Genomic DNA, 55,428 nt, shown 5'->3' on the forward strand with positions numbered 1-55,428 from the left:
CCTTGCCGATTCAGCTCTACTGGCATTGCTGGAACCTGGAGTCCGAAGTGCTGGACGCGCTGACAGCGGCGCTCAAGCGATCGGCGGAGCAGTCGTTGGTGCTCAGCGCTTGAGGGCCTCCATGACGACATAAAGCGAAACCTCATCGCCTATCAGCGGCACATATTTGCCCAGGGCGAAGTCGCTGCGCCTGATCGTTCCGGTGGCGTTGAGGCCGCAGGCGGGTTTATGCAGCACCGGGTGCATCATGCATTTGAAGTGGCTCACCTTCAGGGTCAGGGGTTTGGTGATGCCCTTGATGGTCAGCTCGCCCTCGACGGACGTGACATTGTCCAGCCGGTCAAAGCTCAGGCGCTCGGACACGAAGCTGATGAGGGGGAACTGTTTGGCGTCAAAAAAACCTTCGCTTTGCAGCATCTGGTTGAAGAAGAAGGAGCCGGTGCTGATTGAGTTGACGTCAATGCTGACCTCCACCCGACCGACCCGCTGCGCCATGTCCAGCTTGACGGTGGCGTTGACCTTGTCGAAGCGGTCGCGCTGAAAGCTGTAGCCGATGTGGTTGAACTCGAAAAAGGCAAAGGTGTGATCCGGGTCTGACTCATAGACATCGGCGGCCAGCGCCCTGACCAGCGGCAGCAGGGCCAGGCAGCACATGAGCAGGACGAGGCGCAGTGTTTTCATGGCCTGTATTCGGATTGCTTCGGCTCAAGGCCCCAGCAGCAGATGAAACTGCACCGTGACTTCGTTGGCCACCACGCCAACATCTCCCCACAGGCCTTCACCCACCTTGAAATCCAGGCGCTTGAGCACGAAACTGCCTTCCATCACGGCCTGCTTGCCACTGGCTTTGAGCTGGGTGTTGAAGCTGATGGGCTGGCTGCTGCCCTTGAGACTCATCAGCCCATTGACCTGAAAACGATCGGCACCCAGGGGCTGAATCTGGCGCAACTCGAAGCTGGCTTCGGGCTGGCGTTTGACGTCGAACCACTGCGGGCCAAGGACTTCCTCGTTCGCCTCCCGGTTGCCGGTATCTATGCTGGCCAGGTCTATGCGCAACTGGCCTTTGGCCTGGGCCGGCACGGCCGGATCGAAGGCCAGGCTGGCGTTGAATTTGCGGAACAGGCCGTCTACCGGCACGCCCATTTGCCGCGAGGTGAAATGGAGATAGCTGCCGGCCAGATCCAGCTGGCGGTAGTCGGCCGCTTGTGCGCTAGTGCCCAGGCACAGCCACAGCAGTGAGAGGGCATAGGGTTTCATGCGCGGCCTTTCTTGAAACGGAACATTCGGCCCAGCAGGCCGTCGTGATCCACCAGCTGGTGCTTGAGCGCGGCCGCCACATGCAGGCACACCAGCGTCAGCAGGGTGTAGTTGAGAAGCTGGTGCAGCGTCTGCAGCAAGTGTCCCAGTGCCTCGTTTTTAGCCAGCAAGTCTGGCAGTGACCACAGGCCCAGGTAGACCGTGGTGACGCCTTTGGCCGAACTCATCAGCCAGCCCGATAGCGGCACGGCGGCCATCAGCAGATACAGCAACAGATGGCTGGCGCGTGCTGCGGTTTGCTCCCAGGCCGGCATGCCGCTGGGCAAGGACGGCGGCGTATGCCGGCGGCGCCAGGCGATGCGGGGCAGCAGCAACGCAAAGACCGTGACCCCTATCCATTTGTGATACGCGTAAAGGCGCAGCTTGAGCGGGCTGAGGTGCAGGCCGACCATGTAAAGCCCGACGGAAAAGCCGGCCACCATGAGCAGAGCCATAAGGCCATGCAAAATCATGGCAGTGCGGGTGTAGGCGGACGATTGCACGCTGCTCTCCGGATCCTTGTGAGGGTTCCTTCTACCCATTTTGGACGCCTATTTGTAGCCAAGCAAGCCCATTTACAATGAACGCCCGTCTTCGCGCACTGTCGGGTCGATGTGTGCATAGTCCATGCATCGCGAAAAAGTCTCAAGGTATTTGAATGTTGAGTTGCTTGGGGCTTCGTTCCCGTTTGGTTTTACTGGTGCTGCTGGCCTTGCTGCCGGTCTTTGGTTTGCTGGCTTATTCCGCGGCGCAAAGCCGCCAAGCCGCCTTGCAGATGGCGCAGTCCAGTCTCCAATCTCAGGTCTTGCTGGTGGCGGCGCATCAGCAGCGGCTGGTGGAAAAAACCTATGAACTCCTGAACGGCATCGCCAGCGCGCCCCATATCAAGCGCTTGGCGCCGGCGCTGTGCACGCAGCACCTGAAAAATCTGCATGCGGAGCACCCGGAGTTCACCAATTTGGGCGTGGCCAGGCTGGATGGCCGGCTGGTTTGCGATGCGCGCGAGATGCCCAAAAACACCCAGATCAGGGACCGGGCTTATTTCCAACAAGTGGTGGACGGCCAGCCTTTTGCGGTCGGCCTGTATGCGATTGGGCGTCACAGTGGGCAGCCGGGACTTGGCTTCGCCGTGCCGGTACACAACGCTGCCGGGCAATTGGTCGGCGTGGCATTTGGCACGCTGGGGCTGCCGGGGGTAACCGCTCCCTTGTTGGCAAGCTTGCCCACCTTGCCGGGCGCAGATCTGGCGCTATTGGACGCCAGGGGCACGGTGCTGGCCACCTTCCCCGAGCAGTCCGACTGGCCGGGCAAGCCGCACCCGGACACCGCGGTGCAGCAGGCCGTGCAAGTGCAGCAGCCGGGCCTGCGCCATGCGCAGGACGCAGCGGCGGATCAGCGTATTTTTGCCTTTGCACCGATCCCGGTCGGTGCTCGCAAGGGGTTGTTTGTGGCCCTCAGCGTGCCGCATGAGGTGCTCGCCGCGCACAGCCGCGAGGTCTTGGCCGTGGAGTTGCTGGCCTTGCTGGGGGTGATGTTGTTCGGCGTGGCCTGCACCTGGTGGATGGGTAACCGCATGATCGTCGGTCCCGCCCGGGCGATCCTGAAAGAAGCCCACCAGGTGGCGCAGGGCGATCTGGGCGCGCGCGTTAAGTCTGCTTACCTGCGCCAGGGGGAGCTTGGCGCGATTGGACGCTCATTTAACCGCATGGCCGAGTCGCTGCAGGCGCGGCGGGATGAGTTGGATGCGGCCTTGCAGCACGCGGACAAGGAGCGCATTTTGCTGGACCTGATGCTCAACAGCATGAGTGAGGGCGTGATTGCCACCGATACCGAAGGGCGTTTTCTGCTGTTCAACGCCGCTGCCCGCAAGCTCTTGTCCACGCCCGACCCTGGCGCCTCGCTGGAGGAATGGCAGGGCTGTCACCAGTTGCTGCAACTGGACGCTGAAACCCTCTACTCTTGCTCGGAACGCCCCCTGAGACAGGCCATAAGCGGCGTCAGCGTGGACAACCTGGAGCTGCTGTTTCGTCGCCCCGGCATCGAGGACCGGGTGTTGAGGGTCAGCGCCCGGCCCCTGTCTGACGCGACCGGGCGGCTGTTAGGGGGTTTGCTGGTGTTCAATGACATTACCGAACACAAGGTGGCCGAGGGTATCGCCCAGGCGCAAGAGCAGGTGCTGACCCTGATCGCGGGCGGTGCAGCGCTGCCGCAGTCTCTCGAGGCGATTGTGCGCTTGATAGAAAAGAGCTCGCCCGACAGCCTGTGTTCCATCTTGCTGGTGGATGGGCAGCAGTTGCGCCATGGCGCAGCGCCCAGTTTGCCGGAGCGCTTCACCCAGGCCATTGACGGCCTGCCTATCGTTGACGGCGCCGGGGCTTGTGGCACCGCGGCATTTCGCAAAGAGTCCGTGCTGGTGGAAGACTGCGGGCACGACCCGCTGATGCGGGATTATCGGGACCTGTTGCTGGCGCACGGCTTGCGTGCCTGCTGGTCCAGCCCGGTGCTGTCCATCGATGGCGAGGTGCTGGCCACCTTTGCGACTTACCGCCCAAGGCCTGGCGCGCCCCAGGCCGGGGACCTGGCCCTGCTGGCCACCGCGACCCGCCTGGCCGGCATTGCGCTGGAGCGTGCGCGTGCCGAGACGGCAGTGGTCAGCAGCGAGGCGCGCTTTCGTGAACTGGCGGACAACATCAAGGACGTGTTTTACAACGTCGATGCCCGCAGCGGCCGCGTGCTTTACATCAGTCCGGGCTATGAGAAGGTATGGGGGCGCAGTTGCGAGAGCCTTTATGCCAATCCCGGCTCGCACGTCAAGGCCGTTCTGACCGAGGACAGGCCGCTGCTGAAACAGGCCGCTGAACGTAAATTCGCTGGAGAGATGGCCAATGCGGAGTACCGAATCCTTGCCTCCGACGGCCAGCTGCGCTGGATACGCGACCACTCCTATCCGGTGTTCAATAGTGTCGGCGAACTCGAGCGGGTGGTCGGCACGGCGCGCGACATCACCGACAGCAAGCTGGCCGAGCTGGCCCTGGTCAGCACCCACCGGGCCTTGCAGATGCTCAGCCGCTCCAGCCTGGTGATCAACCGCATGGATGAGGAGGCCGAGCTGCTGGCCGAGATCTGCCGAGTGGCAGTGGACGTGGGCGACTACCGCATGGCCTGGGTTGGCTACGCGCAGGATGACGAGGCGAAAAGCATATTGCCCATGGCACATGTCGGCGACTCAGGTGGCTATTTGGCCACCATCAGTCTGAACTGGCGTTACGACCATGCGGCAGGCCAGGGGCCGGCCGGCCTGGCCATACGCAGCGGTGCCCCCGCGCAATGCGCCGATATTGGTCTGGCGGGCAATATTTACTGGCATCAAGAGGCCTTGCAGCGTGGCTTTCGCAGCGTCATCTGTTTGCCCTTGCGGAATGGCCAGCGCAATTTTGGCGTGTTGTGCATGTATGCCGGCGAGGTGCAGCCATTTGCCGCCGACGAAACCAAGCTCTTGCAGGAGCTTGCCGACAACCTGGCCTTTGGGATTGTCAGCCTGCGCACCCGACGCGAGCGCCTGCGCAGTCAGGAGGCGGCGCGCCAGGCCGCCGTGCAGCTGCGCGAACAGGCCTCGCTGCTGGACCGGACCCAGGACGCCATCATGGTGCGCAACCTGGACGGCAGCCTGCGTTACTGGAACCAGGGGGCCGAGCGCCTGTACGGCTGGCGTGCCGACGAGGTCTTGGGCAAAACCATGGCGGCGCTGATGTACCGCGACCCGGATGCGCTTGGCGGTCTCATGCAGCAGGCGCTGGCCCAGGGCGGCGACTGGAGCTGTGAGCTGGAGCAGCTGGCCCGCGATGGCTCGGCGGTGGAGGTGGAAATGCGCTGCACCGTGCTGCGCGACCCGCTCGGCCAGCTCGACGGTGTGCTCTGCATCAATACCGACATTGGCGAGCGCAAGCGGGCGCGCGAAGAAATCCTCAGGCTCAATGCCAGCCTGGAAGAGCGGGTGCATAAGCGCACGGCACAGCTGGAATTTGCCAACAAGCAGCTGGAGGCTTTTTCCTATTCGGTGTCCCATGATCTGCGCAGTCCGCTCAGCGCCATAGACGGTTTCAGCGGTTTGCTGGAGCAGACCCTGTCCAAGATGGACGGCGGGCCGCTGATCGGACGCGGCCAGCATTATCTGGAGCGCATTCGTGCCGGGGTGGTGCAGATGGACGGGCTGATCGAGGCCATGCTCTCGCTGGCGCAGGTCTCGCGTTCCAAACTACGCTGGGAGCCGGTCGATCTCAGCGCCCTGGCCCAGGCCTTGCTGAGCCGCTACCAGGAGCGTGAACCCGGCCGGCTCACCCGTTTGCAGGTGCAGGCGGGGGTGCTGGCGCAAGGGGACTCCCGCCTGCTCAATCAGGTGCTGGACAACTTGCTGAGCAATGCCTGGAAATTCAGCGCCTATCAGGCCTGTACCGAGATCAGCTGGGGCTGCGAAACCGGCAGCGCCGGCGAGGCGGTGTACTTTGTGCGCGACAAGGGCGCGGGCTTTGACATGGCCCATGCCGAAAAACTGTTCGGGGTATTTCAGCGCCTGCATGCCGGCGCTGAATTTTCCGGTACCGGCATCGGCCTGGCCACGGTGCAGCGCATCATTGAGCGCCACGGTGGCCGGATCTGGGGCGAGTCCGTGCTGGGCCAGGGAGCCACGTTTTACTTCACGCTGGGCACGCGCCGGCTGTAGGCATTGGTGGCCTGGGCGCGCCGGGCCTCAAAAGACGTGCGCCTGCAAGGTCTCGCGCAGCGTCTGGGCCTTGGCGGGGTCAAACTCCCCCTGGACGCGGGCCAGCACCTCGCCCTGGCGATTGACCACCACGGCATAGACCTGGTCCGTGCCATTGAGCCCGGCGGCCCGGACAAAGCGGGCACTATCGGTGAATACCGGCATCAGTTTGGCGCGCTCGGCATCGGCTGGGTGGTGCTGCAGCATGCGGTTTTCGAAGGCGTCGCGAGCGGTCGGCGTGCCGGGATCATTGCGCACCGACATGCGCACCCAGGCAATGGACGGATCGTTTTGTAAATTGAGGCCCTGAATCCAGCTCTCCACCTGGGCGCCCTGGCCACGCTGGAAGGTGATCAGGGCCAGGGTACGGTCTGCGGGCAGGCCCTCGGGAACGGCCATGGTCTGGCGCGCCAGGGTTTGCGACATGAAGCTGGGCAGTCGGCCCATCACGCTGGCGTCGTTGGGCGCAGCCAAGGCCAGGGCCAGCGCCAAAGCGACTGCGGCAAGCCAGGCACCAAGATAAGACACATTGCTTTTCATGACGCTCTCCCAGTCAACCGTCCACTGCCCCATCACCCGTGGGCAGTTGACTATAGGACTACGGCTTCTGGCAATAGGTTCAAAAAACCCGCAATCCTGCACCGCAAGCGGGCTAGCAGCGCCTTGTCAGCGCACCAGCAGCACCGGGACGCTGCAGTGCGCCAGTACTTGCGTCGTGACCGAGCCCATCACCAGATTGCCCAGGGCGCCGTGGCCGTGTGAGCCCATGACAATCAGGTCAAATTTGCCGGCCTCGGCAAACTGGCTGATCGTCTCGCCGATCGCGCCGACCTTCCAGTCGTTTTTGGCATTGACGTCATGCTGCAGCAAAAACTTGCAGACCGGGTCCAGCACCTTTTCCACCTCTTCGGTGTAGTAGCTGGTGACGGTTTCACTGCCAACGGCCGAGCGCACACGGGGTGGCAAGGGCGCGTGCGCGGTAAACACGGTGTACTCGTTGGCTTTGCTGAGAAAAATGTCGTGTGTGCTGAGGTAGGCCAGCATTTTCTTGGTGTAGTCGCTGCCGTCGACGGCTAGAAGGATTTTCATGGTGAGTCTCCTGTGAAAAATTCAGTCTAACCATGAATGGTCTATGGCGGCTTGATGCAGGTCAAATCGGTCGCTAGCAATAATTTGCTATCTATTTAATAGCTATATGTGCCTTGTCTATAAAGGCTAGGGGCTGATTTCTATCAAAAAATCGGGTTTGTAGCCGTCCTGTTCGCCATTGCGCGCATAGCCCAGCGGATTGGCCACCACCCGGCAGCCGTGTTTCACGTAATCAATCGGGCAGTGCAGATGGCCGTGCAGCCACAGGCGGGCCTGGGGCAGCAACTCGTCCAGCGCATTGCAAAAACCGGCGGTGCCCGGGCTCAGGCCATATCGCGGGTCGGCGCTCAACAGGCTGGGCGCGAAATGCGTCACCACCACGGTAGGCCCATCAAAGGGCTGCGCCAGTGCCTGGCGCAGCCAGGCCTGGGACTGCAGGCCCAGCTCGCGCAGCGCCTCGGCCAGCATGGCTTGGCCCTGGTGCAAGGCGTGGTTTTTCTTCAGATAAAAGTTGGCGGCGCGAAAGGCTTTTTCGCGCGCCTTCAACTGCTGGCCCAGGGTGATGTCGCCATGGCGCGCCTGTTCGGTGCTCAAGGCATCGAAGTCGGTCCACAAGGTAGAGCCGACAAAGCGCACGCCGGCCAGCACCAGGCTTTCACGCTCCAGCCAGATCAGCCCCAAGCGTTCGCAGGTCTCGCGCAGCCGGGCATGGGTGGCGTCAAAGTCCAGCCCGTCGTACTCGTGGTTGCCGGGCAGAAACAACACCGGCGTTGGCCAGCCGGCGCCGCCGCGCTCCGGTGGCAGTGGCGAAAAGCGCGTCAGGCCGAAGTCGGCTATGCCCAGCTCGCTTAGCAAGGAGCCGTGCTGGTAGGAGCCGATGTCACCGGCCAGGACCAGCAGGTCGGCGCCGGCCAGGGGCTGGGGCTTGAAATGGGGATTTGACTCGAGGTGCAGGTCGGAAAGGAGCTGGATGTTCACCCGTTGATTGTGCAAGACGCGCCGCTGGCCTGGCAAAAAGTCGTGGCCATGTTGGCCGGAAATCTAAACTATGCAGGGTTTGCATGGGTTTCAGGTGAATCTGGGTTTGCAACCCTAGGGAAAACCCTTATTCTTCCTTCATCGCCATTTTTCGCCGCAATTGTTGCGGTTTTGATATGTACACCCTGATGTCCTTAGTCGCTCGTTTTTGGTCTTTGAGCCAGCGCGTTGCCCCCGCTGATGGCGTGGCCGGTCAGCTGATGGAGCGCGCCCAGGCCGGTGCCGGCCGTAACCCGCAGCAGGCGCAGGAACTGCGCCGCGCCGCCTGCGCTTACCTCAGCGTCGTGCGCTGAAAAATTACTATAAAAATAGTAGCTGCTTGCGCCCGTCAGATATGGGCTAGAGCCGTATTTCGTTGAATTTTTAAAGGCTTTTCGGCTCAGCTCGAAAAGGCCTTGTCGGCGGCCCGTGTCACGGCCTGGCGCAGCCACAGGTGGGCACTGCTTTGCTGTGAGCGGCGGTGCCAGACCGCATCCACATGCACAGGCGCCACATCAAAGGGCAGGGGGCGCAATGCCAACTGGTCGGCAATACCGGTGACGCGGACGAAATGGCGCGGCAGCACGGTCAGCAAGTTGGAGCTGAGCACCACCCGGCCGGCGGTGAAAAACTGGTTGACGGTCAGCACCACGCGCCTCTCGCGTCCTAGCGCGGCCAGCGATTCGTCAATAAACCCATAAGCCCGGCCCGAAAAACTCACCAGCAGGTGGCGCGCGGCGCAATAGCGGTTGAGGGTGAAGGGACCGCTGGCGAGCGGGTGATCCTTGCGCATCACGCAGACATATTCGCCGTCATAAAGCCGCTGAAAATTGAAGGGCAGGGGCGCGCCGCTCTGGGCGCTGGCCGTCAGGACCGGCACGACCGAGGGGAAGTAGCCCACCGCCAGGTCACAGGTTTCCTCATCCAGCAAAGACCTGGGGTCGCGGGTGGTGAGCGGCAGCACCCGTAGCGCCACGCCTGGCGCTTCATGCTCCAGCGTGTCGGTCAGGCCGGGTATCAGCGCGGCCGCGGTGGCATCGGCCATGGCCAGCACAAAGGTGGAGTTGGCCGTGGCCGGGACAAACTCATTGGGCACCAGCGACTGCTGCAGCTGCTGCAAGGCTTCGCGCACGGTCGGCCAGATAGCCAGGGCGCGCGGTGTCGGCACCATGCCCTGGCCGCTGCGCTGCACCAGCTCGTCGCCCAGGGTTTCGCGCAGCCGGCGCAGTGCGTTGCTGACGGCCGGCTGCGTCAGCGACAGGTTACGGGCGGCTCGCGTCAGGCTGCGTTCGGCCATGATCTCGTCAAAGACGCGAAGCAGGTTCAGATCCAGCGTGCGAAAGTTAAGTGGGTTCAAGCGGGCTTTTGATGCGGTGGGGGTTTAAGAACTAAATCATCACTCTTGTGAATGACAAGCATCATCAATATAAAGTTGAATAACATTAGTGATAACCCTAAGATACGGCTATCCGCCACAGATGTTGTGAGCGACGACAGACCGCTAAAGAAGAGGAGTTCATCATGAGCAGTTTCAACTATTCCACCGAGCACGCAGGCTTGAACCGCATGACCTCGGGCATGGGCGTCATCGGCCAGTTTTACCGCAGCATTTCGGGCGCGCGCGCGCTGTCCACGCTGATGTTGTCGGCCCTGGCAGCCGCCATTCTGGTGGTGGCTTACGAGGTCATGGACAGTGTTGCCGAAGGCCATTTGCTGGTCTTGTGGGTGGCCATGTGGGCGGTGGCCTTTGTGATACTGGCGCTGTTCGCCGGCAGCGCACGCCAAATGGCGCAGCGCTTGAAGAAAGGCTTGAATGACTGGTCACTGAGCCTGGCCGAAGCCCGTTCCGACCAGCGCCTGTGGGCCATTGCCAAGCGCGACGAGCGTGTCATGGCTGACCTGCAGATGGCCATGTCGCGTGAAGAGGCCCGGCTTGAAGAGGCTCAGGCTGCAGCAACGGCGCCAGCACAGCGTGCGGTGAAGCTGGGCAGCTCGATGTTGCGTGCCTACCAGCGCAACTACATCTAAGCCGTAGTCAGCGCCATTCTGTCCGTCCAGGTGACGGGCACAAAAAAGCCACCGCAATGCGGTGGCTTTTTTGCGTCTGCAGCATGGCGGGCGCCATGCTAGTGGCGGAGTCAGGCCGCCAGACGGCGCTCGATCGCGGCCTTGGTCTCAATCAGCGCCTTGGGCAGGCGATGCTCAAGCTGCTTGAACAGTTCTGCGTGCAGCTCCAGCTCCTTGAGCCAGTCGGCCTTGTCGATGCTGGTGACGCTGGCGAACTGCTCGGCGCTGAAATTCAGGCCGGTCCAGTTCAGGTCTGCATAGCTGGGGCTGATGCCGGTCAGGTTTTCCTGACCCTGGCCCTTGCCTTCGATGCGGTCAATCATCCAGGCCAGCACGCGCATGTTTTCGCCGTAGCCGGGCCAGGTGAACTTGCCGTCTTCACCTTTGCGGAACCAGTTGGTGGTGTAAATCTTGGGCAGGGTGGCGCCGGCAGCCGCCAGCTTTTCGCCCAGGTTCAGCCAGTGCTGGAAGTAGTCGCTCATGTTGTAGCCCATGAAGGGCAGCATGGCGAAGGGGTCGCGGCGCACGATGCCGGCCTGGCCGGTGGCAGCGGCGGTGGTTTCGCTGCCCATGGTCGCGGCCATGTAGACACCTTCCACCCAGTCTCTAGCTTCGGTCACCAGCGGCACGGTGGTGGAGCGGCGGCCGCCGAAGATGAAGGCGTCGATCTTCACGCCAGCCGGGTCGTTCCAGGCGTCGTCCAGCGCCGGGTTGTTGACGGCGGAGACGGTAAAGCGTGCATTCGGATGGGCTGCCTTGGCGCCGGTTTCCTTGGCGATCTGCGGCGTCCAGTCCTTGCCCTGCCAGTCGATCAGGTGGGATGGCACCGGGCCGTCCTTCTCCATGCCTTCCCACCAGATGTCGCCGTCATCGGTCAGGCCGACGTTCGTGAAAATCACGTTCTTGTCGAGGCTGGCCATGCAGTTCGGATTGGTATGGAAGTTGGTGCCCGGAGCCACGCCGAAATAGCCGGCCTCGGGGTTGATGGCGCGCAGCGAACCGTCTGCTTGCGGTTTGATCCAGGCGATGTCGTCGCCAATGGTGGTGACCTTCCAGCCCTCAAAACCGGCGGGCGGCACCAGCATGGAGAAATTGGTCTTGCCGCAGGCCGACGGGAAGGCCGCCGCCACGTGGTACTTCTTACCCTCGGGATTGGTCACGCCAAGGATCAGCATGTGCTCGGCCAGCCAGCCCTGGTCGCGGCCCATGGTCGAGGCGATGCGCAGCGCAAAGCATTTCTTGCCCAGCAGCGCGTTGCCGCCGTAGCCTGAGCCGTAAGACCAGATCTCGCGCGTCTCGGGGTAGTGCACGATGTACTTGGTCTTGTTGCAAGGCCACTTCACATCGGCCTGGCCTGCGGCCAGCGGCGCGCCCACGGTGTGCACGCAGGGCACGAAGTCGCCATCCACGCCCAGCACGTCGAACACCGCTTTGCCCATGCGCGTCATGGTTTTCATGTTGACGGCCACATAGGGGCTATCTGAGAGTTCGATGCCAATGTGGGCAATCGGCGAGCCCAGCGGGCCCATGCTGAAAGGCACCACATACATGGTGCGGCCGCGCATAGCACCGTCAAACAGCGGCTGCAGGGTGGTACGCATTTCTGCGGGCGCCATCCAGTTGTTGGTCGGGCCGGCGTCTTCCTTCTTGGCCGAGCAGATGTAGGTGCGGTCTTCCACGCGCGCCACGTCGCTGGGGTCGCTTTGCGCCAGAAAGCTGTTGGGGCGCTTGGCCTCGTTGAGTTTGGTGAAGGTGCCGGCGTCGACCAGCTGCTGGCACAGGCGCTGGTATTCGGCTTCGCTGCCGTCGCACCAGTAGACATGGGCTGGTTTGCACAAGGCCACCATGTCGGCGACCCAGGCGATCAGTTTTGCGTTCTTGACATAGGCTGGTGTATTCAGCGTCAGCCCTTGCATCACAGGTTGGTTCATCGAAAAAACTCCAAAGTTAAAAAGCGTGATTTCGATAAACGTCGGGTGGCGACAGTGCTCAATGCAACTATGGCCAGGGGCGTTTGTCGAAATCAGGCTTGAGGCTGTTTGGGCGGTGGCCGGCAATCAGGCAGCAAGTACCATCGGACAAGTTTTGGTCGGCGAGCGTGGCCGCAATCTCAAGGGTTGCGGCGCAAAGCTGGGAAAAGCGGGGCGTTACCTGATTTTTCGAGCTCCGCGGGTCGGCCAGAAGAATCATTTTAAGAACATCGCCAGCGGTTACCTTACGGTTACGGGTAAAAGATATGCAAAACTAGCATAGGTTTATGCCTTGTTTTTGCCTGATCCACCCTCAAGAGCGCCGTGTCGTGGCGATGTTCAATCTGGATTTTTATATGCTGCAAGTTCTGAAAAACCGGCCCGAATCGCCTGGCGGCGGTGTGCCGCGCCGCTGGCTGGCGGGCGCCCTGCTGCCCTGCGCGTTGATGCTGGCTCTGGCCGGCCCGGCCCGGGCGCAAAGCGCCGCACCTGCACCCGCCATCGTGGCGGCAGCGGCCAATCTGCAGCCGGTGCTGGCCGAACTGGTGCCGCTTTTCGAGCGTAGCCAGACCGGCAAGCTGACGCTTAATCTGGGTTCCTCGGCCAACCTGGTGCGGCAGATTCAGCAGGGGCTGCCGGCCCAGCTGTTTCTGTCGGCCGATGAAGACTTTGCGCTGCGCCTGGTGGATGCCGGCCTGACGGCGGATCGCGGCGTGGTCTACGCCACCGGGCGCATCGTGCTGGTGGTGCCTGCCGCTTCGCCGCTGACGCTGGATGCGCAATTCAAGGGGCTTCAAGCCGGCTTGCCGAAGTTGCACAAATTCGCCATCGCCAACCCCGAGCTGGCGCCCTATGGCAAGGCGGCGGTGCAGGCCTTGCAAAAGCTGGCGCTGTGGCCGGCGCTGCAGGGAAAAATCGTGCTCGGCGACAGCATCGCCCAGACCACGCAATACGTCAGCACCGGCGCGGCCGACGCCGGCATCACGGCCTTGTCGCTGGTGCTGGCGCCCGCGGCGGCGGCCCGCCTGCGCTATGTGCTGATTCCCGCCGAGCTGCATGCACCGCTGCGCCAGCGCATGGTCTTGCTGAAAAATGCCGGCCCCACGGCCCGAGCCTTCTATGCCTTCCTGCAGTCGCCGGCAGCCAAGGCGGTGCTTGGCCGCTATGGCTACGAATGAGGCGATGGTGCTTTAAAGACACGCGCTTTTTGCCCGTTTGGGATCGACAATAGCCGGCTATGGATTGGCAAGCCGCGCGCGTCTCACTGTTACTGGCCGTCGGCACGGCGGCCTTGCTGTTGCCGCTGGGCGTCTGGCTGGCGCGCTGGCTCGCCGTCACGTCCTGGCGCGGCCGGCCGCTGGTCGAGGCGCTGCTGACCCTGCCGCTGCTGCTGCCGCCCACGGTGATCGGTTTTTACCTGCTGGTCAGCCTGGGTCAGGGCTCGGCGCTGGGGGCCTGGCTGGCCGCCAGTCTCAACCTGCGCCTGGTCTTTAGTTTCGAGGGCCTGCTGCTGGCCAGCGTGCTGATGAATCTGCCCTTTATGGTGCAGCCGCTGCAGCGCGCCTTTGCCGCCATTCCCGGCAGCCTGCGCGAAGCCGCCTGGGTCTGCGGCCTGAGCCCCTGGCGCGCCTTCTGGAAAATCGAGTTGCCGCTGGCCTGGCCCGGCTTGCTGGCCGGCGTGGCGCTGACCATGGCGCACACCCTGGGTGAATTTGGTGTGGTGCTGATGGTGGGCGGCAGCATTGCCGGTGAAACCAAAACCCTGTCGATTGCCATTTACGACCGGGTTCAGGCCTTTGACATGGCCGCGGCGCACATCATGGCGCTGGCCCTGGTGGCCTGCTCGCTGCTGGCGCTGGCCTTTGTGTTTGCCGCCGACCGCACCCGTCCGCTACAGGAAAGATAGCGGCTTACGCCCGTCGGTATTCAAGATGCTGCATGTTTTGCTTAAAAATGAGGGCCAGATCAGGCTTGACGCCGAGTTCAACTGCGCCCGCGGCGAACTGCTGGCGCTGGTCGGCCCCTCGGGCAGCGGCAAGACCAGCGTGCTGCGCGCCATTGCCGGCCTGCTGAAAAGCCCGCAGCTGCAGGGCCGCATCACGGTGGGCCATGGCGACGAGGGGATCTGGTTCGACAGCGCCCACGGCATACGGCGGGCGCCACAGCAGCGCCGCGTCGGCCTTGTGTTTCAGCACTATGCCTTGTTTCCGCACCTGACTGCTCTTGAAAACGTAGCGCTTGCCGCCCATCCGGTAAAGGCTGCAGCCTATTTTGATGCCTTGTTTGAGCGCATGGGCCTGGCCGGTCTGCAAGGCCGCCGGCCCTCGCAGCTGTCTGGCGGCCAGCAGCAGCGCGTGGCGCTGGCCCGGGCGCTGGCGCGCGAGCCCCAGGTCTTGCTGCTGGATGAGCCTTTTTCGGCCGTCGACGCCCCGACGCGCCAGACCCTGTATCACGAGCTGGCCGCGCTGCGCCAGCAGGTGGCGATTCCCATGGTGTTGGTGACGCACGATTTGAACGAGGCGCGCCGCCTGGCCGACCGGGTGGTGATTCTGGACGCCGGCGAGTCGCTGCAAGTCGGCGCGCCGGCGCGGGTCTTTGCCAGCCCGCGCAACGCCCGCGTGGCCGAGCTGGTCGGCATACAAAACCATTTTCAGGGGCAATTCTTTCAGGGCGCTGGGGTGGACGCCGCCGCATTTGGCCGCCTGGTCTGGCAGGGCGGCGCCGACGCTCAGGCGTCCATCAGCTTGCAGGTGATCGATAAAAAACGCCTCAAGGACGGCGCCCAGGTGTCCTGGGTGGTGGCCGGCGAGCTGCTGGACGTGGCGGCACTGGCCGCTGCGCCGGGCGGGAACACCTTGGCCTGCACCCTGGGCGAAGTCTTGCCGCTGGGTGAGATCAGCCTGTGCACGCTGCTGCCGATACAACTGCCGTCGCAGCGCCTGACCCTCAACCTGTCCAGTGCCTTGCTGCGGCAACTCGGTGCGCAGCCCGGAACGCTGCTGTATCTGCAGATCCCGCCTGAGGCTGTGCACATCATGCCGGTGCGCCAGTTTTAGGCATTAAACAGGCCTGTAGCCCAATGGGGATGGGCGCTGCCAGCTATTAAATAAGTAGTATTGGCAAAGCTTGGCAGGCTTTAAGCGCCCAACTCAATCACGCTGGCCAGCGCCAGCTCTGCGGGCGCTTCGTAATCGGCCACGATACAGGCGCGGTCGGGCTGCTGCGCGGCTTGCGCCATCAGCTCCAGCAGGTAATTGATGGACGGTCTGTCCAGGGCCATAAAGGGCTGGTCCAGCAGGGTCAGCGTGGCCTGGCTGGCCAGCACGGCGGCCAGCAAGACCTTGCGCCGGCTGCCGGTGGAGAGCATCAGCAGCGTCTTGTCCAGATGCGGCGTCAGGCTCAGGCCTTCGATGTGAGCCTGCAGTGCCAGCGGGTCGAAGCCGGGGTATTGCGCGGGCCGGGCGGCAAAAATTTCCCTGGCCGTGTGGCCGTCCAGCGCCGGGTCGCGCGGGTCCAGCCAGGCGATGTGGCGGCGATAGGCCTCGGGTTGGTCCGCCAGGCTGAGGTCTTTAAGACGGATGTCGCCGCTGGCGCTCAACTGGCCCGCCAGCAGCTGGAGCAAAGTGGTTTTGCCACTGCCCTCGGCGCCGCACAGCAGCGTCACGCCCGCCGGCACCCGCAGCGACAGCTGCTCAAACAGCACGCCGCCGGGCGCTGCCGGATAGGCAAAGCACAATCCGTCGGCCTGCAAAATGGGAGCGTTGGTGGCCATGCTTGGGGCGCCCTGGTGAATTCAGATTGGCTTGCCGCCATGAAAAAAGTCCGCAGCTGCGGACTTTTGCGGCGAGCCGGGCGGACTCAGGCCATGAACACGGCGATGAAGGCCAGCAGGAACATCAGTACGCCACCGACTATGGGCAAAATGATGGGCATCATAGGCACGATGGCGTCCACTGGATCCTGCTCTTCGGCGGGCGCGGAACTGCTGTGTGCGGCATGGGAGGTGTGATTGGACATGATGGTTCCTGAGATGCTTGAAATTTTGCCGCGATTTTACCCGCTTGAGGGGCGCGGCGCCAATCGGTGGCCCGCGCCAGACTTGGCCCTGCTTTTTTAAGGAAATGATTTGATGAATTCTTCAGCGCAAGGTCTGGCACGCTGCGCCGCTACGGCGGCCCTGGTCTTGTTGTCGGCCTGTGCCGCCAGCGGACCCGACAGCGCCTCGGCCAGGCCGGTGCTCTACCCGAATGCAACGCTCAACCGGGTCGGCGAGGCGCAGGGCCGGCTAGAGGTCAACGCCTGCCTGTCGCGCGCCACGGCGGCTGGCCTCACGTCCATGCAGGGCACGAATCAGGTCGGGCGGCGTGCCGGCGAAGGCGCTGCCACCGCCGGCGTGGCCTCGGCCGTCGGCGCGCTGATCACCGGCCGCGGCGGCGAGGGCATGTTGCGCGCCGGTGCCGCGGGGGCGGCGATTGGCGGCTCGGCTGGCGCGGTGTCGGGCGCTTTTCACAATGACAGGCCCAACAGCACTTATCGCAGCTTTGTGCAGCGCTGCCTGAGTGAAAAAGGGTTTGAGGTGATTGGCTGGAACTGATGAGGCCCCAGGCGCTTCACTTCGTGTAACACGCTGCCCTTGCGCTGCTTGCCCTGAGGGTGTTCAGTGCTGCTCTGCGGCTTCAAAGCCGGCGGCGGTCAGTGTGGCCAGCACCTGCTCTATGTGCTCGCGTCCACGCGTTTGCAGCACCAGCTCGATTTCCACGTTTTGCGCCGACAGCATGGTGAAGGCGCGCTGGTGGTGCACCTCCTCGATGTTGGCGCCGGCCTCTGCCACGGTGGCGGTGATTTTGGCCAGCGAGCCGGGCACGTCGCGCGCGCTGACCTTGATGCGGGCCAGCCGTCCGGCGCGCACCATGCCGCGCTCAATGATGGCGGCCAGCAGCAGCGGGTCGATGTTGCCGCCGCACAGCACCAGGCCGACTTTCTTGCCGGCAAAGCGTGCCGGATATTTCAGCAGCGCCGCCAGGCCCGCCGCGCCCGCGCCCTCGACCAGGGTTTTTTCGATTTCCAGCAGCATCACCATGGCTTGCTCGATATCGCCCTCGTCGACCAGCACTAGGTCGTCCACCAGCTTGGCAATGATGGCTTGCGGAATCAGTCCGGGCGTGCCGACGGCGATGCCCTCGGCAATCGTGCTCGTGCCCTGCGGGTAGTGGGTGCCTTTGACGGCGTTGACCATGGCGGGAAAGCGCGAGGTCTGCACGCCGACGATTTCAATGCCGGGCTTGAGCGCCTTGGCCGCCGTGGCCATGCCGGCAATCAGTCCGCCGCCGCCCACCGCGATCACCAGCGTGTCCAGGCTGGGCACGGCGCGCAGCATCTCCAACCCCACCGTGCCCTGGCCGGCGACGATGGCCTCGTCGTCATAAGGGTGGACAAACACCAGTCCGCCCTGCTCGGCCAGCAGCAGGGCATGGGCGCGTGATTCATCCAGCGTGTCGCCGTGCAGCACCACCTCGGCGCCAAAGCCGCGGGTGCGCTCGATTTTCACGCCCGGCGTGAAGCGCGGCATCACGATGACGGCGCGAATACCCAGGCGCTGGGCGTGATAGGCCACGCCCTGGGCGTGGTTGCCGGCGCTCATGGCGATGACGCCGCGCCGCCGTTCGTCGGCTGACAATTGTGCGAGTTTGTTACAGGCGCCGCGTTCCTTGAACGAAGCCGTGTACTGTAGATTCTCGAACTTCAGGTAAATCTGCGCCCCGGTCAGCTGCGACAGGGTCTTGGATTCCACGCAGGGTGTGTCCAGCAGATGGCCCTGCAGGCGCTGGGCGGCATCTTCAATATCGTTCAGGCTGAGCATCACATTCCTTGGTGGCGTGGGGGTTCGGTAAGCATTCATTTTCTGCGTTTTTTGGCGTCTGCAGCGGCTACTCCCTTCAGGGCATGAGCATCAAGTAGTGTCTTCCATGATGGCTTGGCTTGCGTTATGGTGCAGTTGCGTCGTATCAAAAAATCCAGGTGGAAAAGCAGCGTGTTGAACTGGAGGTTTGTCTATGAGCAAGCGTTCCGTTAATGAGCAGCATGGTCTGCTGTCCCCCGGGCTGAAAGAGGCGCCGGTGCTGGATTTGATGTGCTCGCACTTTGTGCTGACGCTGGCCGCGCGCCAGGGCGCCAAGTTCAATGTGCGGCGTGACCTCAACAGCCTGCTGGCGCTGTCGGGCCGCCATCTGGTCTGGCCGCTGGCGGCGCTGCAGCGTCTGCGCGAATTCCTGGGCCGGCGCTGCAAGGACAACGAACTCTGGCGCGGTCATGAGAGCCTCACCGATGCCGAGTTCCTGGCCCGCCACGGCGTCTGGCGCGGCCCCTACGAAGAGGGCACGCTGTTCTTCTACCTCGACGAGCATGCCAAGGACCAGCCCAAGGACTTGCTCTCGGTCCTTAGCGCCACCGGCGACTGGCTGGCCCATGCGCTGAAAAAGCAGTCCACCCTGGTGGAGAAAAACATAGACGCGCTGGCCAGCCTGCTGCAGCTGAATCGGGCCGAGCGCGCGCTGCTGCTCTACGGCACGCTGGCCCGCTATCAGCGCGACCTGCGCTCGCTGCTGGTCGAGTTCAAGGTCAACAACGCGCCCGAGGCCTATGCCGCGATTGCCGACGTGGCCGGCGTCAAGGCGCCCGAAGTCGCGGACGCGCTGCGCGTCGGCTCGCGGCTGGAGCGCATAGGCATGGTGGAGAACCTGATCTCCGAGCACAACATCACCGACCTGGCGGATCTGATGAAGGTCAGCGAAAAACTGCCGCCGGTGCTGATGCGCGAATACCGTGACCAGAACGAGCTGATGGCCGTCTTCACCCGGCCGGCCGCCGCCAGCAGCCTGGGGCTGGCCGATTTTGCCTTTGTCGGGGATGACGCCCAGGTGCTGGTGTCCTTGCTGCGCAATGCGGTGGCGGCGGGCGAGCAGGGCGTCAATGTGCTGCTTTACGGCCCGCCCGGTACCGGCAAGACCGAGCTGGCCAAGGTGGTGACGCAGGCGGCCGGGCTGGATTTGTTTGAAGTGGAATACGCCGATAGAGACGGCAATTCGCTCAGTGGCCGCGACCGCTACCGTTCGCTGCAGATCGCCCAGGTCTTCCTCAAGAGCAGCGCCCATTCCGCGCTGCTGTTTGATGAGGTGGAGGACGTGTTCCCGCCGATTTCTAGCGAAGCCGCGCAGCTGATGGCGCGCTCCGAGCAGCTGACCCTGCCCGCCAACGGCTCGGTCAACGGCAAGGCCTGGGTCAATCAGATCCTGGAGTCCAACGCCGTGCCAACGCTGTGGGTGACCAACCGTATAGAGCAAATAGACCCGGCCTTCAGACGCCGCTTTGCCTACCACCTGGAGCTGCGCTCGCCGCCGCCGGGGGCGCGCGAAGGCATGGTGCGCAAGACGCTGGAGGGGGTGGCGGTGCGCGATGAATTTATCGCCAGGCTGACCGCCCGCCAGGGCCTGACGCCGGCGCAAATCCGCACGGCGGTGCGCTTTGCCCGTCTGGCCAGCGCGCCGCCGCAGGCGATAGACGCGCAGGTCGACGGCGCCGCCATGCAGGCAGCGCTGGCGGGTGGCCGGCCGGCCTTGATGGAGACCCTGATAGAGCGCCAGCTTAAAAACGCCGATGTCGCCCTGGGCAACCATTCGGGGGCCGCAGGCCGCGGTAGTGTGACGACTTACGACCTCTCCATGCTCAACGTCGAATCGCGCTTTGAGGTGCAGCGCATCGTGGCGGCGCTCAAGGCCAGGAGTTTTGGCAGCTTGTGCTTTTACGGCGCGCCCGGCACCGGCAAGACCGCGCTGGCCGAGCACATCGCCCAGGCCCTGAATCAGCCCCTGATCATCAAGCAGGCCAGCGACCTGATGAGCAAATACCTGGGCGAGACCGAACAGAACATGGCGGCCATGTTCCGCGAAGCCGAGGCGGAAAAGGCGGTGCTGCTGCTCGACGAGGCCGACAGTTTTTTGCAGGACAGGCGCGGCGCCCAGCGCACTTATGAGGTCACCGAGGTCAATGAAATGCTGCAGGGCATGGAGCGCTACAAAGGCATCTTCATCTGCACCACCAATTTGCTGGAGAGCCTGGACCAAGCGGCGTTGCGGCGCTTTACCTTCAAGATCAAGTTCCTGCCGCTGAACCACGAGCAGCGCGAAAAGATGTTCGTCACCGAAGCGCTGGCCGGTGACGCCGCCCAGCTCAGCGGCGCTCAGTGCATACGGCTGGACCGGCTGACGCAGCTATGCCCGGGCGATTTTGCGGCGGTCAAACGCCAGGGCGTGATCCTGGATGCCCAGCTGTCGGCGGAAGAGTTTTTGGCCCAGCTGGAGGCCGAGCACCGCATCAAGCCCGAGGTGCGGGAAGGGCGGTCCATGGGGTTTCTGGTCTAGTAATTTATAGGAAAAGTGGCTATGGCCCTATGAAATAGGCTTCCAGTAGCTATACAATTCATAGCAAATTTATTTTTAAAACGGCGTCAGGGCGCTCCTTTTGCTATCACGCCTTCGCAAAACGATCGCGCAGATAGGCCTTGATTTTTTCCGAATCGTAAAGCCAGCGACTGCTGCAGCAACTCGGCCCGGTCGCGGCCTTCGGCCTGCGTGTCAATGCGGGGGATGTTCAGGGACAAGCGGCGCACTTCCTGTCTGACCTTGATGCAGAAGGGACAGGTTTTGTACTGGTAGAGCTCCAGATCCTGGCAGGCCAAGTCAACGCTCTCCGTGAGCAGCATCACTGGTCCGAGGACTATGCGCAGAGTTTTGAAGAAGAGTCGGATAAAGATTTTAATGCGCAATTTTAAAGGCCACGCGCGCTGGCGCCGGGCTGCCCCTAGCGCAAGATGATCGAACCGGCCGCCTCGCCCGCCGGCTGGAATGGGCCTAGCGGGTTGCGCTGTCTGTCGACGCGGTCGATTTGCGGCTGCCCGGCATGGTTGCGGAACAGCACCGTGCCATCGCTGACCACGACAAGGGCCTGAAATGACCAGCCGGTCACGTGGGTGGTGCGGCGAATGTTCAGGAAATCCATCCAGAAGCTGCCGGTGCGGCGCCTGTCCTGCAGCTCAAAGTTGAACAGATAGCCCCGGCAGGTGGCCTGGGCCTCGACGCACTTTCTGACGCCGGGGTCCAGCGCCGCGAGCGGGAGCGCCGAGTAAGGCGCCAACCGCGCCACGATATCGGGATAAGGGATCAAGGTGACATTGGCACCACCCTCGGGGTCGAAGCCCATGGCCTTGAGCTCGGACAACTGGGTTTGCAGCGGGACTATGCGCTGCACCGCGGCTTGGGCGGCGTCGAAATCGGTAAAACTGCCAGGCGTGGTGGTGCTGCCGCGCGGCAGCAAGTTCGTACAAGCTGACAAGACGGCTCCCGCCAGTACCCCAATGAACAAACCGTATCTCATGGTGTCAATGTAACACCGGCCACAGTGATCGGGTTTGATGCGCGCCAAGCAATGCCATTAATTCACGCCTACGCCGCCCCCGGGCCCGCTGCCGTGACGGATGAAAATCCGGATTCGCTATGAAAAAAGTAGCTGTCAGTGAGCGTCAAAACTGGGTCAACGCCCAGTTTCATCAATAATCCAGGCTAGACGGCACCCGCGCGCCTCACTCCGGCTCGGCACATACCCTGAGCACCTCGGCGCCATAAGCCTGCAGCTTTTTCACGCCCATGCCGCTGATGCCTTCCAGGTCCTGCAAGCTCTGCGGCGCCTGCTCGGCAAGGGCGCGCAGGGTGGCGTCGTGAAAGATCACAAAGGCCGGCAGGTTGTGCTCGCGCGCCACCTCGGCGCGCCAGGCCTTGAGCCGGCCCAGGCGCTCCAGTGCGCCGGCATTGAGGGCGGCCTCGGCCAGGCCCTTGACCGAGGTCTTGGTGGCGCGCTTGCGCCGGTCGGCTTTTGCGCCCAGGGCCTGGGCGCGCAGCAGCACGCCGACCTCGCCCTTGAGCACCTGGCGCGCGTCGGGCAGCAGCTGCAGGGTGCTGAAGGCCTCGGTGTCCACGCGCACGGTGTTTTTGGCGATCAGCTGGCGCAGCACGCTGCGCCACTGCGCCTCGCCCAGTTCGGCGCCTATGCCGAAGGTGCTGAGCTGATCGTGGCCGTATTGAATGACTTTTTCCGAGCTCTTGCCGCGCAAAATGTCCATGATGTGGCCGGCGCCAAAGCTGATGCCGCTGGCCTGCTGCACGCGGTAGATGCAGCTGAGCATCTTGCGCGCCGCCTCGGTCGCGTCCCACACCTCCGGCGGGTTCAAACAGTTGTCGCAGTTGCCGCAGGGCTGGCTGTCTTCGCCAAAGTAATGCAGCAGGCTGACGCGGCGGCAGCGTGTGTCTTCGGCCAGGCTCAGCAAGGCGTCGAGCTTGCCGCGCATCACCTGCTTGAACTCCTCGCTGGCGACCTCGCTGGTGTCTATCATGCGGCGCTGGTTTACCACGTCCTGCAGGCCGTAAACCATCCAGGCGTCGGCGCTCAGGCCGTCGCGGCCGGCGCGGCCGGTTTCCTGGTAATAGCCCTCTATGTTTTTCGGCATGTCCAGGTGGGCGACAAAGCGCACATCGGGCTTGTCTATTCCCATGCCAAAGGCAATGGTGGCCACCATGACCATGGCGTCCTCGCGCAGAAAGCGGTCCTGCCGCTGCTGGCGCAGGCTGGCGTCCAGGCCGGCGTGATAGGCCATGGCCTTGATGCCGGCATCGGCCAGCGTGGCGGCGATTTCCTCAACACGCTTGCGGGACTGGCAGTAGACGATGCCGGCTTCGCCGTCGTGCTCGGTCTCTATGAAGCGCAGCAGCTGGCGCGTGGCATCGGTTTTTTCGACGATGGTGTAGCGGATGTTGGGCCGGTCAAAGCTGCTGACGAACTGGCGCGCCTCCTCCAGCTTGAGGCGTTCGATCATGTCCTGGCGCGTCAGCTCGTCGGCGGTGGCCGTCAGCGCCATGCGCGGCACGTCGGGAAAGGTCTCGTGCAGCAGGCTCAAACTGCGGTACTCGGGCCGGAAGTCGTGGCCCCACTGGCTGACGCAATGCGCCTCGTCAATCGCAAACAGGCTGAGCAGGCCGCGCTCGTGCAGCGAGGCCAGCAAGCCCTTCATGCGCGGCGTGTTGATGCGCTCGGGCGCGGCGTAAAGCAGCGTCAGCTCATTGCGCAGCAACTGCTTTTCCAGCTGGCTGCTTTCCTCAAAGCTCTGCGTCGAATTCAAAAACGCCGCCGCGACGCCGGCTTCCAGCAGGGCGCCGACCTGGTCGTGCATCAGCGCAATCAGCGGCGAGATGACGATGGTCACGCCGTGGCCGGCGTTCTGCCGGACGATGGCCGGAATCTGGTAGCACAGCGATTTGCCGCCGCCGGTAGGCATCAGCACCAGTGCGTCGCCGCCGGCCACCACATGCTCGACGATGGCTTGCTGCGGGCCGCGGAACTGCTGATAGCCAAAGGTCTGGCCGAGCACGTCCAGCGGCGTCGGGTGGGGCAGGGAAGCGGGCAATGAGGACAAGGGGCGGGCCAGAAAGTCGGCGTCAGTGGAGAAAGAGGGGAAAAGAGTTTTGCTATTAATTAGATAGCTTCTTGTGCCCTATGCATAAGCGCCAGGGCCTTGTTTGATGCTGAAATGGGCTACATCTGCTCCCACGGCAGGCCGGCAAAGCGCCAGCCCGAGAGCGTGGAGCGGCGGAACTGCTCGTCGAGCTCGCCCTCAAAGCCGTGCAGCACATGCTGCAGATTGCTGAAACCGGCCGCCTTGAGCGCCTTGCCGGCGTCCAGGGTGCGCTGGCCGGAGCGGCAAATCAGCAGCAGGGGCTGGTCCTTGCTATTGGCCTCGCGCGCCACGGCCTCGGCAAACTTCGCCGGGTCGGGCTGCAGGTCGGGGTATTCGTACCATGGCACATTGACCACGCCGGGCGGGCGGCCCACATACAGCGACTCGATCTCCATGCGCACGTCGACAAACAGCGCTTCGGGGTGCGCCTGCAGCCAGGTCCAGGCTTCTTGGGGTGGTAGGTTCTTCATGTGGGGAGTCAAAGACAAGGCCCTTATTGTCGGGGAAAGTCCGCGGTCATGGACGGCATCCTAAAATGGGGCCATGAAGCAGATCACCTACACCCGCGGCCAGCAGCTCCCGGCCATCCTGGAAAAACGCATTGCCATCCTCGACGGCGCCATGGGCACCATGATCCAGCGCTTCAAGCTCAATGAAGCCCAGTATCGCGGCGAGCGCTTCAAGGATTTTCACAAGGATGTGAAGGGCAACAACGAGTTGCTCAGCCTGACGCGTCCCGACGTGATCCGCGACATCCACGAAGGCTATCTGGCCGCCGGTGCCGATCTGATAGAAACCAACACCTTTGGCGCCACCAGCGTGGCACAGGCCGACTACGACATGGCCGAGTTGGCCATAGAGATGAATGTCGAGTCGGCGCGCATTGCCAGAGCCGCCTGCGACAAGTTCTCCACGCCAGACAAGCCGCGCTTTGTCGTTGGCGCCCTGGGCCCCACGCCCAAGACCGCCAGCATCAGCCCCGACGTCAACGATGCAGGCGCGCGCAACACCAGCTTTGAGGAGTTGCGCAAGGCTTACTACGAGCAGACCGAGGCGCTGGTGCGGGGCGGCAGCGACGTGCTGCTGGTGGAAACCATTTTCGACACGCTCAATGCCAAGGCGGCCTTGTTTGCCATCGACGAGTATTTTGAAAACTCGGGCGAGCGTCTGCCCATCATCATCAGCGGTACCGTCACCGACGCCTCCGGCCGCATTCTCTCGGGCCAGACCGTCACGGCCTTCTGGCACAGCGTGCGCCATGCCGAGCCGCTGGCCATTGGCCTCAATTGCGCGCTGGGCGCGACCCTGATGCGGCCCTACATCCAGGAGCTGGCCAGGGTGGCGGGCGACACCTTCATCAGCTGCTACCCGAATGCCGGCCTGCCCAACCCCATGAGTGACACCGGCTTTGACGAAACGCCAGAGGTCACCTCACGGCTGCTGCGCGAGTTTGCCCAGGAGGGCCTGGTCAACATCGTGGGTGGCTGCTGCGGCACCACGCCGGACCACATCCAGGCAATTGCCCATGCGGTGACGCCGGTGGCCGGCCGCGCCGTGCAACGGCCGCTGTTCTACCCGCAAGCCGCCTGAGGCGGGTTGGGCCGCCCCGTATAGATCCTCAACAGGCCGTTTAAGCGGCCGTGTGGTGGCTGAGTTCTTGCTGCATGACCTGGGTCAGCTGCACATACATCTTGAGTTTGTCGGCGTTGTCGCGCAGCCTGTGCGCGATGCGCAATGACACCGCCAGCATCAGCTTGGCGGCGACTGCCGGCGCATCCTGCACCAGCCGCTCCAGCGCTTCGCGTGACAGGCTGGCGCAGCGCACATGCGAGCTGGCGGTGCAGGAGGCGGCGCGCGGCTCGCCGTCCAGCAGGCCCATTTCCCCGATCAGGCTGCCCTGGCCCAGCACGGTGACCGTGATGGGCTCAACGCGGCTGACCACAATGTTTTCCACCGTCACTTCGCCGTCGATCAGCAGCAGCATGAAACCGGTGTTCTGGGTGTCACCCTCCCTGATGAAGGTGGTGCCTTGGGCGATCCGGTGCAGCCGCATATAGCGCACCACCGTGCGGGCGTCCTCCGGCGTCAGCTGCAGCATGGCGCAGGGGGTGATCAGCAGCTTGGCCGCCAGTTGGGCCGTGGCGGCGTCGCCCATTGACAGGGCGTCGCCGGACGCCGCGGCGTGTTTTGTTCTGAAAAACTTGTTGAACATGGGGAAGCGTAGGGTTTGTGACGGATGACAGTGCGCGGCACTGCAGCAGGCGCCTGGTTGGCTTGAGCTTAACCCAATGTGGTCAAGGCGGCTGGCCGCGAGGCGCCGCTGTGCCATGCCCCGTGCCGGATTCTGCCCATGGCCGTGAAGACGCCGGGCCTCAAAAAAACCATGTCGGACCGCGCTGACGGGTTTTATCTGGCGCGGGCCGTGGCCGGGGGCGTTTGCCTTAGAATGCCTTCTTCCCAAGGAGCGTTGCAGCGAAACCCGGTTTCGTCAGGCTTGGGTAATCAAGGTGTTGGCCGTGTCTTGGCGGTCTGAAGCTTTTTTGCAACGACGCTCACCTTGACCTGAAGGTGAGTATGTCCGAAATTCAAAATTCCCCCCCTGTTTCCCCCATGAAGCTGTCCGGCCTGGAGCCTGTCAGCATTGGCGCGGACTCCCTGTTCGTCAACATCGGCGAGCGCACCAACGTCACCGGCTCCAAGGCCTTCGCCCGCATGATTCTGAACGGCGAATACGAACAGGCGCTGGCCGTGGCGCGCCAGCAGGTCGAAAACGGCGCGCAAATCATAGACATCAATATGGACGAGGCCATGTTGGACAGCCAGGCCGCCATGGTGCGCTTTTTGAACCTGATTGCCGGCGAGCCCGACATTGCCCGCGTGCCCATCATGATTGACAGCTCCAAGTGGAGCGTGATCGAGGCCGGCCTGCGCTGCATCCAGGGCAAGGGCATTGTCAATTCCATCTCCATGAAGGAGGGCGTGGAGCCCTTCAAGCACCAGGCCAAGCTGCTCAAGCGCTATGGCGCGGCCGCCGTGGTGATGGCTTTCGACGAAAAAGGCCAGGCCGACACCTATCAGCGCAAGATTGAAATCTGCGAGCGCGCCTACCGCGTGCTGGTCGATGAGGTCGGCTTTGCGCCCGAAGACATCATCTTCGACCCCAACATCTTCGCCATTGCCACCGGCATCGAGGAGCACAACAACTACGCGGTGGACTTCATCAACGCCACGCGCTGGATCAAGGCCAACCTGCCCGGCGCCAAGGTCTCGGGCGGCGTGTCTAACGTGAGCTTTTCCTTTCGCGGCAACGATCCGGTGCGCGAAGCGATTCACACGGTGTTTCTCTATCACGCGATCAAGGCCGGCATGGACATGGGCATCGTCAATGCCGGCATGGTCGGCGTTTATGACGACCTGGAGCCGACCTTGCGCGAGCGCGTGGAAGACGTGGTGCTGAACCGCCGGCCCGATGCCGGCGAGCGCCTGGTCGAGGTCGCCGAAACGGCGAAAAGCGGCGCCAGGGATGACAGTAAGAAGTACGAATGGCGCACCCTGCCGATTCGCGCCCGGCTGTCGCACGCGCTGGTGCATGGCCTGAACGAATTCATCGTGCAAGACACCGAGGAAGTCTGGCAGGCCATCAAGGCCGAGGGCGGCCGGCCCCTGCACGTCATCGAAGGCCCGCTGATGGACGGCATGAACGTGGTCGGCGACCTGTTCGGCCAGGGCAAGATGTTCTTGCCCCAGGTGGTGAAAAGCGCCCGCGTGATGAAGCAGGCGGTGGCGCATCTGCTGCCCTACATCGAGGCCGAAAAACTGCTGCTGCAAGCCGCCGGCGGCGACGTCAAGACCAAGGGCAAGATCATCATCGCCACCGTCAAGGGCGACGTGCACGACATCGGCAAAAACATCGTCACCGTGGTGCTTCAGTGCAACAACTTTGAAGTCGTCAACATGGGCGTGATGGTGCCCTGCCACGAGATTCTGGCGCTGGCCAAGGCCGAGGGCGCCGACATCGTCGGCCTGTCCGGCCTGATCACGCCCAGTCTGGAAGAGATGCAGTATGTGGCCGCCGAAATGCAGAAGGACGACCATTTCCGCCTCAAGAATATTCCGCTGATGATTGGCGGCGCCACCACCAGCCGGGTCCACACGGCGGTGAAGATTTCGCCGCATTACGAAGGCCCGGTGGTGTATGTGCCCGACGCTTCCCGCAGCGTCAGCGTGGCGCAGGGCCTGCTGAGTGACCAGGCGGCGAAATACATCGAGGAAATCAAGGCCGACTACGAGAAGGTGCGCATACAGCACGCCAACAAGAAGCAGACGCCGATGTGGCCTTTGGCCAAGGCGCGCGCCAACGCCACGGCGATGGACTGGGCCAGCTACCAGCCGCCCAGCCCGAAGTTCATTGGCCGGCGCGTGTTCAAGAATTTCGATCTGGCCGAACTGGCGCAGTACATCGACTGGGGTCCGTTTTTCCAGACCTGGGATTTGGCCGGGCCCTTCCCGGCCATACTGACCGACGAGGTGGTGGGCGTTGAAGCCACGCGGGTCTATGCCGACGCGCAGCAGATGCTCAAGCGCCTGATCGAAGGGCGCTGGCTGACGGCCAACGGCGTGATGGGCTTGTACCCGGCCAACAGTGTCGGCGACGACATCGAGATCTATACCGACGAAAGCCGCAGCGAAGTGGCGATGACCTGGCACGGCCTGCGTCAGCAGAGCGAGAAAACGGCGGTCGATGGCGTGATGCGTCCCAGCCGCTGTCTGGCCGATTTCGTCGCGCCCAAGCAACTGACTCCTGAATTGATAGCTGCTCGCGCTAGTGGCGTAAGCGCTGCAGGCCAAAATGACTCAAAAATTGCCGATTACATCGGGGTCTTTGCCGTCACCGCGGGCCTGGGCGCCGAAAAGAAGGAAAAGCAATTCCTGGACGACAACGACGACTACTCGTCCATCATGTTCAAGTCGCTGGCCGACCGCCTGGCCGAGGCCTTTGCCGAGGCCATGCACCAGCGCGTGCGCAAGGATTTGTGGGGCTATGTGCCGGCCGAGTCGCTCGATAAAGACGCCCTGATCGCCGAAAAATACCAGGGCATACGCCCGGCGCCCGGCTATCCGGCCTGTCCCGACCACAGCGTGAAGAAAGCCATGTTCGAGCTGCTGCAGGCCGACGAGATCGGCATGGCGCTGACGACAAGTCTGGCCATGACGCCAGCAGCCAGCGTCAGCGGCTTTTACCTGAGCCATCCGCAAAGCACCTATTTCAGCGTGGGCAAGATTGGTGAGGACCAGTTGCAAGACCTGGCGCAGCGACGCCAGGAGAAGGTCGAAGATTTGAGCCGGCTGCTGGCGCCAAATCTGTAATCGCGGCGGGGTTTTACGGGGGCCTGTTACCGACCTTGACGCTTGTCTGCATCGTGTTTACATAAAGACACGCAAGAGCCATCTGGTTTGTGTACCTTTGGGCCGTGTCGGGCGTTCAGGGTAAAGAGCGAAAGAGTCGCAGGCTTGGCTGGCATCGCGCCACACGCTGACCGCCAATCGCTAGCTTTGAATCAGACCTGTTTTCCAAGAAAGGGAACCCCATGAATACCTCTGTTGACAACCTGCCGCCGGGCCAGCAGTCCGCCTCGTCCGGCACCAAACCCCTGTGGGCCGCCGTTGGCATCCTCGGTGTCGCGGTGCTTGGCATGGGCGGCACCCTGATCTACAACCAGCGCGCGCCGGCGCCGCCCACCACGGTGGCGGCGGTGACTGCGCCCCAGGTCGTGACCGCACCGCCGCAAATCACGGCCGCGCCGCAGCCGGCCCTCAGTCCGGCCGATGACATGATTGAAAAACCGGTGGCGGCGCCCGCCAAACCGGCACCAGCGCCAGCGTCGGTCAAGAAAGTCGTCAAGCCGGTGCACAAACCGACGCCGGCACCCAGCTATTCCGAGGCTTCGCCTGCACCGTCCTATTCAGCACCGGCGCCAGTGGTGGCGGCGGCACCCGTGTGTGCCGTCTGCGGTGCGGTCGAATCGGTGACGCCGGTGGAACGCTCCAGCAAAGCGCCCGGCCCCGGTATGGGGGCGGTCGCGGGCGGCGTGCTGGGCGCGGTGCTGGGCAACCAGGTCGGCCATGGTGGCGGTCGCACGGCGGCCACCATTTTGGGCGCGGTGGGCGGTGGTTTTGCCGGCAATGCGATTGAAGGCAAGATGCGCAAGGAAACCGTGTACCAGGTGGGTGTGCGCATGGAAGACGGCTCACACCGCATGCTGGAGCTGGCCCAGGCACCCGGCGTCGGTAGCCGCGTCACCGTGAACGGCGCCAGCCTGCGCACCAGCGATGGCGTGAGTTACGGCCCGAAACCGGCGCCGACGCCGACTCAGGTGAACAGCCAACCCGCGCTGGCGCCCGAATACCAGGGCCGTTAAGCGAGCCGGTACTCGCTGCTGGGCGCTTGGCGCCCGGAAGGTGTCGTAGCGCCCAAGCCCGTGGCGCCAGCCTCGCTGCGGCCGGCTCCCAGGCCGGGGCGTGGCTACTCTTTTGACATATGATGCCGCACAAACAAAGGGGCCGGGCAAGGCCGCTATGCGCGCAAGGCAAAACATGTTCAGACTGATACTCACGCTCTTCGGTGGCGACCTGCTTGTCAGGCGCTGGAAAATCTTCATGCTCTTGGGGCTGCTGACGTTGCTGGTCGGCGTCGTCGTGCTGGCCGATCTGGTGGACGGCGTCGCTGATATCGCCAGCTGGGTGTTTGGCCTCATGTTGCTGCTGCAAGGCCTGATCGAGCTGGTGGTTGGCGCCACGCATGAACGGGCGCGCCGGCGCTTTGAAATGCTGCGGGGACTGGCCATGGTGGTGGTGGCTTGTCTGCTGCTGGATTTTCCATGGGACAACGCCATTGCCACCGGGCTGCTGTTTGCCTGCGCCTTTATTTTCAATGGCCTGTTGCGCATTGTTGCCAGCCTGTTGGTTCGCTATCCCAACTGGCGCAGCTCCCACTTGCTAGGCTGGGGCTATCTGCTCATGGCCGTGCTGCTATTGAGCGACTGGCCGTTGCCGGCCAGCATGAATGTGTCTTTTTGCACCGGCCTGGCGCTGATGACGGCCGGCTTTGTGCTGATGCGCGGCGCCTGGCGGCTGCAGCGCCTGCCGCCGGGCTCAAGACTGGCGGCTATCGAGCTGTATAAAAAGCGGCGTGAACCGGCGCTGGCGGCACCCGTGCCAGTTGCCGCACCCCGGAGCCGATTGCAAGGGGATGTCATGGTGGTTCATGCCTGGACCGCCGTGGACGAGAGCCTGGACCGTGTCCCCCTGCCGCTGATTGACCGCTACATCGTCTCGCTGTCGCGCGAGGGCGGGGTATCGACCGGCCACATGGCGCTGGAGTGCGGCCCCGACCTGTACATCAGCCATCATCCGAAAAATCCCTTGACCATCACCCAGCAGAACTTGCTCCATCAGGTGCGCGCCACTGGCAACAACGACCAGCCCGGCAAGTGGATGCCGGCGTATGCGCCAGAGGCCGCAGCCACGCGTCCGTCCAGTGTTCGCATCCGCTTTCGCCGCTTTAACCGCGACTATTTGCAGGCCTTCTGGGACGGCTACCGCCAGGATGCCACTTACAACCTGACCCATCGCAACTGCTCGGTGGTGGTGACCGAAGCCGTGGACGCGGCGGTGGAAGGCCTTTTTTCCCACAAACCTTTCTGGCCCGCCCTGCTGCGCCTGGCCCTTCACCCCGACATGTGGCTGGCGAGCAGCGTCAGGGTGCGGGCGGAATCCATGGCCTGGACGCCCGGGCTGGCCATGGACTATGTGTGCGCCATCCGGCGCCTCACGCATCTGAAGGTGGACGCCGGGCGGCCCTGGTGGCGCCTGTGGCGAACGCGCGCCCGTATCGGCGCAGCAGACAAGGCCTGACGGCCAGGGCGCGGTCCAGGCCCATCACTGGCTGGTCTTGAGCGCCCGCCGGTATTGCACGGCCTTGGCCACATGCGCGCTCTGTACCGCCTGGGCTCCGGCCAGGTCGGCAATCGTGCGTGCCACTTTCAGGCAGCGGTGAATGCCCCGGCCGGACCAGCCCAGCCGGGTGGCCGCGGTGTTGAGAAATTTTGCCGCCGCCGCATCCAGCTGGCATTGCAGATCAATCGCCTGGCCTTGCAGCGCCTGTGCACTAAAGACAAGCTCATCCATGGACTCCCGTTTAAATGCATCAAAGTTGTGCGTGGGTGCTGTGCCAACCTGGTGCGTCAGCTGTTTTTCTGACGCTAGGTTAACGCGCCGGTCATTGAAAGGCCAGCGCTGCGTCCATGGCGGTAAAACAAGGCTGGCACGCTCCATGCTTAGGAGGTTGTATTCCCTTCAACCATCCCGGAGCCCCTCATGAAGCTTATTCCCGTTGCAGCTGTCTTGGTTTTGTCCGGTTCGGCTTTTGCGCAGACTGCGCCCGCTGTCGCAGAGCCTGCCGCGTCACCGCTGTCCTTCAATATCTCCCTGGTCAGCAACTACAAGTTTCGCGGCCAGGATCAGGACCAGTCCAAGACCCGGGCCCTCAAACCGGCCTTGCAGGGCGGCGTGGACTATGCGTTCGAGAACGGGTTTTATGTTGGCAACTGGAATTCCACGGTCAACTGGGCCAAGTATTTGCCCTCAAAGCCTAGCAATAGCGTTGAAATAGACCTTTACGGCGGCTATAAATTCAAGGCCGGCGCGCTGGACATGGATGTGGGCGCCCTGACTTACTACTATCCGGGCGCCAGCGGCGCCAACACCACCGAGCTCTATCTGGGCGCGGCCTACGGGCCGGTCAGCGCCAAGTACTCGCATACGGTTTCCAAAGGCTATTTCGGCATCGGCAAGGAATTTCTGGACGGCCAGGGACGCGGCACCGGCTATTTGAACCTGGCCTTCGCCCAGGAAGTGATGCCCAAGCTCACGCTGAAGGCGTCTCTGGGCTTTACCAGTTTCAAGAGCGCGGTCAGAAGTGCCGGTCTGCCTAACTACATGGACTACAGCGTGGGTGGCAGTTATGACCTGGGCAGCGGATTGGCGCTGTCGGGCGCGGTGGTTGGCGCCGACAAAAAATCCAGCTATCTCTTTCCCGCTGCCGTGGACAGCAGCGGCAAGTCCATCAACAAGAGCACGCTGGTCGTGATGCTGACCAAAACCCTGTAATCCGGCGGGAGCGGCCCCGAGGTGGCCGCTTTTGCTCCTATCCATCCTGGAGGAACCCTGAAATGAAACTCGTCACCGCCATCATCAAACCGTTCAAGCTCGATGAAGTGCGCGAAGCACTCTCCAGCATGGGCGTGCAAGGCATCACTGTTACCGAGGTCAAGGGCTTCGGGCGTCAAAAAGGCCACACCGAGCTGTATCGCGGCGCGGAGTATGTGGTTGATTTCTTGCCCAAGGTCAAGGTGGAAGCGGCCGTGTCCGATGAACTGGTCGATCGCGTGATTGAAGCCATTGAGACCTCGGCACGTACCGGCAAGATCGGCGACGGCAAGGTTTTTGTCTATGACCTGGAGCAGGTGGTGCGCATACGCACAGGCGAAACCGGCAAGGAAGCCCTCTAGGCTTCAACCCAAAAAAATACACGGAGAGCATCACCATGAAAAAATTGTTTGCCACCCTGCTGCTGGGTTTGAGTTTGCTGGGTAGCGGCGCCGCCGTGCTGGCGCAGGCACCGACCGAAACCCCGGCCGCCATGAGCGCCGCATCGGCGCCGGCTGAAACCAAATCCGCGGTGGCGGCGTCCGCTGCGGCGGTGCCGGCCACGCCTGTCGCAGCGGCTAGCGCCGCAGCAGCGACTCCCGTTCCCAACAAGGGCGACACCGCCTGGATGATGGTTTCCACCATTTTGGTGATTCTGATGGTGGTGCCGGGTCTGGCGCTGTTCTACGGTGGACTGGTACGCAGCAAGAACATGCTGTCGGTGCTGATGCAGATCATGGTGACCTTCTCGTTGATCGTCGTGCTGTGGTTCATCTACGGCTACAGCCTGGCTTTCACCGAGGGCAATGCCTTTTTCGGCGGCTTTGATCGCTTGTTCATGAAGGGCATCTGGGACAACGCCGCGGGCACCTTCGCTAACGGCGCCACCTTCAGCAAGGGCGTCGTCATTCCTGAGATCGTGTTCGCCGCCTTCCAGGCCACTTTTGCCGGCATTACCTGTTCGCTGATCGTGGGAGCTTTCGCCGAACGCATCAAGTTCTCGGCCGTGCTGCTCTTCATGGTGCTCTGGTTCACCTTCAGCTACGCCCCGGTGGCGCATATGGTCTGGTTCTGGATGGGCCCTGACGCCTACACCGGCAAGGAAGTGGTCGACGCCATGAATGGCAAGGCTGGTTATATCTGGCAGTCTGGCGCGCTGGACTTTGCCGGCGGCACGGTGGTTCACATCAATGCCGCCGTGGCCGGTCTGGTCGGCGCTTTCATGGTGGGCAAGCGTATCGGTTACGGCAAGGAAGCCATGGCGCCACACAGCCTGACGCTGACCATGGTGGGCGCGTCGCTGTTGTGGGTGGGCTGGTTTGGTTTCAACGCCGGCTCGGCGCTGGAAGCCAATGGCTTTGCCGCTCTGGCCTTCATCAACACCCTGGGCGCCACGGCGGCGGCCGTGCTGGCCTGGTGCACCGGTGAGGCACTGATGAAGGGCAAGGCCTCCATGCTGGGCGCGGCTTCCGGCGCGGTTGCCGGCCTGGTCGCCATCACACCTGCTGCCGGCAACGTCGGCATAGGCGGCGGCCTGGTGATCGGTTTGGTCGCCGGTTTTGCCTGTCTCTGGGGCGTGCACGGCCTGAAAAAACTGCTGGGCGCCGACGATTCGCTGGATGTGTTCGGCGTGCATGGCGTTGGCGGTATTCTGGGCGCGCTGCTGACCGGCGTGTTCAATTCCCCCAGCCTGGGCGGCCCCGGCTATGTGGCCGACTGGGTCACGGCCACCGGCGTGACTGCTGCCGACTATTCGATCGTCTCGCAAGTCTGGATTCAGGCCAAGGCCGTGCTGATCACGGTGGTCTGGTCAGGCGTGGTGTCCTTCATCGCCTACAAGGTGGTTGACCTGACGATTGGCCTGCGCGTGAGCGAAGAAGACGAACGCGAAGGCCTGGACATTACCTCGCACGGCGAGACTGCCTACAACCGCTGAGAGTGACATGACCGGGCTGCGCCGAAAGCAGTTCCCGGTTTGACGGGAGTTTTCCTTGAATATTCAGCCTGCTGGTTGCGAAGCCAGCGGGCTGTTTTTTTTGCCGCTTCAGGCCACGCACCGGGCAAGGGCTTGCCTTCTCTGGCAGCTTGTATATTTGATGCTGTTAGCGCGTATTCCCCCCATTTATTCAGCCCTGTGATGCACGGTATTGCTCGCACGGAACAACTAAAAAAGAGAGTCGCCACCATGGCTGCGCCGGAAAAAAGGCCTTCATTTTTCTTCTGGCTCAAGCGGGCCATGCTGTTGTCGCTATTGCTGTTGTTGGTCCTTGCCGGGCTGTTACTCGTCCAGGAGATGCGCACGTCGAGTTACCAGGCCAGGGTTTTTTCCGCTCTGGCCGGCAAGGCCAGCTACGCCCTGGCGGCGGGGCCGAGTTCGTCCATCCGCTTCCCGCCTTCGGCACCCTATGACGATCGTCTCGGTTATGCCGCCTTGCCGGTGTTTTTCGGCAAGCTCCAGAGCCGGAATTTCGAAATCGTCAAACAGGCGCGGATTTCCAGCGACATGGCGCAGATCGTGGATGCCGGCTACTTCGCCCCCTATCCTGAAAAAACCCAGGGCGGCCTGAACATTCTGGACTGCCACAACGACAGCCTGTTCCAGGAGCGCTATCCGAAGCGGATTTACCAGCGCTTTGACGATATCGCACCGATTCTGGTGCAAAGCCTGTTGTTCATCGAGAACCGTGAGCTGCTCGATCCGCGCTATCCGAAACGCAATCCGGCGGTGGAGTGGGACCGGCTGGCCAATGCGGTGCTGATCAAGGCCAGAAGCGCCATCACCGGCGACAGCCGCTCGCCCGGCGGCAGCACGCTGGCGACGCAGATCGAAAAATACCGCCATTCGTCCGAGGGCCGCACCTCATCGATCCAGGAAAAGCTGCAGCAAATGGTGTCGGCCTCCTTGCGCGCCTATCAGCAGGGCGAGGACACCAGCGCGGTGCGGCGCCAGATCGTGCTGAGCTATATCAACACCATGCCGCTGTCGGCCAAGGCCGGCTTTGGCGAGGTGCACGGCCTGGGCGATGGCTTGTGGGTCTGGTACGGGCGCGACTTTAACGAAGTCAAGCGCATCCTGAGCCAGGCGGATGTGCAGAATGACGCCGCCAACGATGGCGCCGCGTTTCGCGAGCAGGCGCTGCTGTACAAGCAGTCGCTCAGCCTGCTGATTTCACAGCGCCGTCCTTCCTATTATTTCGACGCCGATGAAGCCGAGCTGGAGCAACTGACCGACAGCCATTTGCGTCTGTTGGGCAGTGCCGGCGTGATCACCCCCGAGTTGCGCGATGCGGCGCTACAAGCCAAGCTGAAGCGGCGCGCCAGCCGGGTGCCTGTGGAGGCGGTTTCATTTGTCTCCCAGAAGGCGGCCAATGCGGTGCGCACACATCTGGCCGGCCTGCTTGGCGGCGGCCGTCTGTACGACCTGGATCGTCTGGATCTCAGCGTGGCCAGCACGCTGGATGCGCCGGTGCAGGCGGCGGTGACCGAGCTGCTGCGACAGCTGCGCGATCCGGCGCATGCCAAGGCGGCCGGACTGTCGGCCAGGCAGTTGCTGGAGCGCGGTGACCCGGCCAAGGTGGTGTACAGCTTCACGCTGTATGAGCGCGGGCCCCAGGCCAATGCGCTGCGGGTGCAAACCGACAACTTTGACCAGCCGCTCAATATCAACGAAGGCACCAAGCTCGATCTGGGCTCGACCGCCAAACTGCGCACGCTGGTGAGCTACCTCGACATCATGGCCAAGCTGCATGAGCGCCTGTCGCTGCTGGACAGCACCCAGTTGCGCGCGCTGGAGGTCGATCGCAAAGACACCCTGACGCGCTGGGCGATTGATTACTTCCTGAGGGCCAAAGACAAGGGCCTGGCCCCGCTGCTGGACGCGGCGCTGGAGCGGCGCTATTCGGCCAGCACGGCGGAAGGATTTTTTACCGGCGGCGGCTTGCACCACTTTGACAACTTCAACCGCGAGGACGATGGCCGCGTGATGTCGGTGCGCGACGGTCTGCGTAATTCGGTCAATCTGGTGTTCATACGGCTGATGCGCGATGTCGTGCATCACTATATGTTTCTGACCCCGGGCTCCTCGGCCAAGCTGCTGCAAGATGCCGATGATCCGCGCCGCGCCGCCTACCTGGCGCGCTTTGCTGATCGCGAGGGGCAGGTCTTCATGCGCCGCTTCCTGGTCAAATACCAGGGCAAAACGGCGGCCGAGGCGCAGGAGTTGCTGCTGCAGAACCGGCGTCCGAACGCCTCACGGCTGGCGGCCATTCACAGAACCATTGAGCCGGACGCGTCGCTGGAGCAGTTCGCCGCTTTTGTGAACGAGCATCTGCCGGACGGACTGGATGTGGAGCCGTCCAGGCTGGCCAAGCTCTACACGCAATACGCGCCGGAGACGATGTCGCTGGCCGATAGGGGCTATCTGGCGGGCGTGCATCCGCTGGAGTTGTGGCTGGTCGGCTATCTGCGCCACCATGCTGGGGCCAGCCAGACGCAAGTGATGCAGGCCAGCAGCGAGCAGCGGCAGGCGGTCTATGCCTGGCTGTTTTCCACCCATCGCAAACAGGCGCAGGACAAACGGATTCTGGGCCTGCTCGAAGGCGAAGGTTTTCTGGAAATTCACCGGCAATGGGCGCGCATGGGCTATCCCTTCGATTCGCTGGTGCCGTCTTATGCGACCGCGCTGGGCGCCTCGGCCGACCGTCCCGCCGCGCTGGCGGAACTGATGGGGATTCTCGTCAACGATGGTCTGCGCAAACCCAGCACACGCATCAGCTCGTTGCACTTCGCCACCGCCACGCCTTATGAAACCCTGTTGCACTATCAGCCCGGCAAGGCCGAACAGGTGTTGGCGCCCGAAGTGGCGCAAGCGGTGCGTGGCGCCATGCGGCTGGTCGTGGAGGAGGGTACCGCCAAGCGCTTGAAGCAGACCTTTGTCCGGCCTGACGGCAGCAGCATGGCGGTCGGCGGCAAGACCGGTACCGGCGATCAGCGCTTTGACACCTATGGCGCGGGCGGACGGCTGATCGAGTCGCGCGTGGTGAACCGCTCGGCGACTTTTGTCTTCAACATCGACGAGCGCTTCTTTGGCACCATCATTGCCTACGTGCCGGGCGCGCAGGCCGCCGGCTACGACTTCACCAGCGGCCTGCCGGTGCAATTGCTCAAGGTGCTGGCGCCCACGTTGATGCCGCTGATCAATGCGGGCGCTGGCGCTGCGGCCCAGCCCGGCGCCTGCCTGAATTGAATCCAACAGAAAGCCCAAGTCCATGAGCTGGAAAACCGTTACCAATGAGCCCAATGAACTGGGCGAATCCCCGTTCTGGCACCCGGATGAGCAGCGCCTTTATTGGGTGGATATTCCGGCCCGGCAGTTGCTGCGTGCCCACGCGCATGGCGGCGCGGTAGAAAGCTGGGCCATGCCCAGCGAGCCGGGCTGCATCGCGCCGGCCCGCAGCCAGGGCCAAGCCGGCGGCCTGGTGATCGCCTTGCGTGACGGCATTTACCGCGCCCGCCAATGGGGCGGCGCGCTGGAGCTGCTGGCGCCAGCGCAACACGATACGGCGACCTCCCGCTTCAATGACGGCAAGGCCGACCCGCTGGGGCGCTTTTGGGCCGGCACCATTTATGAGCCGCGCGATGCGCGCAAGGCGGCCCTGTATTGTTTTGACGGCAGCGGACCGTCGCCCACGCTGGAACACAAAGCTGGCGATGCCACCGTGGGCAACGGCCTGGCCTGGTCGGCCGACAGCCAGACCTTGTATTGGTCCGACACCACCGGCCATGTGATACGCGCGTGGGACTGGGATGCCGTCGGCAACCAGTTGCGGCAAGGCCGCGTGTTCTGCCAATTCCCGCTCAAGCCGCCGGGCTGGCAGCCCGGCATGCCAGGCTATGGCGGGCGGCCCGATGGCGCCGCCGTCGATGTGCAGGGCAACTATTACGTCGCCATGTTCGAGGGCGCTCGGTTGCTCAAGCTCTCGCCCGCCGGTGACTTGCTGGCCGACATTCCCGTGCCCGCCCTGTGCCCGACCATGCCCTGCTTTGGCGGTGACGACCTGAAAACCCTTTATCTCACCACGGCACGGCACGGCCGCTCTACCCTGGAGCTGCAAGCTTGGCCAGACTCCGGCTGTGTGTTTTCCATGCGCGTCGAGGTGGCCGGCCTGCCGGTCAATTTTTTCCGCGACTAAAGGGTTCCGCGAAAAAACCGAACAGTCCTTGTTCAAAAAAATCAAAGTGAGCAGCCCGCCGGGCCGCTTACCATGCTTGTCATGGCTACAGATACCGAGATGACCACTTTGATGGCCGCGCGCATTCGTGATGCGGCGGCCTCAGGCACGGCCTTGCGCATACGCGGCGGCGGCAGCAAGGACTTTTACGGCCAGGCGCTCACGGGCGAGCTGCTAGATATGTCCTCGCACAGCGGCGTCATCAGCTACGAACCCAGTGAACTGGTGGTGACGGTGCGCGCCGGTACCCCGCTGATGGAGCTGGAGGCCTTGCTGGCGGCCCAGGGCCAGTGCCTGCCTTTCGAGCCGCCGCATTTCGGCCCGCACGCCACCGTGGGCGGCATGGTGGCCTGCGGCTTGAATGGTCCGGCGCGTGGCAGCGTGGGCGCGGTGCGCGACTATCTGCTGGGCGTGAAGCTGCTCAACGGCAAGGGTGAGTGTCTGACCTTTGGCGGCCAGGTCATGAAGAATGTGGCGGGCTACGATGTTTCGCGCCTGATGGCCGGCGCGCTGGGCACGCTGGGCGTGTTGCTGGAGCTGTCGCTCAAGGTGCTGCCGCTGGCGCCCGCCGAGGCCACGCTGCGCTTTGACATGGATGAAGCCTCGGCCCTGCGCCAGCTCAACCGCTGGGGCGGCCTGCCGCTGCCCATCAACGCCTCCAGCTGGCAGGCGGGCCACCTGTCGGTGCGGCTCAGGGGCGCCAAGGCGGCGGTGGCGGCGGCTCAACAGTCCATGGGCGGCGAGCTGGCGGGCGGCGAGTCCGCGCAATTCTGGGCCGGCTTGCGTGAGCAGACGCAGCCATTTTTTGCCTTGCAGGGTGATGAATCCCTGTGGCGGCTGAGCTTGCCAGATACCAGCGCGCCGCTGGAGCTGGGCGCGACGCTGCTGGAATGGGGCGGGGCGCAGCGCTGGCTCAAACGCCCGGCCAGTGATGCCCAGTCGATTCGCCAGGCGGCGGCTCAGGCCGCCGGCCACGCCACGCTGTTTCGCTCGGCCGACAAAAGCGTGCCGGTGTTCACCCCGCTCAAGGCGCCGCTGGAGCGTATTCACCGCGAACTCAAAAAGCAGTTCGACCCGGCCGGTGTTTTCAATCCGGGCCGCCTGTCGGCGGACTGGTAAGGAGCAAGCTGTTCATGCGACGTCTGCGCCACCTGTCCGGGCAACACCGCACACCTGCCATGAACCGCCTGCTGGGGGGCGTGCTGGCCTTCAATGCCGGGGCCATCAATGCCGGTGGCTTTTTGCTGGTCAGCATGTACACCTCGCACATGACGGGTTTTTTGGCGATGCTGGCCGACAACCTGATCCTGGGCAATATGACGCTGGTGCTGGGTGCCGTCGGCACCTTGCTGGCCTTCACCTGCGGGGCGGCGGTGACCGCCATCCTCGTGAACTGGGCGCGGCAGAACCGGCTGCGCAGCGAGTACGCGCTGCCCTTGCTGCTGGAGGCCGTGCTGCTGCTGGTGTTCGGCTTGCTGGGGGCCACGCTGAGTCGCCAGACCCCTTTTGCCGTCCCGCTGACCGTGCTGGTGCTGGCCTTCACCATGGGCCTGCAGAACGCGCTGGTCAGCAAGATTTCATCGTCGCAAATTCGCACCACCCACATGACCGGCGTCATCACCGACCTGGGCATTGAGCTGGGCAAGATGTTTTACTGGAACCGGACCGCCAGCCCGCCCGAGTCGCGGGTGCGCGCCAACCGGATCAAGCTGCGGCTATTTGCCACCTTGCTGGCCATGTTTGTGGCCGGCGGCGTGGTGGGTGCGACCGGCTTCAAGTATGTGGGCTTTATCTGGGTACTGCCGCTGGCGCTGCTCTTGCTCGCCCTGTCCCTGCCGCCCTTGTTCGCGGACTTTTACCGCAGCCTGAGGCGCAGGGCCAAGGCGAAAGCCATTCAACCGTCTTCCTGAACACCATGCAAACCCAGCTCGCCCCCGAATTCAAGAACAGCCCTGATGGCCTGGCCGCCGAAGCAATTTTGCGCAAATGCGTGCACTGCGGCTTTTGCACCGCCACCTGCCCGACCTACCAACTGCTGGGCGACGAGCTCGACGGCCCGCGCGGCCGCATCTACCTGATCAAGCAGGTGCTGGAAGGCGAAACGCCGACGCGCAAGACCCAACTGCACCTGGACCGCTGTCTGACCTGCCGCAACTGTGAAACCACCTGCCCCAGCGGCGTGCAATACGGCCAGCTGGTCGATATAGGCCGCAAGCTGGTCGACGAGCGGGTGGCGCGCCCGCTGGGCGAAACTGCCGTGCGCTGGGCGCTGAAGGAAGGCCTGCCGTCGCCGCTGTTTGCCCCCGCCATGAAGATGGGGCAGGCGGTGCGCGGCCTGCTGCCAGAAGCGCTGCAGGCCAAGGTGCCGGCGCGGCAAGAGGCCGGCGTCTGGCCGCAGCGTGAACATGCCCGCAAGATGCTACTGCTGGCCGGCTGCGTGCAGCCCGCCATGATGCCCAACATCAACAGCGCCACGGCCCGTGTGCTCGATGCCGCCGGCATTCAAACCGTGGTGGCCGCCAAGGCCGGTTGCTGCGGCGCCGTCAAGTTCCACCTCAACGATCAGGATGGCGGCAAGGCCGAGATGCGGCGCAATATCGATGCCTGGTGGCCGCATGTTGAAAGCGGCGTGGAGGCCATCGTGATGAATGCCTCGGGCTGCGGCGTCACGGTCAAGGAATACGGCCACCATCTTGGGGCCGACCCGCTCTATGCCGCGAAAGCCGCACGCATCAGCGAACTCACCAAAGACCTGAGCGAGCTGCTGCCTGAGCTGGTCGAGCGCTTGCGCGATCGGGTGGCGGCCAGCGCCGGTCAAATCGCCTTTCACCCCCCCTGCACCTTGCAGCATGGCCAGCAGTTGCGTGGCGGCGTGGAGCAGCATCTGGGCGCGCTGGGTTTTGATATCAAGGTGGCGAGCTGTGAGGCGCACCTGTGCTGCGGCTCGGCCGGTACCTACTCGGTGCTCAACCCGGAGATCGCCTATCAGCTGCGCGACCGCAAGCTGACGAATCTGGGCGAGATGGCGCCCGAGGTGATCGTCTCGGCCAACATCGGCTGCATCACGCATTTGCAAAGCGGCACGGCCACGCCGGTGCGGCATTGGGTTGAGTTGCTGGATCAGGCCTTGAGCTCATGACAGGCTGACCCGCCGGGCGGCAAGGCTACTGACATCACGCTGTCAGCAGGCCGGGCGCAGCATCAAGACTCCATCACGCAATCAGGAGTCTTTCATGAAAAACGCCATCAGCTGGGTTGAAATACCCAGCACCCAGTTGGAGCAGGCCCAGGCTTTTTACCAAGCCGTGCTGAACTGCAGCCTGCGCCGCGAGCCCATGGGGCCGTCCGAAGGTGCCGTCTTTCCCTACGAGGGCGAAGGCGTGGGCGGTGCCCTCATCGCCGGTCCCACGGCGTCCGCGCCGGGCGCCGGCGGCGTGCTGGTCTACCTCGACGCCAGCCCTTCGCTGGATGCCGCACTGGCCCGCGTGATCCAGGCCGGCGGCAGCATTGCCTTGCCGCGCCAGGCACTTCCGCCAGGCATGGGGTTTTTTGCGCACATCGTTGATCTCGATGGCAACCGTGTCGGTCTGCACGCGCTGGCCTGAGTACTTTGCGTGTTTCCCCGCGTGCTGGCGGTGGCTGTTTCGTCGCTACATTTTTAATAGCGGTTTGCGGCCGTGCTGTCTGGGCTACAGGCCTAAAATGCTTGCATGCGCCGCGCCGACCGCCTGTTTCAACTCGTTCAGCTGATTCGCGGCCGCCGTCTGAGCACGGCGGCGTTTCTGGCGCAGCGCCTGGAAGTCTCGGAGCGCACCGTCTACCGCGATGTCGCCGATCTGCAGCACCAGGGCGTGCCTATTGAAGGTGAGGCCGGCGTGGGCTACCGGCTGGGTGCCGGTTTTGACTTGCCGCCGCTGATGTTCAGCGAAGACGAAGCCAAGGCGCTGGTGGCCGCGGCCCGGCTGGCTCAGGCCTGGCTGGACCCGGCGCTGGCGCGCGAGGCCGAGCAGGCGCTGGGGAAAATCCTGTCGGTGCTGCCCGCCGCTACCCGTGCGGCGGCCGAAAGCGTGGCCTTGTATGCACCGGCCTTCGCGCTGGAGCCCATCACGCAGCAACGCCTGCAGACCCTGCGTGAAGCGGTGCAGGCGCGCCGCCGTCTGAGCATCCGCTACCGCGACGCGGCGGACCAGCGCAGCCAGCGCAGCGTGCGGCCGCTGGGCTGCTTTTTCTGGGGCAAGGTCTGGACGCTGGCGGCCTGGTGCGAAACCCGGCAGGCCTTCCGCAGTTTTCGTGTCGACCGCATCGATGAGCTCGCGCTGCAGGAAACCACTTTTCGTGATGAAGGCGGGAAAACGCTGGCCGATTTTCTGCGCCAGGCCGGTGCCAGCGCCTAGGCGCCATACGGAACAGGGTTGGCTTGCTATTAAGTTAATAGCTATTTGCGCCCGTCATTAAAGCGCTACAGGCCTTTTTGCCTGACAAATCAAGCCGCCAGCGCGGCTTCGATGTCCTTGGCCAGGTCGGCCGGTTTGTCCAGCGGCGCATAGCGCTTGATGACCTGGCCGTCCTTGCCGACCAGAAACTTGGTGAAGTTCCACTTGATGGCCTTGCTGCCCAGCAGGCCGGGTGCCTCGGAGGCCAGCCACTGGTACAGCGGATGGGCCTCGGGGCCGTTGACGGCTATCTTGGACATCATGGGAAAACTCACGCCGTAGTTGACCTGGCAAAACACGGCGATCTCGTCGTCATTGCCAGGGTCTTGCGAGCCGAACTGGTTGCAGGGAAAGCCCAGCACCGCCAGGCCCCGGCTGGCATAGCTTTTGTGCAGCTCTTCCAGGCCGGCGAATTGCGGCGTGAAGCCGCACTGGCTGGCGGTGTTGACGATCAGCATGACCTGGCCCTTGAAGGCTGACAGGTCTATGTCCTGGCCGTTGATCTGGCGCGCTTCAAAGTCATAAACAGTGCTCATAAACAGACTCCTGGAGTGAATCGTTCTTGAAACGTGACGCAATTTTCCGCCGGGCCGCCCCAAGGCTCACGAAGTGCGGCGGAGCCAAAATTAGCCCCCGCGGGGGGCAGCGCATTACGCGAAGCGAAAAGCGTGGGGGCTGGACTGCTTTAGGATGATTTTGCGCCACTTTGTCCATTGCCCGCCGGCGCCATGGCCGCCAGCACCGCCGCCAGCACGATCAGGGCGCCGCCCAGCAGGATGCGCGGACTGAACTGAGCCGCGCCCAGGGCGGCGGCCGACAGGCTGGCAAACAGGATTTCGGTCAGCATGACGACGGCCGTGGTGCTGGCCGCCAGCCGCGCGGCACCGTATTGCAGGGCCGCATTGCTGGCCATGAAGCCCAGGCCCAGCGCCAGCAGTATCGGCAGGCTGACCACCTCCAGGCTGGGCGCTGGCAGCAGTTGCTGCGCGGTGCCGAACAGCGCCACGCCAGTGGCCACCAGGCCGCAGCCGCCAAACATGGCCAACATGCGCGAGGCGCTGGGGGTGTGGCTGTATTTGCGCAGCATGGCATTGGTGACGGCGAAGCTGAAGCCGCCCAGTATGGCGAGCCAGTCTGCGCCGCTGTGCGGCAGCGGCCAGGGGGAATGCGGGGTCTTGAGCACCACCAGCACGCCGCTCATGGCCAGCAGCAGCCGCAGCAGGGAGGGCCAGGTGGGTTTTTCGCCCAGCAAGGCCCAGGCCACCAGCACCGACCAGGCCGGCATCAGGTAAAACAGCAAGATCACCCGCACCACGTCGCCCATGGTCACGGCCCAGTTGAAACAGATATTGGTCAGTCCCGAGACCAGGCCCAGGATGCACAGCTGGGGATAGGCCGCGATGCCGCGCCAGGCCTTGAAGTGCAGCGCCAGCAGGGTGGAAAAAACCAGCAGGTAGATCAGCCCCGTCACCCACAGCGGGTGCAGACCATGGGCTTGCAACTGCCGCAGCGGCCACCAGGAAACGCCCCAGACAAAGGCATTGAAAACCAGGGCGCCGGCAGCCAGGCTGGCGCTACGACCGGCAGGCGTGGCGTGGGCCGCGGCGGCCAGCATCAGTGCGATTTATCGCTGCGGGCGATGCTCATCAAGTGCTCAAGCTGTGCCTTGTGCTTGATGCAGTTGCTCTTGTGCCAGCGCTGGATCAGCCACATGAAGCCGGCCACCACCACGCCAAAGCCCGTAATCGCCCCAAAGGCCGACAGGCCCAGGCCGGTGGACAGGCTGTAGCCCGCGCCCAGCGCCAGAATGCAGGCCTGCTCGTTGAAGTTCTGTACCGCAATCGAACGGCCCGCGCCCATCAGATTGTGGCCGCGGTGCTGCAGCAGCGCATTCATGGGCACCACCAGAAAGCCGCCCAGGCCGCCCAGCAGGATCAGGAAGGGCGCGGCGACCCAGACGTTGGTGATGAAATTCATCAGGATCACCAGCACGCCCATGGCAATGCCCAGCGGCATGACCAGGGGGGCCTGGTCCAGCCGCATGCGCATGGAGGCCAGCACCGCGCCTATGGCCGTACCTATGGCCACCACGCCGACCAGCGAGGAGGCCTGGGTGGTGCTGTAGCCCAGGGCGGCGGCGCTCCAGGCCAGCACGATGTAGCGCAGATTGCCCGAGACGCCCCAGAACAAGGTGGTGGTGGCCAGCGAGATCTGGCCCAGCTTGTCGCGCCACAGGGCGGCGTTGCAGTTCCAGAAGTCGGGCAGAAGCTCCAGCTTGTTGTGCGGCATGGGACGCATTTCAACGCCGGTGTCGGGAATGCGCAAATTGAACCAGGCGGCAATGGCATACAGGAGAATCAGCACCGAAATCGCTGCTTCGGGCGGGGTGTCAATGCCAATGTCGAATACTGGGAAATCAATGGACAGCAACAGGCTGGACACCGTATGGCCGACCAGTTGGCCACCCAGCAGCACGCCCAGAATGATGGATGAAATCGTCAGGCCTTCGATCCAGCCGTTGGCCTTGACCAGTTGCGAGGCCGGCAGCAGCTCGGTCAGGATGCCGTACTTGGCCGGCGAATAGGCGGCGGCGCCCAGTCCGACGATGGCATAGGCCACCAAGGGGTGCGAGCCAAACAGCATCATCAGGCAGCCGACGACCTTGATCGCGTTGCTCATGAACATGACGTTGCCCTTGGGCCTGGCATCGGCGTAAGCGCCGACAAAAGGCGCCAGCACCACGTAAAACAGCGCAAACATGGGCACCAGTGCCGCCGGTTGCCATTTCGGCGCCCCGCTGGACTTGAGCAGCTCCACGGCGGCCACAAATAGCGCGTTATCAGCCAGTGAGCTGAAAAACTGGGCCGCCATGATGGTGTAAAAACCGCGCTTCATTAATCTGTTTTGATCACCGACAGAGAGCATCAGTTGATCTGATGCCCCAAAATAAAGGTGAATGTCTCCAAGGGATTGCCGTTTATAGCATGGGGGCTGGTGTCAGAATCCATAAAGACCTTTCAGCGGATCGCGCCAGCGCGCGGTCAGCCCAACCCCAAGCCATCACCCTATTTCGCCATGCCACGTCCCATTCTTGCCACCATTCACACCGCCGCGCTAAGCCACAATCTGGCGCGCGTGCGCGCTGCCGCGCCCGATTCGCGGGTCTGGGCCGTCGTCAAGGCCAATGCCTACGGCCACGGCATAGAGCGGGTTTTTGACGCCCTGCGCAGTGCCGACGGCTTTGCCCTGCTGGACCTAGAGGAGGCCAAGCGCCTGCGGGCCCTGGACTGGCGCAGCCCGATCTTGCTGCTCGAAGGCTGTTTCGAGGCGCGCGACCTGGAGCTATGTTCCCGCCTGGGGCTGTGGCACAGCATCCACTGCAATGAGCAGATCGACATGCTGGCGGCGCACAAGACCCAGCTGCCGCACCGCGTGTTTCTCAAGATGAACACCGGCATGAACCGTCTGGGCTTCGCGCCCGAACGCTTTCGTGCCGCCTGGACCCGGCTCAACGCCTTGCCGCAGGTCGAAGAGATCTCCTTGATGCAGCATTTTTCCGACGCCGACGGCCCCTTGGGCATTGCCGCCCAGCTGCAGGCCTTCGAGGCCGTCACCCATGACCTGCCCGGCGAGCGCAGCCTGAGCAACAGTGCCGCCACCTTGCGCCACGGCGATGTGCTGGCCGGGCGCTCGGACTGGGTGCGCCCCGGCATCGTTCTGTACGGCAGCGCGCCCGATTTCCCGGAGCGCAGCGCCGCCGATTGGGACTTGCAGCCGACCATGACGCTGTCTTCCAAAATCATAGGCCTGCAAGATCTGCGCGCCGGCGATACCGTGGGCTATGGCTCCAGCTTCAGCGCCGATGCGCCGCTGCGCCTGGGCGTGGTGGCCTGCGGCTATGCCGACGGCTACCCCAGGCACTGCACCACCGGCACCCCGGTGCTGGTCAACGGTGTGCGCACCCGCGTGCTGGCCCGCGTCAGCATGGACATGATCACGGTGGACCTGACGCCGGTACCCAACGCCGGCATGGGCAGCGAGGTGACCTTGTGGGGCCGCGCCTCCAACGGTGCCGTGCTGTCCATAGATGAAGTGGCGCGGGCCGCCGGCACCGTGGGTTATGAGCTGATGTGTGCGGTAGCGCAGCGGGTGCCTTTTGCGGTGGAATAGCGCCTCGCTACTATCCTGTGCCCCGCACAACGCCAACCGCTGGAGTTTTATGACGCTCTCTCCTGTCACCGTCCGCCCCATCGCCGCTTCAGATTTCGAGGCTTGGCTGCCGCTCTGGCAGGGTTACAACCAGTTTTATGGACGCTCAGGAGCCACCGCGCTCGCCGACGACATCACGCAGATGACCTGGTCGCGTTTTTTTGACGCTTATGAGCCGGTCCATGCGCTGGTCGCGGAGTCCGAAGAGGGCTTGCTGGGGCTGACGCACTACCTGTTTCACCGCAGCACCACTCGCATAGCGCCCAACTGCTATTTGCAGGACTTGTTCACCACCGAAGCAGCGCGAGGCCGCGGTGTCGGCAGGGCGCTCATCGAAGCGGTTTACGAGAGGGCAAGGGCCGCAGGCTCCCCCCGCGTGTACTGGCAAACCCATGAAACCAACGCCACGGCGATGAAACTGTATGACAAGGTGGCGCAACGCTCCGGCTTCCTGGTGTACGGGAAGGCCTTGTAGCGCGTGCCATGGCCCCCTGCACATGGTGGGGCCATTCTTGCGCCGTACGGTCCGCCACCCGGCAAGGGCTGCCGCTTGATGCGATGAGTGGCCCGCGCTAGTAAAGCCCGTGCACCCGCGCCTGCAGCCGCGCCAGCCCCAGCAGCGCATCGGTGAAAGGCGTGGCCACCTGGGTCAGCTGGCCCAACTCTTTCACGGCAGCCACCAGCGCATCGAGCTCGACCGCCTTGCCGGCTTCCACATCCTGCAGCATAGAGGTCTTGAAGGCGCCCAGCTTAAGCGTGACGGCGTGGCGGTCCTCGGGCTGCTGCTCTATGTGGATGCCTAGGCGCGCGCCTATGGCCTTGGCCTCCAGCATGATGCTGGAGACAAAGCCGCGCACCAGCTCGTCGCCCAGGATCCGGTCGGTGGTGGCGCCGGTCAGGGCGCTGATGGGGTTCATCGTCATGTTGCCCCAGAGCTTGAACCAGATGTCTTGCTGGATCTGCTCGGACAGCGGGGCCTCGAAACCGGCTTTTTCCAGCAAGGCGGCGAGCCGCTGGACCCGCTCACTCTTCTCGCCCGAGGGCTCGCCCAGTATCAGCTTGTTGCCGAAGTTGTGGCGCACCAGCCCGGGCTCGTCCAGCGAGCAGCTGGCATGCACCACGCAGCCTATGACTTGCTGCGCCGGAATCGCCTGGGCCAGCGCGCCGGTTGGGTCGACCGAGTTCAGGCGGGTGCCGGCCAGCGTGCCGCCAAAACCCTGCAAAAACCACCAGGGCACGCCGTTCATGGCGGTCAAAACTATGGTGTCAGGGCCCAAGAGCGGCGCTATCTGCTGCACCACATCGGGCAGCGACGGCGCCTTGACGGTCAGCACCACCAGGTCTTGCACGCCCAGCTCGGCCGGCGCGGCGCTAGAGGCCACCGCCTGCGAGCTCATGCGGCCGTCCTGAATCAGGCGCAGGCCGTGCAGCTGCAGGGCGTCCAGCGTGGCGCCGCGTGCCACCACGCTGACGCTGCAGCCGGCCCGGGCCAGCCCGCTGCCAATCCAGCCACCAATGGCGCCGGCGCCGTAAATGCAAACTTTCATGCTCTTGCTCCCCGTGCGCCTGGCGGCGTCACTGTTGCGAAAATTTAAGAAAAACAAGCCATTAGCCCAATAAGGGTGGGCGCTACCAGCTCCTTATTTGATAGCTGACGCGCCACACTGCCGAGCTCAACACGACGGCTGCAATCGCCATTTTCCCCGCAAGCCGGCCGCTTGTGGCGGCTTTTCGGCCGGAGCCAGTGGCCCGCTGCAGCCAGGCCCCAGCCTGGACGTGGCGGGTCAATACACTAGGCCCATGGCCAAAGAAAAAACGATTTACACCTGTACCGAATGCGGCGGCATCAGCCCCAAGTGGCTGGGCAAATGCCCGCATTGCAACGCCTGGAACACGCTGATCGAGTCGGTGGCCGAGAGCGCTGCCGGCAAAAACCGCTACAGCACGCAGTTCCAGTCGCTGGCCAAGGCCTCGGAAGTCACGGCGCTGGCCAATATCGACGCCACCGACATGACGCGCACGCCGACCGGGCATGAGGAGCTGGACCGGGTGCTGGGCGGCGGCATCGTCGAGGGCGGGGTGGTGCTGATAGGCGGCGACCCGGGCATAGGCAAATCCACCTTGCTGCTGCAGGCGTTGGACTCGTTGCAGCGCTCGGGGCTGAACACGCTTTATGTGACGGGCGAGGAAAGCGGCGCCCAGGTGGCGCTGCGGGCACGCCGGCTCGGTCTCGACGGCTCGCAGGTCGCGGTGATGGCGGAGATTCAACTCGACAAAATCCTCGCCACGCTGCAGGAGCAGCAACCCGCCGTGGCGGTGATCGACTCGATACAGACGGTGTATTCCGACCAGCTGACATCGGCTCCGGGTTCGGTGGCGCAGGTGCGCGAATGCGCCGCCCACCTGACGCGCGCCGCCAAGTCCAGCGGCGTGTGCATCGTGCTGGTCGGCCACGTCACCAAGGATGGGGCGCTGGCCGGCCCGCGCGTGCTGGAACACATGGTCGATACCGTGCTGTATTTCGAGGGCGACACGCATTCGAGCTTTCGCCTGGTGCGCGCCATCAAGAACCGCTTTGGCGCGGTCAATGAAATCGGCGTCTTCGCCATGACCGAAAAAGGCCTGAAGGGCGTCAGCAACCCCAGCGCCATGTTTTTGAGCCAGCACAGCGAACCGGTGCCCGGCAGCTGCGTGATGGTGACGCTGGAGGGCACGCGTCCGCTGCTGGTGGAAATCCAGGCGCTGGTCGATGACGGCGGACCCAATCCGCGCCGCCTCAGTGTCGGCCTGGACCGCGACCGTCTCGCCATGCTGCTGGCCGTGCTGCATCGCCACGCCGGTGTGGCCTGCATGGACCAGGACGTGTTTGTCAACGCGGTGGGCGGCGTGCGCATTAGCGAGCCGGCGGCCGATCTGGCGGTGATGCTGGCGATCACCTCCAGCCTGCGCGGCAAGCCGCTGCCCAAGGGCTTTTTGGCCTTTGGCGAGGTCGGGCTGGCCGGCGAAGTGCGGCCGGCGCCGCGTGGCCAGGAGCGCCTGAAGGAGGCGGCCAAGCTGGGCTTTAGCGTGGCGGTGGTGCCCAAGGCCAATGTGCCCAAGAAGCCGATCGAGGGCCTGACCATACATCCGGTCGAGCGTATAGAGCAGGCGCTGGATTTGTTGCGCAGCCTGGACTGAGGCGTTGCACAATCAAGCTCATGAAACTCGCCGTCATTTCCGACATTCACGGCAACCTGCTGGCGCTTGAGGCCGTGCTGGCCGACATTGCCGGGCTGGGCGTTGACCAGACCGTGAACCTGGGCGACATCCTGAGCGGCCCGCTGCAACCCGTGGAAACGGCCGAGCTGTTGATGGCCCGCGATTTCATCACCATTCGCGGCAACCATGAGCGCCAGGTGCTGGACCTGCTGGACCAGGGCCAGCATCTCGACCCACTCGGCACCGACGGCTACACCGCTGGCCAGTTGACGTCGGCGCAGGTGGCGTGGATCAGGGCGCTGCCCGCGCGCCTGGAGTTGGCGGGCGGCGATGTCCTGCTGTGCCACGGAACGCCCGACAGCGACCTCATTTACTGGATGGAAACCACGCTTCCCGGTTTCCCTGACGCGCATCCGACGGGTATCCGGCCCGCGACCGCCGAAGAAGTGTTGCTGCGGTTTGGCGACGCGAGCCCCCAGGCGCACTCGCTCATCCTTTGCGGCCACACCCATGTGCCGCGCATGGCCCAGTGCGGCCACTCGCTGGTCGTCAATCCCGGCAGCGTCGGCCTGCCGGCCTATGACGACGACCATCCCTACCGGCATGTGGTGGAAAACGGCGCGCCGCACGCGCGCTACGCGGTGGTGGAGAAAACAGTGCAGGGCTGGCGGGTGGACTTGCGCGCCGTGCCCTACGACCACATGGCGGCAGCCAAAGCGGCACTCGGCCGCGGGCGTGCCGACTGGGCGCATGCCCTGGCGACCGGTTGGGCCAGGCGCGGCGGCTGACCAGGTGCTATTGAAAACATAGCTGTTTGCGCTAACCCCTATTGGGTTGCAGGCCTTTTTTCTTTAAAAAGGCCGCCATGTGATGCCTGCCAACCCTTCCCGGCGGCTTTTTCATGTGGGCTACGCACTCCCCACAGCGCCGCGCTGCGCCGGGGCTGCGAAAATAAGATCATGAACTTTCAAAAATTCTTTGTTCCCATCGCCGGTCTCGCGGCGGTGCTGCTGGCCTATCGTTTTTATGGCTGGATCGGTGTGGCCGGGGTGGTCACGGCTCTGGTGATGTGGATGCTGCTGCATTTCACCCGCATGATGCAAGTCCTCAAGCGCGCGGCCAACCGGCCCATCGGCTATGTGGACAGCGCCGTCATGCTCAACGCCAAGCTCAAGCCCGGCATGACCTTGCTGCATGTGGTCGCCATGACCCGCGCGCTCGGCAAACTGCAGACGGAAAAAGACGCGCAGCCCGAAATCTTTCGCTGGACCGACGGCACCGAGTCCCACGTGACCTGCACCTTTGTCGGCGGCAAGCTGGCGCACCACGAGCTTTTCCGCCCGGCGCCAAGCGAGTCCACGCCGGCCCCGTAAAATCGGCCTTTCGGGTTTTGCAGTGCCTGCGCCCGCGCCAGGCGGCGCGGGCCCCGGTGGCGCAAATCTATTCCACGACATTCACCACAGGATCAGCATCATGTCCCCAGTAGCACCCTCCATGGCAGACCGCGACGGCAAAATCTGGATGGACGGCCAGATGGTCGAATGGCGCGACGCCAAAATCCACGTGCTGAGCCACACCCTGCATTACGGTTGCGGCGCTTTTGAGGGCGTGCGCGCCTACAAGACCGACGACGGCAGCACGGCCATCTTCCGCCTCGAAGAGCACACCGAGCGCCTGTTCAACAGCGCCAAGATCCTGCGCATGAAGATTCCCTTCAGCAAGGAAGAAGTTAACGAAGCCCAAAAGGCCGTGGTGCGCGACAACAATCTGGAGTCCTGCTACCTGCGTCCGCTGACCTGGATTGGCTCGCAAAAGCTGGGCGTCAGCCCCAAGGGCAACACCATTCACCTGATGGTGGCGGCCTGGGCCTGGGGCGCCTACCTGGGCGAAGAGGGCATGAAGCGCGGCATCCGCGTCAAGACCTCCAGCTACACCCGTCACCACGTCAACATCACCATGACGCAGGCCAAGGCGGTGAGCAACTACAGCAATTCCATTCTGGCGAATATGGAAGCGCTGGATGATGGCTACGACGAAGCGCTGCTGCTCGATGCCTCGGGCTTCGTCTCCGAAGGCGCGGGCGAGAACGTGTTTGTCGTCAAGGGCGGCGTGGTCTACACCCCCGACCTGTCGGCCGGCGCGCTCAACGGCATCACCCGCAACACCGTCATGCACATCTGCAAGGACCTGGGCCTGGAACTGGTGCAAAAGCGCATCACCCGCGACGAGGTCTATATCGCCGATGAGGCCTTCTTCACCGGCACCGCCGCCGAAGTCACGCCGATCCGCGAGCTCGACCGCCTGGAAATCGGCAGCGGCTCGCGCGGCCCCATCACCGAAAAAATCCAGAGCGCCTTCTTTGACATCGTCAACGGCCGCAATCCCAAGTACGCCCACTGGCTCGCCAAAGTCTGAAGCGCTGACTGAAAGCCGAATATGAGCACCCCCACGACGACCACCCATTCCTCCTCTGTCGAACTGCTGGCCTCCGACCTGAACGCTCAGGGCGGCGTCTACTGCCCCAGCCCCAAGGCCGATATGAAGCTGTGGAATAGCCACCCCAAGGTTTACCTGGACGTGGCGCGCACCGGCCAGGCCAAGTGCCCCTACTGCGGCACGGTTTACGCGCTGAAAGCCGGCGAACACTTCGGCGCTGGTGGACATTGACCCACCCCCGAAGCGGCCTGTGGCCGCTTCCCCCTCAAGGGGGCGCCATCTGCGGCCCGGCAAAGCCGGTTCCGCGCTGGCCTTGGAAGGGACGGCCTGATGCCTGAGTCACTGATCATTGCTCCGCAATGGATAGGCGACGCGGTGATGACCGAGCCGCTGCTGCGCCGCCTGCAGGCGCGCGGCGAACGCCTCACGGTGGGCGCCTTGCCCTGGGTGGCGCCGGTCTACCGCGCCATGCCGCAGGTGGCCGAGGTGATCGAATTTCCCTTTGCCCATGGCGGCCTGCAATTCAAGGCGCGTCGCGTCATTGCCAAGCGCATGACGGGCCAGTTCGACAAAGCCTACGTGCTGCCCAATTCGCTGAAAAGCGCCTTGCTGCCTTTTCTGGCCAGCATTCCCCAGCGCATAGGCTATCTGGGCGAGGCGCGCGTCGGCCTGCTCACGCACAGGCTGAAAAATCCCAAGAACAAGCCGCCCATGGTGGCGTTTTATTCCGCGTTGAGCGGCGAGGGCGATCTGCAGGACGACCGGCCGCAATTGCACATCGCAGACGCGGATATCACCGCCACGCTGAGCCAGCTCGGCTTGCAGCGCGGCGCCTTCGTCGTCTTTGCGCCCGGCGCCGAGTTCGGTCCGGCCAAGCGCTGGCCTGCCGCGCATTTCGCCGCGCTGGCCGCCAAGCTGGACTTGACGGTGGTGCTGCTCGGCTCAGGCAAGGAAGCCGCCCTGTGCGAGGAAATCGCCGGCCCGGTGAACGCGCAGCAGCCTGGCAAATGCCTCAATCTGGCCGGCAAGACTTCATTGCCGCAGGCCTTGTGCCTGATTGCCGCCAGCCGCAGCACGGTCAGCAACGACTCCGGCCTGATGCATGTGGCCGCCGCACTGGGCGTGCCGCAGGTGGCGATCTTCGGCTCCTCCAGCCCGCTGCACACGCCGCCGCTGAGCGACAAGGCCACCGTGCTCTGGCTGAAAATCGATGCGGCCTATCAGCCGCCGCTGGACTGCGCGCCCTGCTTTGAGCGTGTCTGCCCGCTAGGCCATACGCGCTGCCTCAACGACATCAGCGCCGAGCGGGTGTTGCGGGCGCTTTAGCCAGCAGCCGCAGTCTCAGGCCGGAAACGCCGTGAGCGGCTCAAAGTCCGGCTTGCCCTGGGTGGGCGTCCTGGCCACGTTCATGACCCAGCAGACCATCACGAAATAACCCACCAGGGTGGTGAGTTCGACCACGCCCTGCTCACCAAATGACGCCAGCGCTTCGGCATAGGTGGCGTCGCTGCTGCCGTGCTGCAGCAGTAGCTCAGAGGTGAAATCAAGCGCCACGGCTTCGTCCGCCGCCATGCCGCGCGGCTGCCTGCCCGCAGCGATGGCGTCCAGCGTGGACTGCTGCACGCCGGCCTGCAGCGCCAGTGGCGCATGCATCAGCCACTCAAACTGGTTGGACACCTGCCGGGCCACGCGGCAGATCACCAGTTCGCGGATGCGCGCGTCCAGCAGGCTTTCAAAGCGCAGGTATTCGCCGACCTTGCCGATACGGTTCATGAGCTCGGGGCTGCGCAGCAGTGGAATAAAAGGGCCGAATACCGCCTTGCGCGGCCCGGCGATCAGCGCGTCGGCGGCTTCGCGCTGTGCCGGCGACATGGCTTCTAGCGCCATCAGGGGCATGCGTTCCGTGCCGGGGCTTGAAAAGCCCTGGGCAACCTGGGCGGACGGGATGGCGGCTGTG

General features: G+C 63.7%; 54 protein-coding genes and 1 riboswitch (2 of these 55 only partly in view). Of the genes, 32 read left to right on the forward strand and 22 right to left on the reverse strand.

Features of this window, described 5'->3' with window-relative positions:
- Positions 1–113, forward strand: the 3' end of a protein-coding gene (locus tag BM160_RS05495; RefSeq protein ID WP_092001766.1) for a LysR family transcriptional regulator ArgP. Its footprint begins 823 nt before the window's first position; 113 of the gene's 936 nt are visible here — the last part of the coding sequence; its start codon lies off the left edge, out of view; its stop codon occupies positions 111–113.
- Here BM160_RS05495 and BM160_RS05500 read toward each other — a convergent pair.
- From BM160_RS05500 to BM160_RS05510, 3 genes are read right to left on the reverse strand one after another with little or no spacing between them, the layout of a single operon-like run.
- Complete coding sequence (locus BM160_RS05500; protein ID WP_092001769.1) at positions 103–681, reverse strand: YceI family protein; 579 nt, start codon at positions 679–681, stop codon at positions 103–105. The genes BM160_RS05495 and BM160_RS05500 overlap by 11 nt on opposite strands.
- A gap of 24 nt (positions 682–705) precedes the next feature.
- Entirely contained in the window at positions 706–1,257 is a 552-nt protein-coding gene (locus BM160_RS05505; protein WP_092001772.1) for a YceI family protein, read from the reverse strand.
- On the reverse strand, positions 1,254–1,838 hold the full coding sequence (locus BM160_RS05510) for a cytochrome b (RefSeq protein WP_092001774.1): 585 nt from the start codon (positions 1,836–1,838) through the stop codon (positions 1,254–1,256). The genes BM160_RS05505 and BM160_RS05510 overlap by 4 nt, the downstream gene beginning before the upstream one ends.
- A 128-nt stretch (positions 1,839–1,966) precedes the next feature.
- Between BM160_RS05510 and BM160_RS05515 the strand changes: the two genes are divergently transcribed.
- Positions 1,967–6,016, forward strand: coding sequence for a PAS domain S-box protein (locus BM160_RS05515; RefSeq protein WP_255368656.1), 4,050 nt, complete (start codon positions 1,967–1,969; stop codon positions 6,014–6,016).
- Between the two features lie 27 nt (positions 6,017–6,043).
- Here BM160_RS05515 and BM160_RS05520 read toward each other — a convergent pair whose 3' ends face one another.
- The 3 genes from BM160_RS05520 to BM160_RS05530 form a co-directional block, all read right to left on the reverse strand.
- A complete protein-coding gene (locus BM160_RS05520; protein WP_092001781.1) occupies positions 6,044–6,595 on the reverse strand; it encodes a hypothetical protein in 552 nt (183 codons plus the stop codon).
- A gap of 126 nt (positions 6,596–6,721) precedes the next feature.
- Positions 6,722–7,144: a universal stress protein gene (locus BM160_RS05525; protein WP_092001783.1), complete on the reverse strand. Its 423-nt coding sequence runs from the start codon at positions 7,142–7,144 to the stop codon at positions 6,722–6,724.
- Between the two features lie 126 nt (positions 7,145–7,270).
- Positions 7,271–8,122, reverse strand: coding sequence for a metallophosphoesterase (locus BM160_RS05530; protein WP_092001786.1), 852 nt, complete (start codon positions 8,120–8,122; stop codon positions 7,271–7,273).
- 188 nt (positions 8,123–8,310) lie between these two features.
- Here BM160_RS05530 and BM160_RS22535 point away from each other — a divergent pair, with 188 nt between their 5' ends.
- Entirely contained in the window at positions 8,311–8,475 is a 165-nt protein-coding gene (locus BM160_RS22535; RefSeq protein ID WP_177218912.1) for a hypothetical protein, read from the forward strand.
- An 86-nt stretch (positions 8,476–8,561) separates the two neighbouring features.
- On the opposite strand, the gene BM160_RS05535 is transcribed toward BM160_RS22535, so the two are convergent.
- Entirely contained in the window at positions 8,562–9,518 is a 957-nt protein-coding gene (locus BM160_RS05535; RefSeq protein ID WP_092001789.1) for a LysR family transcriptional regulator, read from the reverse strand.
- 164 nt (positions 9,519–9,682) lie between these two features.
- Here BM160_RS05535 and BM160_RS05540 point away from each other — a divergent pair, with 164 nt between their 5' ends.
- Complete coding sequence (locus tag BM160_RS05540; protein WP_092001792.1) at positions 9,683–10,189, forward strand: hypothetical protein; 507 nt, start codon at positions 9,683–9,685, stop codon at positions 10,187–10,189.
- 110 nt (positions 10,190–10,299) lie between these two features.
- Here the strand turns inward: BM160_RS05540 and BM160_RS05545 are convergent, their stop codons facing one another.
- Entirely contained in the window at positions 10,300–12,159 is a 1,860-nt protein-coding gene (locus tag BM160_RS05545) for a phosphoenolpyruvate carboxykinase (GTP) (protein WP_092001795.1), read from the reverse strand.
- Between the two features lie 61 nt (positions 12,160–12,220).
- On the opposite strand from BM160_RS05545, the gene BM160_RS22125 reads away from it, so the two are divergent.
- The 4 genes from BM160_RS22125 (at position 12,221) to BM160_RS05565 (ending at position 15,254) form a co-directional block, all read left to right on the forward strand.
- A complete protein-coding gene (locus BM160_RS22125; protein ID WP_143093184.1) occupies positions 12,221–12,481 on the forward strand; it encodes a hypothetical protein in 261 nt (86 codons plus the stop codon).
- A gap of 73 nt (positions 12,482–12,554) precedes the next feature.
- The gene (gene modA / locus BM160_RS05555; RefSeq protein WP_255368657.1) at positions 12,555–13,376 is read left to right on the forward strand and encodes a molybdate ABC transporter substrate-binding protein; all 822 of its coding nucleotides are present in this window, start codon (positions 12,555–12,557) and stop codon (positions 13,374–13,376) included.
- Positions 13,377–13,435: 59 nt separating this feature from the next.
- The gene (gene modB, locus BM160_RS05560; protein WP_092001801.1) at positions 13,436–14,104 is read left to right on the forward strand and encodes a molybdate ABC transporter permease subunit; all 669 of its coding nucleotides are present in this window, start codon (positions 13,436–13,438) and stop codon (positions 14,102–14,104) included.
- A gap of 25 nt (positions 14,105–14,129) precedes the next feature.
- Complete coding sequence (locus BM160_RS05565) at positions 14,130–15,254, forward strand: ABC transporter ATP-binding protein (RefSeq protein WP_092001804.1); 1,125 nt, start codon at positions 14,130–14,132, stop codon at positions 15,252–15,254.
- A gap of 80 nt (positions 15,255–15,334) precedes the next feature.
- Here the strand turns inward: BM160_RS05565 and BM160_RS05570 are convergent, their stop codons facing one another.
- The gene (locus BM160_RS05570) at positions 15,335–15,970 is read right to left on the reverse strand and encodes an ABC transporter ATP-binding protein (protein WP_092001807.1); all 636 of its coding nucleotides are present in this window, start codon (positions 15,968–15,970) and stop codon (positions 15,335–15,337) included.
- A gap of 86 nt (positions 15,971–16,056) precedes the next feature.
- Complete coding sequence (locus tag BM160_RS22540; protein WP_177218920.1) at positions 16,057–16,215, reverse strand: hypothetical protein; 159 nt, start codon at positions 16,213–16,215, stop codon at positions 16,057–16,059.
- Between the two features lie 112 nt (positions 16,216–16,327).
- Here BM160_RS22540 and BM160_RS05575 point away from each other — a divergent pair, with 112 nt between their 5' ends.
- Positions 16,328–16,792 (forward strand): glycine zipper family protein, encoded by a 465-nt coding sequence (locus tag BM160_RS05575; protein ID WP_092001809.1) that lies wholly within the window; start codon positions 16,328–16,330, stop codon positions 16,790–16,792.
- Between the two features lie 63 nt (positions 16,793–16,855).
- Here the strand turns inward: BM160_RS05575 and BM160_RS05580 are convergent, their stop codons facing one another.
- Positions 16,856–18,058: a threonine ammonia-lyase gene (locus tag BM160_RS05580; RefSeq protein WP_092001812.1), complete on the reverse strand. Its 1,203-nt coding sequence runs from the start codon at positions 18,056–18,058 to the stop codon at positions 16,856–16,858.
- 193 nt (positions 18,059–18,251) lie between these two features.
- Between BM160_RS05580 and BM160_RS05585 the strand changes: the two genes are divergently transcribed.
- Positions 18,252–20,615, forward strand: coding sequence for an ATP-binding protein (locus tag BM160_RS05585; protein ID WP_092001815.1), 2,364 nt, complete (start codon positions 18,252–18,254; stop codon positions 20,613–20,615).
- Positions 20,616–20,701: 86 nt separating this feature from the next.
- On the opposite strand, the gene BM160_RS05590 is transcribed toward BM160_RS05585, so the two are convergent.
- The 4 genes from BM160_RS05590 to BM160_RS05605 form a co-directional block, all read right to left on the reverse strand.
- Positions 20,702–20,956, reverse strand: a complete 255-nt coding sequence (locus BM160_RS05590; protein ID WP_255368658.1) for a thioredoxin domain-containing protein — start codon at positions 20,954–20,956, stop codon at positions 20,702–20,704.
- A 98-nt stretch (positions 20,957–21,054) separates the two neighbouring features.
- Complete coding sequence (locus tag BM160_RS05595; RefSeq protein WP_177218921.1) at positions 21,055–21,585, reverse strand: hypothetical protein; 531 nt, start codon at positions 21,583–21,585, stop codon at positions 21,055–21,057.
- Between the two features lie 247 nt (positions 21,586–21,832).
- Positions 21,833–23,716, reverse strand: coding sequence for a DNA helicase RecQ (gene recQ / locus BM160_RS05600; protein WP_177218922.1), 1,884 nt, complete (start codon positions 23,714–23,716; stop codon positions 21,833–21,835).
- Positions 23,717–23,835: 119 nt separating this feature from the next.
- A complete protein-coding gene (locus BM160_RS05605; protein WP_092001821.1) occupies positions 23,836–24,228 on the reverse strand; it encodes a rhodanese-like domain-containing protein in 393 nt (130 codons plus the stop codon).
- Positions 24,229–24,301: 73 nt separating this feature from the next.
- Between BM160_RS05605 and BM160_RS05610 the strand changes: the two genes are divergently transcribed.
- Complete coding sequence (locus tag BM160_RS05610) at positions 24,302–25,348, forward strand: homocysteine S-methyltransferase family protein (RefSeq protein ID WP_092001824.1); 1,047 nt, start codon at positions 24,302–24,304, stop codon at positions 25,346–25,348.
- 40 nt (positions 25,349–25,388) lie between these two features.
- On the opposite strand, the gene BM160_RS05615 is transcribed toward BM160_RS05610, so the two are convergent.
- Positions 25,389–25,970 carry a cyclic nucleotide-binding domain-containing protein gene (locus BM160_RS05615; protein WP_092001827.1) on the reverse strand — a complete coding sequence of 194 codons (582 nt, stop codon included), beginning with the start codon at positions 25,968–25,970 and terminating at the stop codon, positions 25,389–25,391.
- Between the two features lie 241 nt (positions 25,971–26,211).
- Positions 26,212–26,319, forward strand: a riboswitch (S-adenosyl-L-homocysteine riboswitch).
- Between the two features lie 13 nt (positions 26,320–26,332).
- Between BM160_RS05615 and metH the strand changes: the two genes are divergently transcribed.
- From metH to BM160_RS05630, 3 genes are all read left to right on the forward strand, one after another.
- On the forward strand, positions 26,333–29,125 hold the full coding sequence (gene metH, locus BM160_RS05620; RefSeq protein ID WP_092001831.1) for a methionine synthase: 2,793 nt from the start codon (positions 26,333–26,335) through the stop codon (positions 29,123–29,125).
- A gap of 221 nt (positions 29,126–29,346) precedes the next feature.
- Entirely contained in the window at positions 29,347–30,177 is an 831-nt protein-coding gene (locus BM160_RS05625) for an outer membrane lipoprotein (RefSeq protein WP_092001834.1), read from the forward strand.
- Between the two features lie 175 nt (positions 30,178–30,352).
- On the forward strand, positions 30,353–31,672 hold the full coding sequence (locus tag BM160_RS05630; protein ID WP_177218923.1) for an HdeD family acid-resistance protein: 1,320 nt from the start codon (positions 30,353–30,355) through the stop codon (positions 31,670–31,672).
- A 24-nt stretch (positions 31,673–31,696) separates the two neighbouring features.
- On the opposite strand, the gene BM160_RS22900 is transcribed toward BM160_RS05630, so the two are convergent.
- Complete coding sequence (locus tag BM160_RS22900) at positions 31,697–32,092, reverse strand: magnesium chelatase subunit ChlI family protein (RefSeq protein ID WP_255368659.1); 396 nt, start codon at positions 32,090–32,092, stop codon at positions 31,697–31,699.
- A gap of 42 nt (positions 32,093–32,134) precedes the next feature.
- On the opposite strand from BM160_RS22900, the gene BM160_RS05640 reads away from it, so the two are divergent.
- The 10 genes from BM160_RS05640 to BM160_RS05685 all read left to right on the forward strand — a co-directional run bounded on the left by BM160_RS05640 (position 32,135) and on the right by BM160_RS05685 (position 43,589).
- Complete coding sequence (locus BM160_RS05640; RefSeq protein ID WP_092001839.1) at positions 32,135–32,926, forward strand: TorF family putative porin; 792 nt, start codon at positions 32,135–32,137, stop codon at positions 32,924–32,926.
- Positions 32,927–32,988: 62 nt separating this feature from the next.
- A complete protein-coding gene (glnK, locus tag BM160_RS05645; protein ID WP_092001842.1) occupies positions 32,989–33,327 on the forward strand; it encodes a P-II family nitrogen regulator in 339 nt (112 codons plus the stop codon).
- 35 nt (positions 33,328–33,362) lie between these two features.
- Complete coding sequence (locus BM160_RS05650) at positions 33,363–34,901, forward strand: ammonium transporter (RefSeq protein ID WP_092001845.1); 1,539 nt, start codon at positions 33,363–33,365, stop codon at positions 34,899–34,901.
- A 249-nt stretch (positions 34,902–35,150) separates the two neighbouring features.
- Positions 35,151–38,210 carry a transglycosylase domain-containing protein gene (locus BM160_RS05655; RefSeq protein ID WP_092001847.1) on the forward strand — a complete coding sequence of 1,020 codons (3,060 nt, stop codon included), beginning with the start codon at positions 35,151–35,153 and terminating at the stop codon, positions 38,208–38,210.
- A 22-nt stretch (positions 38,211–38,232) separates the two neighbouring features.
- Complete coding sequence (locus tag BM160_RS05660; RefSeq protein WP_092001850.1) at positions 38,233–39,156, forward strand: SMP-30/gluconolactonase/LRE family protein; 924 nt, start codon at positions 38,233–38,235, stop codon at positions 39,154–39,156.
- Positions 39,157–39,228: 72 nt separating this feature from the next.
- Positions 39,229–40,314 carry a glycolate oxidase subunit GlcE gene (gene glcE / locus BM160_RS05665; protein ID WP_369821749.1) on the forward strand — a complete coding sequence of 362 codons (1,086 nt, stop codon included), beginning with the start codon at positions 39,229–39,231 and terminating at the stop codon, positions 40,312–40,314.
- A gap of 14 nt (positions 40,315–40,328) precedes the next feature.
- Complete coding sequence (locus tag BM160_RS05670) at positions 40,329–41,105, forward strand: YoaK family protein (RefSeq protein WP_092001853.1); 777 nt, start codon at positions 40,329–40,331, stop codon at positions 41,103–41,105.
- Between the two features lie 5 nt (positions 41,106–41,110).
- Positions 41,111–42,334, forward strand: a complete 1,224-nt coding sequence (glcF, locus tag BM160_RS05675) for a glycolate oxidase subunit GlcF (protein ID WP_092001856.1) — start codon at positions 41,111–41,113, stop codon at positions 42,332–42,334.
- Between the two features lie 94 nt (positions 42,335–42,428).
- On the forward strand, positions 42,429–42,800 hold the full coding sequence (locus BM160_RS05680; RefSeq protein WP_092001859.1) for a VOC family protein: 372 nt from the start codon (positions 42,429–42,431) through the stop codon (positions 42,798–42,800).
- Between the two features lie 105 nt (positions 42,801–42,905).
- Positions 42,906–43,589, forward strand: a complete 684-nt coding sequence (locus tag BM160_RS05685) for a helix-turn-helix transcriptional regulator (protein ID WP_092001861.1) — start codon at positions 42,906–42,908, stop codon at positions 43,587–43,589.
- An 89-nt stretch (positions 43,590–43,678) separates the two neighbouring features.
- Here BM160_RS05685 and BM160_RS05690 read toward each other — a convergent pair whose 3' ends face one another.
- The 3 genes from BM160_RS05690 to lplT all read right to left on the reverse strand — a co-directional run bounded on the left by BM160_RS05690 (position 43,679) and on the right by lplT (position 46,523).
- Entirely contained in the window at positions 43,679–44,164 is a 486-nt protein-coding gene (locus BM160_RS05690) for a glutathione peroxidase (RefSeq protein ID WP_092001864.1), read from the reverse strand.
- 149 nt (positions 44,165–44,313) lie between these two features.
- On the reverse strand, positions 44,314–45,243 hold the full coding sequence (locus BM160_RS05695) for a DMT family transporter (protein ID WP_177218924.1): 930 nt from the start codon (positions 45,241–45,243) through the stop codon (positions 44,314–44,316).
- Positions 45,243–46,523: a lysophospholipid transporter LplT gene (lplT, locus tag BM160_RS05700; RefSeq protein WP_092001868.1), complete on the reverse strand. Its 1,281-nt coding sequence runs from the start codon at positions 46,521–46,523 to the stop codon at positions 45,243–45,245. Before lplT ends, BM160_RS05695 begins: the two co-directional genes overlap by 1 nt.
- 180 nt (positions 46,524–46,703) lie before the next feature.
- Between lplT and alr the strand changes: the two genes are divergently transcribed.
- Entirely contained in the window at positions 46,704–47,798 is a 1,095-nt protein-coding gene (gene alr, locus BM160_RS05705; protein WP_092002098.1) for an alanine racemase, read from the forward strand.
- 49 nt (positions 47,799–47,847) lie between these two features.
- Complete coding sequence (locus tag BM160_RS05710; RefSeq protein WP_092001871.1) at positions 47,848–48,312, forward strand: GNAT family N-acetyltransferase; 465 nt, start codon at positions 47,848–47,850, stop codon at positions 48,310–48,312.
- A 97-nt stretch (positions 48,313–48,409) separates the two neighbouring features.
- Here the strand turns inward: BM160_RS05710 and BM160_RS05715 are convergent, their stop codons facing one another.
- Entirely contained in the window at positions 48,410–49,384 is a 975-nt protein-coding gene (locus BM160_RS05715) for a 2-dehydropantoate 2-reductase (RefSeq protein ID WP_092001874.1), read from the reverse strand.
- A gap of 253 nt (positions 49,385–49,637) precedes the next feature.
- Here BM160_RS05715 and radA point away from each other — a divergent pair, with 253 nt between their 5' ends.
- The 6 genes from radA to waaF all read left to right on the forward strand — a co-directional run bounded on the left by radA (position 49,638) and on the right by waaF (position 54,797).
- On the forward strand, positions 49,638–51,014 hold the full coding sequence (gene radA, locus BM160_RS05720; protein ID WP_092001877.1) for a DNA repair protein RadA: 1,377 nt from the start codon (positions 49,638–49,640) through the stop codon (positions 51,012–51,014).
- A 20-nt stretch (positions 51,015–51,034) separates the two neighbouring features.
- Positions 51,035–51,823, forward strand: a complete 789-nt coding sequence (locus BM160_RS05725) for a metallophosphoesterase family protein (RefSeq protein WP_092001880.1) — start codon at positions 51,035–51,037, stop codon at positions 51,821–51,823.
- 171 nt (positions 51,824–51,994) lie between these two features.
- Positions 51,995–52,408 carry a glycerate kinase gene (locus BM160_RS05730; RefSeq protein ID WP_092001882.1) on the forward strand — a complete coding sequence of 138 codons (414 nt, stop codon included), beginning with the start codon at positions 51,995–51,997 and terminating at the stop codon, positions 52,406–52,408.
- 100 nt (positions 52,409–52,508) lie between these two features.
- Positions 52,509–53,450 carry a branched-chain amino acid transaminase gene (locus tag BM160_RS05735; RefSeq protein ID WP_092001885.1) on the forward strand — a complete coding sequence of 314 codons (942 nt, stop codon included), beginning with the start codon at positions 52,509–52,511 and terminating at the stop codon, positions 53,448–53,450.
- Positions 53,451–53,471: 21 nt separating this feature from the next.
- A complete protein-coding gene (locus BM160_RS05740) occupies positions 53,472–53,702 on the forward strand; it encodes a zinc-finger domain-containing protein (protein ID WP_092001887.1) in 231 nt (76 codons plus the stop codon).
- 99 nt (positions 53,703–53,801) lie between these two features.
- Entirely contained in the window at positions 53,802–54,797 is a 996-nt protein-coding gene (gene waaF, locus BM160_RS05745; RefSeq protein WP_092001890.1) for a lipopolysaccharide heptosyltransferase II, read from the forward strand.
- Positions 54,798–54,812: 15 nt separating this feature from the next.
- Here waaF and BM160_RS05750 read toward each other — a convergent pair whose 3' ends face one another.
- Positions 54,813–55,428, reverse strand: partial view of a carboxymuconolactone decarboxylase family protein gene (locus tag BM160_RS05750; protein WP_092001893.1) — the 3' portion only. The gene runs 8 nt beyond the window's last position; 616 of the gene's 624 nt are visible here — the last part of the coding sequence; the start codon falls outside the window, past its right edge; its stop codon occupies positions 54,813–54,815.

Source organism: Polaromonas sp. OV174 (genome assembly GCF_900112285.1).
Classification (GTDB): domain Bacteria; phylum Pseudomonadota; class Gammaproteobacteria; order Burkholderiales; family Burkholderiaceae_C; genus Polaromonas.

Coding starts and splice junctions, on each gene's coding strand:
- BM160_RS05500 (WP_092001769.1), bottom strand. CDS start 681: ATGAAAACACTGCGCCTCGTCCTGCTCATGTGCTGCCTGGCCCTGCTG.
- BM160_RS05505 (WP_092001772.1), bottom strand. CDS start 1,257: ATGAAACCCTATGCCCTCTCACTGCTGTGGCTGTGCCTGGGCACTAGC.
- BM160_RS05510 (WP_092001774.1), bottom strand. CDS start 1,838: ATGGGTAGAAGGAACCCTCACAAGGATCCGGAGAGCAGCGTGCAATCG.
- BM160_RS05520 (WP_092001781.1), bottom strand. CDS start 6,595: ATGAAAAGCAATGTGTCTTATCTTGGTGCCTGGCTTGCCGCAGTCGCT.
- BM160_RS05525 (WP_092001783.1), bottom strand. CDS start 7,144: ATGAAAATCCTTCTAGCCGTCGACGGCAGCGACTACACCAAGAAAATG.
- BM160_RS22535 (WP_177218912.1), top strand. CDS start 8,311: ATGTCCTTAGTCGCTCGTTTTTGGTCTTTGAGCCAGCGCGTTGCCCCC.
- BM160_RS05540 (WP_092001792.1), top strand. CDS start 9,683: ATGAGCAGTTTCAACTATTCCACCGAGCACGCAGGCTTGAACCGCATG.
- BM160_RS05545 (WP_092001795.1), bottom strand. CDS start 12,159: ATGAACCAACCTGTGATGCAAGGGCTGACGCTGAATACACCAGCCTAT.
- BM160_RS22125 (WP_143093184.1), top strand. CDS start 12,221: ATGCAACTATGGCCAGGGGCGTTTGTCGAAATCAGGCTTGAGGCTGTT.
- modA (WP_255368657.1), top strand. CDS start 12,555: ATGCTGCAAGTTCTGAAAAACCGGCCCGAATCGCCTGGCGGCGGTGTG.
- modB (WP_092001801.1), top strand. CDS start 13,436: ATGGATTGGCAAGCCGCGCGCGTCTCACTGTTACTGGCCGTCGGCACG.
- BM160_RS05565 (WP_092001804.1), top strand. CDS start 14,130: ATGCTGCATGTTTTGCTTAAAAATGAGGGCCAGATCAGGCTTGACGCC.
- BM160_RS05570 (WP_092001807.1), bottom strand. CDS start 15,970: ATGGCCACCAACGCTCCCATTTTGCAGGCCGACGGATTGTGCTTTGCC.
- BM160_RS22540 (WP_177218920.1), bottom strand. CDS start 16,215: ATGTCCAATCACACCTCCCATGCCGCACACAGCAGTTCCGCGCCCGCC.
- BM160_RS05575 (WP_092001809.1), top strand. CDS start 16,328: ATGAATTCTTCAGCGCAAGGTCTGGCACGCTGCGCCGCTACGGCGGCC.
- BM160_RS05580 (WP_092001812.1), bottom strand. CDS start 18,058: ATGCTCAGCCTGAACGATATTGAAGATGCCGCCCAGCGCCTGCAGGGC.
- BM160_RS05585 (WP_092001815.1), top strand. CDS start 18,252: ATGAGCAAGCGTTCCGTTAATGAGCAGCATGGTCTGCTGTCCCCCGGG.
- BM160_RS05590 (WP_255368658.1), bottom strand. CDS start 20,956: ATGCTGCTCACGGAGAGCGTTGACTTGGCCTGCCAGGATCTGGAGCTC.
- BM160_RS05605 (WP_092001821.1), bottom strand. CDS start 24,228: ATGAAGAACCTACCACCCCAAGAAGCCTGGACCTGGCTGCAGGCGCAC.
- BM160_RS05610 (WP_092001824.1), top strand. CDS start 24,302: ATGAAGCAGATCACCTACACCCGCGGCCAGCAGCTCCCGGCCATCCTG.
- BM160_RS05615 (WP_092001827.1), bottom strand. CDS start 25,970: ATGTTCAACAAGTTTTTCAGAACAAAACACGCCGCGGCGTCCGGCGAC.
- metH (WP_092001831.1), top strand. CDS start 26,333: ATGTCCGAAATTCAAAATTCCCCCCCTGTTTCCCCCATGAAGCTGTCC.
- BM160_RS05625 (WP_092001834.1), top strand. CDS start 29,347: ATGAATACCTCTGTTGACAACCTGCCGCCGGGCCAGCAGTCCGCCTCG.
- BM160_RS05630 (WP_177218923.1), top strand. CDS start 30,353: ATGTTCAGACTGATACTCACGCTCTTCGGTGGCGACCTGCTTGTCAGG.
- BM160_RS22900 (WP_255368659.1), bottom strand. CDS start 32,092: ATGGAGCGTGCCAGCCTTGTTTTACCGCCATGGACGCAGCGCTGGCCT.
- BM160_RS05640 (WP_092001839.1), top strand. CDS start 32,135: ATGAAGCTTATTCCCGTTGCAGCTGTCTTGGTTTTGTCCGGTTCGGCT.
- glnK (WP_092001842.1), top strand. CDS start 32,989: ATGAAACTCGTCACCGCCATCATCAAACCGTTCAAGCTCGATGAAGTG.
- BM160_RS05650 (WP_092001845.1), top strand. CDS start 33,363: ATGAAAAAATTGTTTGCCACCCTGCTGCTGGGTTTGAGTTTGCTGGGT.
- BM160_RS05655 (WP_092001847.1), top strand. CDS start 35,151: ATGGCTGCGCCGGAAAAAAGGCCTTCATTTTTCTTCTGGCTCAAGCGG.
- BM160_RS05660 (WP_092001850.1), top strand. CDS start 38,233: ATGAGCTGGAAAACCGTTACCAATGAGCCCAATGAACTGGGCGAATCC.
- glcE (WP_369821749.1), top strand. CDS start 39,229: ATGCTTGTCATGGCTACAGATACCGAGATGACCACTTTGATGGCCGCG.
- BM160_RS05670 (WP_092001853.1), top strand. CDS start 40,329: ATGCGACGTCTGCGCCACCTGTCCGGGCAACACCGCACACCTGCCATG.
- glcF (WP_092001856.1), top strand. CDS start 41,111: ATGCAAACCCAGCTCGCCCCCGAATTCAAGAACAGCCCTGATGGCCTG.
- BM160_RS05680 (WP_092001859.1), top strand. CDS start 42,429: ATGAAAAACGCCATCAGCTGGGTTGAAATACCCAGCACCCAGTTGGAG.
- BM160_RS05685 (WP_092001861.1), top strand. CDS start 42,906: ATGCGCCGCGCCGACCGCCTGTTTCAACTCGTTCAGCTGATTCGCGGC.
- BM160_RS05690 (WP_092001864.1), bottom strand. CDS start 44,164: ATGAGCACTGTTTATGACTTTGAAGCGCGCCAGATCAACGGCCAGGAC.
- BM160_RS05695 (WP_177218924.1), bottom strand. CDS start 45,243: ATGCTGGCCGCCGCGGCCCACGCCACGCCTGCCGGTCGTAGCGCCAGC.
- lplT (WP_092001868.1), bottom strand. CDS start 46,523: ATGAAGCGCGGTTTTTACACCATCATGGCGGCCCAGTTTTTCAGCTCA.
- alr (WP_092002098.1), top strand. CDS start 46,704: ATGCCACGTCCCATTCTTGCCACCATTCACACCGCCGCGCTAAGCCAC.
- BM160_RS05710 (WP_092001871.1), top strand. CDS start 47,848: ATGACGCTCTCTCCTGTCACCGTCCGCCCCATCGCCGCTTCAGATTTC.
- BM160_RS05715 (WP_092001874.1), bottom strand. CDS start 49,384: ATGAAAGTTTGCATTTACGGCGCCGGCGCCATTGGTGGCTGGATTGGC.
- radA (WP_092001877.1), top strand. CDS start 49,638: ATGGCCAAAGAAAAAACGATTTACACCTGTACCGAATGCGGCGGCATC.
- BM160_RS05725 (WP_092001880.1), top strand. CDS start 51,035: ATGAAACTCGCCGTCATTTCCGACATTCACGGCAACCTGCTGGCGCTT.
- BM160_RS05730 (WP_092001882.1), top strand. CDS start 51,995: ATGAACTTTCAAAAATTCTTTGTTCCCATCGCCGGTCTCGCGGCGGTG.
- BM160_RS05735 (WP_092001885.1), top strand. CDS start 52,509: ATGTCCCCAGTAGCACCCTCCATGGCAGACCGCGACGGCAAAATCTGG.
- BM160_RS05740 (WP_092001887.1), top strand. CDS start 53,472: ATGAGCACCCCCACGACGACCACCCATTCCTCCTCTGTCGAACTGCTG.
- waaF (WP_092001890.1), top strand. CDS start 53,802: ATGCCTGAGTCACTGATCATTGCTCCGCAATGGATAGGCGACGCGGTG.